56 protein-coding genes (1 of these 56 only partly in view) are annotated in these 55,863 nt (G+C 64.9%); 34 read left to right on the top strand and 22 right to left on the bottom strand.

Annotated elements, in window-relative coordinates:
* From Q8R61_RS05780 to Q8R61_RS05825, 10 genes are all read left to right on the top strand, one after another.
* The coding region (locus Q8R61_RS05780; RefSeq protein ID WP_305535152.1) for an electron transport complex protein RnfA at positions 1–265 on the top strand (265 nt) is incomplete at its 5' end.
* Between the two features lie 2 nt (positions 266–267).
* Positions 268–819 (top strand): electron transport complex subunit RsxB, encoded by a 552-nt coding sequence (rsxB, locus tag Q8R61_RS05785; protein ID WP_305535154.1) that lies wholly within the window; start codon positions 268–270, stop codon positions 817–819.
* Complete coding sequence (gene rsxC / locus Q8R61_RS05790) at positions 816–2,489, top strand: electron transport complex subunit RsxC (RefSeq protein WP_305535156.1); 1,674 nt, start codon at positions 816–818, stop codon at positions 2,487–2,489. The genes rsxB and rsxC overlap by 4 nt, the downstream gene beginning before the upstream one ends.
* Positions 2,489–3,523 (top strand): electron transport complex subunit RsxD, encoded by a 1,035-nt coding sequence (rsxD, locus tag Q8R61_RS05795; RefSeq protein ID WP_305535158.1) that lies wholly within the window; start codon positions 2,489–2,491, stop codon positions 3,521–3,523. The genes rsxC and rsxD overlap by 1 nt, the downstream gene beginning before the upstream one ends.
* On the top strand, positions 3,520–4,182 hold the full coding sequence (rsxG, locus tag Q8R61_RS05800) for an electron transport complex subunit RsxG (protein ID WP_305535160.1): 663 nt from the start codon (positions 3,520–3,522) through the stop codon (positions 4,180–4,182). Before rsxD ends, rsxG begins: the two co-directional genes overlap by 4 nt.
* On the top strand, positions 4,179–4,853 hold the full coding sequence (locus Q8R61_RS05805) for an electron transport complex subunit E (RefSeq protein ID WP_305535162.1): 675 nt from the start codon (positions 4,179–4,181) through the stop codon (positions 4,851–4,853). The genes rsxG and Q8R61_RS05805 overlap by 4 nt, the downstream gene beginning before the upstream one ends.
* Positions 4,850–5,002, top strand: coding sequence for a hypothetical protein (locus tag Q8R61_RS05810; RefSeq protein WP_305535164.1), 153 nt, complete (start codon positions 4,850–4,852; stop codon positions 5,000–5,002). The genes Q8R61_RS05805 and Q8R61_RS05810 overlap by 4 nt, the downstream gene beginning before the upstream one ends.
* The gene (gene nth / locus Q8R61_RS05815) at positions 4,999–5,727 is read left to right on the top strand and encodes an endonuclease III (RefSeq protein WP_305535166.1); all 729 of its coding nucleotides are present in this window, start codon (positions 4,999–5,001) and stop codon (positions 5,725–5,727) included. The genes Q8R61_RS05810 and nth overlap by 4 nt, the downstream gene beginning before the upstream one ends.
* A gap of 6 nt (positions 5,728–5,733) precedes the next feature.
* Positions 5,734–6,168: a DUF1841 family protein gene (locus tag Q8R61_RS05820; RefSeq protein ID WP_305535169.1), complete on the top strand. Its 435-nt coding sequence runs from the start codon at positions 5,734–5,736 to the stop codon at positions 6,166–6,168.
* Between the two features lie 215 nt (positions 6,169–6,383).
* Complete coding sequence (locus tag Q8R61_RS05825; protein WP_305535171.1) at positions 6,384–8,285, top strand: diguanylate cyclase; 1,902 nt, start codon at positions 6,384–6,386, stop codon at positions 8,283–8,285.
* A 67-nt stretch (positions 8,286–8,352) separates the two neighbouring features.
* Here the strand turns inward: Q8R61_RS05825 and Q8R61_RS05830 are convergent, their stop codons facing one another.
* Both Q8R61_RS05830 and Q8R61_RS05835 read right to left on the bottom strand, forming a co-directional pair.
* Positions 8,353–8,676, bottom strand: coding sequence for a cytochrome c (locus tag Q8R61_RS05830; RefSeq protein WP_305535173.1), 324 nt, complete (start codon positions 8,674–8,676; stop codon positions 8,353–8,355).
* Between the two features lie 14 nt (positions 8,677–8,690).
* Positions 8,691–9,026, bottom strand: coding sequence for a cytochrome c (locus tag Q8R61_RS05835; RefSeq protein ID WP_305535175.1), 336 nt, complete (start codon positions 9,024–9,026; stop codon positions 8,691–8,693).
* Positions 9,027–9,190: 164 nt separating this feature from the next.
* Between Q8R61_RS05835 and Q8R61_RS05840 the strand changes: the two genes are divergently transcribed.
* The gene (locus tag Q8R61_RS05840; protein ID WP_305535177.1) at positions 9,191–11,011 is read left to right on the top strand and encodes a SulP family inorganic anion transporter; all 1,821 of its coding nucleotides are present in this window, start codon (positions 9,191–9,193) and stop codon (positions 11,009–11,011) included.
* Here Q8R61_RS05840 and Q8R61_RS05845 read toward each other — a convergent pair.
* The 3 genes from Q8R61_RS05845 to Q8R61_RS05855 all read right to left on the bottom strand — a co-directional run bounded on the left by Q8R61_RS05845 (position 11,005) and on the right by Q8R61_RS05855 (position 14,215).
* Positions 11,005–11,541 (bottom strand): thermonuclease family protein, encoded by a 537-nt coding sequence (locus Q8R61_RS05845; protein WP_305535179.1) that lies wholly within the window; start codon positions 11,539–11,541, stop codon positions 11,005–11,007. The two genes, Q8R61_RS05840 and Q8R61_RS05845, sit on opposite strands and share 7 nt — an antisense overlap.
* Positions 11,538–13,193 (bottom strand): DNA repair protein RecN, encoded by a 1,656-nt coding sequence (gene recN / locus Q8R61_RS05850; RefSeq protein WP_305535181.1) that lies wholly within the window; start codon positions 13,191–13,193, stop codon positions 11,538–11,540. Before recN ends, Q8R61_RS05845 begins: the two co-directional genes overlap by 4 nt.
* 149 nt (positions 13,194–13,342) lie before the next feature.
* Complete coding sequence (locus Q8R61_RS05855) at positions 13,343–14,215, bottom strand: NAD kinase (protein ID WP_305535183.1); 873 nt, start codon at positions 14,213–14,215, stop codon at positions 13,343–13,345.
* Between the two features lie 135 nt (positions 14,216–14,350).
* Between Q8R61_RS05855 and hrcA the strand changes: the two genes are divergently transcribed.
* The 4 genes from hrcA (at position 14,351) to Q8R61_RS05875 (ending at position 18,269) form a co-directional block, all read left to right on the top strand.
* Positions 14,351–15,367: a heat-inducible transcriptional repressor HrcA gene (gene hrcA, locus Q8R61_RS05860; protein WP_305535185.1), complete on the top strand. Its 1,017-nt coding sequence runs from the start codon at positions 14,351–14,353 to the stop codon at positions 15,365–15,367.
* Positions 15,367–16,470: a ferrochelatase gene (hemH, locus tag Q8R61_RS05865; RefSeq protein ID WP_305535188.1), complete on the top strand. Its 1,104-nt coding sequence runs from the start codon at positions 15,367–15,369 to the stop codon at positions 16,468–16,470. The genes hrcA and hemH overlap by 1 nt, the downstream gene beginning before the upstream one ends.
* Positions 16,471–16,672: 202 nt before the next feature.
* Complete coding sequence (locus tag Q8R61_RS05870; RefSeq protein WP_305535190.1) at positions 16,673–16,981, top strand: c-type cytochrome; 309 nt, start codon at positions 16,673–16,675, stop codon at positions 16,979–16,981.
* Between the two features lie 22 nt (positions 16,982–17,003).
* Positions 17,004–18,269 (top strand): FAD-dependent oxidoreductase, encoded by a 1,266-nt coding sequence (locus tag Q8R61_RS05875; RefSeq protein WP_305535192.1) that lies wholly within the window; start codon positions 17,004–17,006, stop codon positions 18,267–18,269.
* A gap of 76 nt (positions 18,270–18,345) precedes the next feature.
* Here Q8R61_RS05875 and Q8R61_RS05880 read toward each other — a convergent pair whose 3' ends face one another.
* The 4 genes from Q8R61_RS05880 to Q8R61_RS05895 all read right to left on the bottom strand — a co-directional run bounded on the left by Q8R61_RS05880 (position 18,346) and on the right by Q8R61_RS05895 (position 20,975).
* Positions 18,346–18,684, bottom strand: coding sequence for a zinc ribbon domain-containing protein YjdM (locus Q8R61_RS05880; protein ID WP_305535194.1), 339 nt, complete (start codon positions 18,682–18,684; stop codon positions 18,346–18,348).
* A gap of 133 nt (positions 18,685–18,817) precedes the next feature.
* Positions 18,818–19,339, bottom strand: a complete 522-nt coding sequence (locus Q8R61_RS05885; RefSeq protein WP_305535671.1) for a dihydrofolate reductase — start codon at positions 19,337–19,339, stop codon at positions 18,818–18,820.
* A gap of 2 nt (positions 19,340–19,341) precedes the next feature.
* A complete protein-coding gene (locus Q8R61_RS05890) occupies positions 19,342–20,136 on the bottom strand; it encodes a thymidylate synthase (RefSeq protein WP_305535196.1) in 795 nt (264 codons plus the stop codon).
* Positions 20,137–20,147: 11 nt separating this feature from the next.
* Positions 20,148–20,975, bottom strand: coding sequence for a hypothetical protein (locus Q8R61_RS05895; RefSeq protein ID WP_305535198.1), 828 nt, complete (start codon positions 20,973–20,975; stop codon positions 20,148–20,150).
* 148 nt (positions 20,976–21,123) lie between these two features.
* Between Q8R61_RS05895 and soxA the strand changes: the two genes are divergently transcribed.
* Positions 21,124–22,404 (top strand): sulfur oxidation c-type cytochrome SoxA, encoded by a 1,281-nt coding sequence (gene soxA / locus Q8R61_RS05900; protein ID WP_305535200.1) that lies wholly within the window; start codon positions 21,124–21,126, stop codon positions 22,402–22,404.
* A 95-nt stretch (positions 22,405–22,499) separates the two neighbouring features.
* Here the strand turns inward: soxA and Q8R61_RS05905 are convergent, their stop codons facing one another.
* Together Q8R61_RS05905 and aat are read right to left on the bottom strand one after the other, a co-directional pair.
* Positions 22,500–23,225 carry an arginyltransferase gene (locus Q8R61_RS05905; protein WP_305535202.1) on the bottom strand — a complete coding sequence of 242 codons (726 nt, stop codon included), beginning with the start codon at positions 23,223–23,225 and terminating at the stop codon, positions 22,500–22,502.
* Positions 23,225–23,911 carry a leucyl/phenylalanyl-tRNA--protein transferase gene (aat, locus tag Q8R61_RS05910; protein ID WP_305535204.1) on the bottom strand — a complete coding sequence of 229 codons (687 nt, stop codon included), beginning with the start codon at positions 23,909–23,911 and terminating at the stop codon, positions 23,225–23,227. Before aat ends, Q8R61_RS05905 begins: the two co-directional genes overlap by 1 nt.
* Positions 23,912–24,005: 94 nt before the next feature.
* Between aat and Q8R61_RS05915 the strand changes: the two genes are divergently transcribed.
* The 15 genes from Q8R61_RS05915 to panD all read left to right on the top strand — a co-directional run bounded on the left by Q8R61_RS05915 (position 24,006) and on the right by panD (position 36,440).
* The gene (locus Q8R61_RS05915; protein WP_305535206.1) at positions 24,006–24,581 is read left to right on the top strand and encodes an OmpW family protein; all 576 of its coding nucleotides are present in this window, start codon (positions 24,006–24,008) and stop codon (positions 24,579–24,581) included.
* A gap of 84 nt (positions 24,582–24,665) precedes the next feature.
* Entirely contained in the window at positions 24,666–27,203 is a 2,538-nt protein-coding gene (locus tag Q8R61_RS05920; protein ID WP_305535208.1) for a heavy metal translocating P-type ATPase, read from the top strand.
* 8 nt (positions 27,204–27,211) lie between these two features.
* Entirely contained in the window at positions 27,212–27,385 is a 174-nt protein-coding gene (gene ccoS / locus Q8R61_RS05925; protein ID WP_305535210.1) for a cbb3-type cytochrome oxidase assembly protein CcoS, read from the top strand.
* Between the two features lie 54 nt (positions 27,386–27,439).
* On the top strand, positions 27,440–28,060 hold the full coding sequence (locus Q8R61_RS05930; protein WP_305535212.1) for a DsbA family protein: 621 nt from the start codon (positions 27,440–27,442) through the stop codon (positions 28,058–28,060).
* Positions 28,061–28,068: 8 nt separating this feature from the next.
* Entirely contained in the window at positions 28,069–28,890 is an 822-nt protein-coding gene (locus tag Q8R61_RS05935; RefSeq protein ID WP_305535214.1) for an amidohydrolase family protein, read from the top strand.
* Between the two features lie 32 nt (positions 28,891–28,922).
* On the top strand, positions 28,923–29,567 hold the full coding sequence (locus Q8R61_RS05940; protein ID WP_305535216.1) for a peptidylprolyl isomerase: 645 nt from the start codon (positions 28,923–28,925) through the stop codon (positions 29,565–29,567).
* 74 nt (positions 29,568–29,641) lie between these two features.
* A complete protein-coding gene (locus Q8R61_RS05945; RefSeq protein WP_305535219.1) occupies positions 29,642–30,490 on the top strand; it encodes an iron ABC transporter permease in 849 nt (282 codons plus the stop codon).
* A complete protein-coding gene (locus Q8R61_RS05950; RefSeq protein ID WP_305535221.1) occupies positions 30,487–31,221 on the top strand; it encodes an ABC transporter ATP-binding protein in 735 nt (244 codons plus the stop codon). Before Q8R61_RS05945 ends, Q8R61_RS05950 begins: the two co-directional genes overlap by 4 nt.
* Before the next feature lie 39 nt (positions 31,222–31,260).
* The gene (gene pcnB, locus Q8R61_RS05955) at positions 31,261–32,616 is read left to right on the top strand and encodes a polynucleotide adenylyltransferase PcnB (RefSeq protein ID WP_305535223.1); all 1,356 of its coding nucleotides are present in this window, start codon (positions 31,261–31,263) and stop codon (positions 32,614–32,616) included.
* Positions 32,613–33,119 (top strand): 2-amino-4-hydroxy-6-hydroxymethyldihydropteridine diphosphokinase, encoded by a 507-nt coding sequence (gene folK, locus Q8R61_RS05960; RefSeq protein ID WP_305535225.1) that lies wholly within the window; start codon positions 32,613–32,615, stop codon positions 33,117–33,119. The genes pcnB and folK overlap by 4 nt, the downstream gene beginning before the upstream one ends.
* Positions 33,116–33,757 (top strand): deoxynucleoside kinase, encoded by a 642-nt coding sequence (locus Q8R61_RS05965; protein ID WP_305535227.1) that lies wholly within the window; start codon positions 33,116–33,118, stop codon positions 33,755–33,757. Before folK ends, Q8R61_RS05965 begins: the two co-directional genes overlap by 4 nt.
* A 1-nt stretch (position 33,758) precedes the next feature.
* Complete coding sequence (gene panB / locus Q8R61_RS05970) at positions 33,759–34,547, top strand: 3-methyl-2-oxobutanoate hydroxymethyltransferase (protein WP_305535229.1); 789 nt, start codon at positions 33,759–33,761, stop codon at positions 34,545–34,547.
* Positions 34,547–35,395, top strand: a complete 849-nt coding sequence (gene panC, locus Q8R61_RS05975) for a pantoate--beta-alanine ligase (protein ID WP_305535231.1) — start codon at positions 34,547–34,549, stop codon at positions 35,393–35,395. Before panB ends, panC begins: the two co-directional genes overlap by 1 nt.
* Before the next feature lie 19 nt (positions 35,396–35,414).
* On the top strand, positions 35,415–35,987 hold the full coding sequence (locus tag Q8R61_RS05980; protein WP_305535233.1) for a TVP38/TMEM64 family protein: 573 nt from the start codon (positions 35,415–35,417) through the stop codon (positions 35,985–35,987).
* A gap of 72 nt (positions 35,988–36,059) precedes the next feature.
* Positions 36,060–36,440, top strand: coding sequence for an aspartate 1-decarboxylase (gene panD / locus Q8R61_RS05985; RefSeq protein ID WP_305535235.1), 381 nt, complete (start codon positions 36,060–36,062; stop codon positions 36,438–36,440).
* 74 nt (positions 36,441–36,514) lie between these two features.
* On the opposite strand, the gene Q8R61_RS05990 is transcribed toward panD, so the two are convergent.
* From Q8R61_RS05990 to pgi, 11 genes are all read right to left on the bottom strand, one after another.
* Entirely contained in the window at positions 36,515–36,748 is a 234-nt protein-coding gene (locus Q8R61_RS05990; protein WP_305535237.1) for a hypothetical protein, read from the bottom strand.
* Between the two features lie 334 nt (positions 36,749–37,082).
* Complete coding sequence (locus Q8R61_RS05995; protein WP_305535239.1) at positions 37,083–37,910, bottom strand: universal stress protein; 828 nt, start codon at positions 37,908–37,910, stop codon at positions 37,083–37,085.
* 189 nt (positions 37,911–38,099) lie between these two features.
* The gene (locus Q8R61_RS06000) at positions 38,100–38,459 is read right to left on the bottom strand and encodes a universal stress protein (protein ID WP_305535241.1); all 360 of its coding nucleotides are present in this window, start codon (positions 38,457–38,459) and stop codon (positions 38,100–38,102) included.
* 319 nt (positions 38,460–38,778) lie between these two features.
* The gene (locus Q8R61_RS06005) at positions 38,779–41,253 is read right to left on the bottom strand and encodes a glycogen/starch/alpha-glucan phosphorylase (RefSeq protein WP_305535243.1); all 2,475 of its coding nucleotides are present in this window, start codon (positions 41,251–41,253) and stop codon (positions 38,779–38,781) included.
* Between the two features lie 23 nt (positions 41,254–41,276).
* The gene (gene glgA, locus Q8R61_RS06010) at positions 41,277–42,749 is read right to left on the bottom strand and encodes a glycogen synthase GlgA (RefSeq protein ID WP_305535245.1); all 1,473 of its coding nucleotides are present in this window, start codon (positions 42,747–42,749) and stop codon (positions 41,277–41,279) included.
* 118 nt (positions 42,750–42,867) lie between these two features.
* Positions 42,868–45,063 (bottom strand): 1,4-alpha-glucan branching protein GlgB, encoded by a 2,196-nt coding sequence (glgB, locus tag Q8R61_RS06015; RefSeq protein ID WP_305535247.1) that lies wholly within the window; start codon positions 45,061–45,063, stop codon positions 42,868–42,870.
* Entirely contained in the window at positions 45,060–46,427 is a 1,368-nt protein-coding gene (malQ, locus tag Q8R61_RS06020) for a 4-alpha-glucanotransferase (RefSeq protein ID WP_305535249.1), read from the bottom strand. The genes glgB and malQ overlap by 4 nt, the downstream gene beginning before the upstream one ends.
* Complete coding sequence (locus tag Q8R61_RS06025; RefSeq protein WP_305535251.1) at positions 46,427–48,151, bottom strand: glycoside hydrolase family 57 protein; 1,725 nt, start codon at positions 48,149–48,151, stop codon at positions 46,427–46,429. Before Q8R61_RS06025 ends, malQ begins: the two co-directional genes overlap by 1 nt.
* Positions 48,141–49,460, bottom strand: a complete 1,320-nt coding sequence (gene glgC / locus Q8R61_RS06030; protein WP_305535253.1) for a glucose-1-phosphate adenylyltransferase — start codon at positions 49,458–49,460, stop codon at positions 48,141–48,143. The genes Q8R61_RS06025 and glgC overlap by 11 nt, the downstream gene beginning before the upstream one ends.
* Positions 49,457–50,482, bottom strand: coding sequence for a glucokinase (locus Q8R61_RS06035; RefSeq protein WP_305535255.1), 1,026 nt, complete (start codon positions 50,480–50,482; stop codon positions 49,457–49,459). The genes glgC and Q8R61_RS06035 overlap by 4 nt, the downstream gene beginning before the upstream one ends.
* Positions 50,483–50,485: 3 nt before the next feature.
* A complete protein-coding gene (gene pgi, locus Q8R61_RS06040) occupies positions 50,486–52,183 on the bottom strand; it encodes a glucose-6-phosphate isomerase (protein WP_305535257.1) in 1,698 nt (565 codons plus the stop codon).
* A gap of 431 nt (positions 52,184–52,614) precedes the next feature.
* On the opposite strand from pgi, the gene Q8R61_RS06045 reads away from it, so the two are divergent.
* From Q8R61_RS06045 to Q8R61_RS06055, 3 genes are all read left to right on the top strand, one after another.
* Positions 52,615–53,598 (top strand): NAD(P)-dependent oxidoreductase, encoded by a 984-nt coding sequence (locus Q8R61_RS06045; protein WP_305535259.1) that lies wholly within the window; start codon positions 52,615–52,617, stop codon positions 53,596–53,598.
* Positions 53,599–53,693: 95 nt separating this feature from the next.
* The gene (locus Q8R61_RS06050) at positions 53,694–55,085 is read left to right on the top strand and encodes a glycosyltransferase family 2 protein (protein ID WP_305535261.1); all 1,392 of its coding nucleotides are present in this window, start codon (positions 53,694–53,696) and stop codon (positions 55,083–55,085) included.
* Positions 55,082–55,863 carry the 5' end (the start) of a lipopolysaccharide assembly protein LapB gene (locus tag Q8R61_RS06055; protein WP_305535263.1) on the top strand. It continues 1,021 nt past the right edge of the window, so the window shows 782 of its 1,803 coding nt (coding positions 1–782); its start codon is at positions 55,082–55,084; its stop codon lies beyond the right edge, outside the window. Before Q8R61_RS06050 ends, Q8R61_RS06055 begins: the two co-directional genes overlap by 4 nt.

Raw genomic sequence — 55,863 nt, forward strand, 5'->3', positions numbered from 1 at the left:
GCCGCTGATCACAACCAATTGCGCGGTACTCGGCATCCCGCTGCTCAACGTGAGCCTGCGGCACAACTTCCTCGAGTCGCTGCTGTTCGGCTTCGGCAGCGCGGTCGGCTTCACGCTCGCGCTGATCCTGTTCGCCGGCATCCGCGAAAGACTCGAAGCCGCAGACGTTCCAATCCACTTCCGCGGTACGGCGATCGCCATGATTACCGCGGGCCTGATGAGCCTCGCCTTCATGGGCTTCGCCGGACTGGACAAATACAAGTAACCATGCTTGAAGCGATTCTGGTCATGGCATTCGGTGCCGTCGTGCTCGGTGCCGCGCTCGGCTACGCCGCCGTGAGGTTCCGCGTCGAAGGCGATCCGCTGGTGGAGAAGATCGATGCAATATTGCCGCAGACCCAATGCGGCCAGTGCGGTTTCCCCGGTTGCAAACCCTACGCCCAGGCCATCGCCAAGGGCGAGGCGGAGATCAACCAGTGCCCGCCGGGCGGCGAAGAAGGCATCCACAAGCTCGCCGATCTGCTCGGCCGCGAGTTCAAGCCGCTTTCCGCGGAGCACGGTATCGAAAAGCCGAAGTCCGTTGCCTTCATCGACGAACAGACCTGCATTGGTTGCACGCTGTGCATCCAGGCCTGCCCGGTCGATGCAATCTCGGGCGCCGCCAAGCAGATGCACACCATAATTGCCGACGAATGCACCGGCTGCGAGCTGTGCCTGCCGCCCTGCCCGGTCGACTGCATCAGCATGGTGCCGATCGCCGAAGACCTGCCGCACTGGAAATGGAAGCATCCGGTCATCATGCTCAAAGAAGTGCCATGAGCCGAACTCTCCACACCTTCAAGGGCGGCGTGCATCCGCCCGAGCACAAGGCCGAATCGAATGCGCGCCCGGTTCACGCCGCACCCCTGCCCCGAAAACTGGTCATCCCGCTGCGCCAGCACATCGGCAATCCGGCCAAGCCGGTGGTCAGCGTGGGCGAACGCGTGCTGAAAGGCCAGCTGATCGGCGCGGCGGACGGCTACATTTCCGCCGCCGTCCATGCGTCGAGCTCGGGCACAATCACTGCCATCGGCCCGGCCCTCGTGCCGCACGCGTCGGGCCTGCCAGACGACTGCATCACGATCGAGACCGACGGCCTCGACGAATGGATCACCCGCACGCCGCTCGACTACCGCGCGCTGGATCCGTCCGAACTGCGGATGCGCTTGCGCGACCTGGGGCTGGCCGGTCTGGGCGGCGCGGCGTTTCCCAGCGCGGTCAAGCTCGATCCCGGTGCACGCCATGACTGCCCCACGCTGATACTCAACGGCGGCGAATGCGAACCGTGGATCACCTGCGACGACGTGCTGATGCGCCAGCATGCCGACGACATCCTGCAGGGCGTGGCGGTGATGCGACATCTGCTCGGCAGTACCGAGGTGATCGTCGGCATCGAGGACAACAAGCCCGAAGCGATCGCCGCAATGCAGGCTGCGGCCGCGAAAATGGACTTTGCGACGGAGGTCGTCGCCGTGCCGACGATCTATCCCGCTGGAGGTGCCAAGCAGATGGTGCAGACGCTCACCGGCAAGGAAGTCCCTTCCGGCAAGCTGTCCACCGACATCGGCATCCAGGTGTTCAACGTCGGCACCGCCTACGCGCTGGCGCGTGCGGTGCACCGTGGCGAACCGCTGATTTCGCGCCTGGTCACCGTCACCGGCCACGTGCTGCGCCCGCAGAACGTGGAAGCGCTGATCGGCACCCCGATGCAAGCCTTGATCGATGTCGCCGGCGACCGCGACGGCACCACCGGCGTCTTGATGGGCGGGCCGATGATGGGTGTGCCGATCACGAATACCGGCGTGCCGGTGATCAAGGCCACCAACTGCGTCCTGGTGAAATCCCGGGAACTGTTCCCGCCGCTGCCCAGGGCGCTGCCGTGCATCCGCTGCACCCGCTGCGCCGACGCCTGCCCGGCCGAACTGCAGCCGCAGGAGCTGTTCCGCTTTGCCAAGGCGGGCGACTTCGGACGCGCACAGGAATACCACCTGTTCGACTGCATCGAATGCGGCTGCTGCAGCTATGTCTGCCCCAGCCATATTCCGCTGGTCGATTTCTATCGCTACGCCAAGAGCGAAATCTGGGCGCGAGAAAAGGAAAAGCGCGCCTCGGACCTGGCGCGCGAACGCCACGATTTCCGCCAGTTCCGGCTCGAGCGTGAGAAAAAGGAAAAGGCCGAGAAGCTCGCCGCCAAGGCGAAGGTCAAGCGCGCCGAACTCGCTGCGGCGCCTGCAGCCGAGGGGGCTGCCGCCCCCAGCGATGCCGACGCCAAGAAGGCGCTGATCGCCGCCGCGCTGGCACGCGCGCAGGCAAAAAAGGCCGAAGTTGCGCCGAAAAACGTCGATCACCTTCCGCCCGAGGCCCAGCGCGAGATCGAGGAAATCGAGGCGCGCCGGGCTAAAATCCGCGAAATAGCGCACCAGCCGCTGGAAACCGACGACAAGAAATAATGCCGAGTCCTTTCATTCTCGATCGCACCAGCGTCACCCAGGTCATGGCCTGGGTGCTGGCCGCGCTGCTGCCCGGCATCGCGGTCTATGTGTGGCTGTTCGGGCCGGGCATCCTGATCACGCTGACGCTCGCCACCGCGACTGCGCTGGCGGCCGAAGCGGCGATGCTAAAGATGCGCGGCTATCCGGCCAAACCCTTCCTCACCGACCTGTCCGCCATCGTCACCGCCTGGCTGCTGGCGCTGTCGCTGCCCGCGCTGGCGCCCTGGTGGCTGATCGTCACCGGCACGCTGTTTGCGATCGTGGTGGCCAAGCACCTGTACGGCGGGCTGGGGCAGAATATTTTCAATCCGGCGATGGTCGGCTATGCGGTGCTGATCGTCTCCTTCCCGGTGCAGATGACACAGTGGCCAGGTCCGCTTTCGCTCACCGACGCGCCGCTCACGCTGGCGCAAAGCGCAAGCGTGATTTTTGGCGGCATACCGCAGGCCACGCTCGACGCGGTGACCATGGCCACCCCGCTGGACGCACTGCGCACCGGGCTGCTGCAGCAATACACCGTGGACGAGATCATGACGCAGCCGATCTTCGGCTATTACGGCGGCATCGGCTTCGAGTGGCTGGCCGGCGCCTTTCTACTCGGCGGTCTGCTGCTGTGGGCGCTGCGCATCATCAGCTGGCAGGTGCCGCTGGCCTTCCTCGCCGGCATCTGGCTGGCCGCCGGTTTCCTGCATTTTTTCGACGCCGGCCGTTTCGGCGCACCGTGGTTCCATCTGTTTTCGCCGGCGGTGATGCTGGGTGCTTTCTTCATCGCCACCGATCCCGTATCGGGTGCCACCACGCCGCGCGGCAAGCTGGTCTTCGGCTTCGGCGCGGGCCTGCTCACCATCATCATCCGCACCTGGGGCGGCTACCCGGACGGCGTCGCGTTCGCGATCCTGCTGATGAATCTGTCGGTGCCGCTGATCGACGCCTGGACCCAGCCGCGCATCTACGGCGAAGCCAGGCGCCGCGACAAGGAGCCGCCCGCATGATCCGGCAGGCCCGGGCCGCCGCCCGCAATGCCCTGCGCACCGGGGTGATCCTGTTCGTGTTTGCGCTGGTCGCCACCGCACTGCTGGTGTTCACGTTCTCCCGCACCGAGTCGACCATCGAGCGCAGCGAGCAGGCCGAGAAGCTGACCTTGCTGGGTCAGGTGCTGCCGCCTGCGCTCTACGACAACGACCTGCTCGCCAGCCAGCAGGGGGTGGCGCCGCACGAACTGCTGGGCACGCGCCAGCCTTCGGCCATGTGGATCGCCCGTCGCGGCGAAGCCATTACCGCGGTGGTGCTGGAGGCCATCGCGCCGGACGGCTACAGCGGCAACATTCATTTGCTGATCGGCATCGGCATCGATGGCACGGTAACCGGCGTGCGCGTCACCGCGCATCGCGAAACGCCCGGGCTGGGCGACTACATCGTCCGCAGCAAGAGCCTATGGATCGAGCAGTTTGCCGGCACCTCGCTGACCCGGCCCGAAGCCCGGCGCTGGAAAGTGGCCAAGGACGGCGGCCAGTTCGACGCCCGCGCCGGCGCCACCATCACCCCGCGCGCCGTGGTCAAGGCAGTGCACGGCGCGCTACACTACTTTGCCCGCAACCGCGCTGCGCTGCTGGCCGAGAAAGCCGCATCCGGAGAGGAAACCGCCCCATGACGCTGCAGGAATTCAATACGATTTTCCAGAACGGCCTGTCGAAACAGAACGCCGGGCTGGTGCAGCTGCTGGGCCTGTGCCCGCTGCTCGCGATCAGCACCACGCTGGTCAACGCGCTGTCACTGGGGCTGGCGACCATGCTGGTGATGGCTTCCGCCAGTGGCGCCGTGTCGAGTGTGCGGCATTTCGTTCCGCACGAAATCCGCATTCCGGTGTTCGTGCTGATCATCGCCGCACTGGTCACGGTGATCGACCTCTTGATGAACGCCTTTGTGCATCCGCTGTATCTGGTGCTGGGGATTTTCATTCCGCTGATCACCACCAACTGCATCGTGCTCGCGCGCGCCGATGCCTTCGCCTCCAAGAACCGTCCACTGCACAGCGTGGTCGATGCGATTGCGATGGGCCTCGGCCTGACGATGGTGCTGGTGGTGCTGGGCGGCATGCGCGAGCTCGCCGGCCAGGGCACGCTGCTGTCCGGCATCGACCTGGTGTTTGGCGAGGAATCCAAGCAGTTCGTGCTGCACGTGCTGCCCGATTACCAGGGCTTTCTGCTCGCCATCCTGCCGCCCGGCGCCTTTATCGCGCTGGGGCTGCTGATCGCCGCGCACAACTGGCAGAAGGCCCGCGCCGAACGCCGCCTTCATGCCGCCACGCCGATGCCGGCATGAAGCCGCCGCTGAAGCGGCGCGTGCCCAAGCCGCGCAATCCCTATGTGCCGCTGGTCATCGCCCGCAAGGCCGGTGCGCATGACAAGACGCCGGGGGCGAAACGCCAGGCCGAAAAACAGGCCTTGAAGAAACGCCTCGTCGAACAATGAACGCCGACAAGCGCCACAAAATCTTCAGCCGCCTGCGCGCCGCCAATCCGCATCCCACCACCGAGCTCGAATACACGACGCCGTTCGAGCTGCTGGTGGCGGTGGTGCTCTCCGCGCAATCCACCGACAAGGGCGTCAATCTCGCCACGCGCAGGCTGTTTCCGGTGGCCAATACGCCCGAGGCCATCTACGCGCTGGGCGAAGCAGGCCTGGCCGATTACATCCGCACCCTTGGTCTCTACACGAGCAAGGCGAAGCATCTGATTGCCGCCTGCCGCATGCTGATCGAGCTGCACGACAGCCAGGTGCCGGCCGACCGTGCCGCGCTCGAGGCGCTGCCGGGCGTGGGTCGCAAGACCGCCAACGTCATCCTCAACACCGCCTTCGGCCAGCCGACCATGGCGGTCGACACGCATATCTTCCGCGTGGCCAACCGCATTGGGCTGGCCCCCGGCAAGACCGTGCTGGAGGTGGAGAAGAAGCTGGTCAAGACCATCCCCGCCGAATTTCGCGTCGACGCCCATCACTGGCTGATCCTGCACGGACGCTACGTCTGCCAGGCGCGCAAGCCGAAATGCAGTGAGTGCATCATCGCCGACCTGTGCGAGTACAAGGGCAAGACCTGGCCCGCCGCTGATGAGGGAAAGAGGAAACGCGGCCCCCGAACCCTCCCCCAGGACGGGGGAGGGGGCAAACGCCGCGCTGCGCGCGCCCAAAACGATTAACGACTCATGTTCAACCCCAGCCGCGATCAGGTCCGCCAGTTTTTTTTCGACGTGTGGGCGAAATACCGTGCCGGCCAGCCGCTGGCAGGTGCGGAGCAGCCGGCGCTGGAAGCAGTGCTGGCGCATCCCGAGTACCACGCGCTGCTCGACCAGCCGGAGCGCCACCGGGAGCGCGATTACCTGCCGGAGTCCGGCGAGACCAACCCCTTCCTCCATCTTTCCATGCACCTGGCGATCGCCGAGCAGGTGTCGGTCGACCAGCCGCCCGGCATCCGCGCACGCTACCAGGCATTGCTCACGCGCTACGGCAACGCGATGGATGCCCAGCATGACGTCATGGACTGCCTCGGGGAAATGATCTGGCAGGCGCAACGCGACCAGTCCGCATATGACCCGGCGGCCTACCTGAACTGCCTCGATCGCAAAACCGGTCAGGCCTGAACTGACGAAATCCGCACTTCATTTTGTCGAAATCCTGTCGATAAACCCTTAGGACGCAGTGTTGCGCATTCCGCGCCCGTCCCGTGCTGTGCTTCCCTGTTTGTTGCAACGATTGGCCTGAGCTGGCCTTGGGTACGTTTGGCCCGGTTGCGCGGAAATCCGGGAAACAGGCAGCGAAAACAGCAGCGCATATGCTCCATCGAACGGGTTGATGAATGAAACAGCTTGAACAACTCAAACTCAGCGGCCAGCTGCCCACACCTCGCGGTGTCGCGCTGTCCATTCTGACGATTTCGCAGCGCGAAAACGCCACGCTGGGTGAGATTGCACGGGTAGTGCAGACCGATCCGGCCCTGTCCGGCCGGCTGATCAAGCTGGCCAACAGTGCTACGCATATTGCACGCCCGGTGGTCTCGGTCCAGGAAGCCGTCGTGCGCCAGGGCATGGCCACGGTGCGTCACCTGGCCCTGGGATTTTCGCTGGTGGACCAGTACCGCGACGGCGTCTGCCAGGCGTTCGACTACCAGGAATACTGGTCGCATTCGCTGCTGATGGCGCTCGGCATGCAGGCGCTCGGCATGCGGGTGCACGTGGCCGCGGTGGACGAGTTGTTCATCTGCGGCCTGCTCGCTCAGGTCGGCAAGCTCGCGCTGGCGACGGTTTATCCCGAGGAATACAGCGCAGCCCTGACGGCGCAGAATACCCATCCCGCCCAGCCGGCCATCGAACACGAACACACGCACCTGGCAATCGACCACATTGAACTCGGCGTCGCGATGGTGGCCGACTGGGGCCTGCCCAAGGTGTTTACCGGGCCGCTCGCACACTACGAGGACGATGAGCCCCCGAGCTATCCGCATGACTCGCGCTCCAACAGCCTGCTGCTGATGCTGCGTCTGTCGCATCGCCTGGCCGATCTCGGCCTGGCCAATGCCGACGTGCGCCCCAAGCTTCTGAAAGACTGGATGAAGCTGGCGGTCGAACTCGACATCCAGCCGGATCAGGCCGGCGGCTTTATCGACGAGGTCATCACCCAATGGCGCGAATGGTCCGAGCTGTTGAAGATTCCGGCCACCGTGCTGCCGTCGTTTTCCGAAATCTGCCACGGCCATCACGAAGACGAGGACGCGGCGCCGGTGCATGCAGCGCCGCTTCGCATCGTGGTCGCCGACGGCAACGCCACCCATCGCCGCAACACCATGGCCCTGCTGACCGAGGACACCGCGCACACGGTCTACCCGGCAGAAAACGGTACGGCCGCGCTGGCGCTGGCGATGGAAGTGCTACCGCACGTCATTATCGCGCGCGTCGACCTGCCGCTGCTCGACGGCTACGAACTGTGCCAGGCGCTGCGCGCAACCGATGACGGCAGCCGCATGCACCTGCTGCTGACCGGACAGGAAAACGATGAAAGCCAGCTGACCCTGGCCTTTGATGCCGGCGCCGACGGCTATGTGCCACTCAACATCAGCGCAAAAAGCCTGCACACCCGCCTGCTCGCCGCACAACGGATGATCCAGCTGCAAACCGCGTGGGAAAAAGACCGCGCGCAACTGCGCCAGATCGCTGCCGAGCTCGCGGTGGTCAACCGGCGCTTGGCCACCGCAGCCCTGACCGACCAGCTGACCGGACTGCCCAACCGCCGTTCGGCGATGGACCAGCTCGAACAGGCCTGGAGCGCGGCATCGCGTTCAGGTATGCCGCTGTCGGTCATGGTGATCGACATCGACCACTTCAAGAAAATCAACGACACCTATGGTCACGCCGCCGGCGATACCGTGCTGCGCGAGGCCGCCGCCAACCTGCGTACGTCGGCACGCCGCGAGGACAGCGTCTGCCGCATCGGTGGCGAGGAATTCCTGGTGATCTGCCCCAACACCGACCTCAAGGCCGCGATGCTCTCGGCCGAGCGCCTGCGTACCAATCTCAGCGAAAAGAAGATCACCCTCGGTCAGGCCACCAAATCGCTCACGGTCAGCATCGGCGTGGCGACCCGCGAGCCCGGCACCGTCGACGTCGACGCGCTGGTCAGCAGCGCCGACCAGGCGCTGTATGCCGCCAAGGAATCCGGGCGCAACCAGGCCTATCCTGCCCAGCCGCGGCGCCAGACCCACTGACGCCCTTCCAAAAGAAAACGGGCGTGGCCACTGGCCACGCCCGTTTTCTTTGAACTTTGCTCAGCGCTCAATACTTCAGCGTCAGTCCCTTCTGCTTCGAGAAATACATCGCCAGGTCCAGCATGTCCGCATCGGACAGGGCTTTCACCTGCTCGGCCATCAGCGGATTGTTGCGCTTGCCCGACTTGTAGTCCTTGAGCGAGTGGTACAGGTAATCGCGATGCTGCCCGGCCAGCGTCGGGAAGGACGGCACGGCACTGACACCCTCCGCGCCATGGCAGGCCGCGCAGGAGGTCGATTTGGCCTTGCCGGCTTCATAATTGCCTTTGGCATGGACAGGCAGCGAAGCCGCCAGCGCGACGGCGGCGAGGATGAACAATGGTGTTTTCATGATGTTGTCCTCGATTAGTTGGCCGGGCCGCTGTAGGACGACGCGTAATACGCCGCGAGATCTTCCATGTCCTGCTCCGACAGGCTGCCGGCAATGCCCACCATGCTCGGGTGGCTGCGTTCGCCGCTCTTGTAGGCCTTGAGCGCGGCGACGAGATAGTCGGCATGCTGGCCGCCCAGCTTGGGTACGCTGTATACGCTGGGATAGGCGGTACGCCAGCCGGGAATGCCGTGGCAACCCGCACACATCGAAGTTTTGAGTTGTCCGGCCTTGGGGTCGCCCGCCGCCTGAACAGGCATGGCCAACGCCAACAGCACGGACGCGCACAGCGTCATCGTGGTCGTTTTCATCTTCCTCACTCTCTCTGGTTGAGTTGTCGTTAGACCCCGTCTGACGCAGGGCTTGCCTCGGATTATAAAGCGGTACCGCCTGTTTGATAAACGTCCGGAAGCTCAAAAATCCTTTTATACCAAGGGTTTATAGTATTATTCCCTAATATGCTTCTGGAGATAGCGTGATCGACCTCAAGGCCTGCCCGCTGTGGCTTTATCGCCTGCTACCCTTCCTGCGCTGGTGGCCCAATGTTACGCAGCAGACCTTCAAGGCCGACAGCCTCGCCGCGATCACCGGCGCGATGATCGTGCTGCCGCAGGCGGTGGCGTTTGCCACCATTGCCGGGCTGCCACCCGAATACGGCCTCTACGCGGCAATGGTGCCGGCCATCGTCGCGGCCTTGTGGGGATCGAGCTGGCATCTGGTCTCCGGGCCGACCACCGCAATATCGATCGTGGTCTTCGCCTCGATCAGCCCGCTGGCCGAACCCGGCAGCCCGCAGTTCATCGGCCTGGTGCTCACGCTCACGCTGCTGGCCGGCCTGATCCAGCTGGCAATGGGCCTGGCGCGACTGGGCACCCTGGTCAACTTCATCTCGCACACCGTCATCACCGGCTTCACCGCGGGCGCGGCCATTCTGATCGCCGCTAGCCAGATCAAGCATTTCTTCGGGATCGACATGCCGCGCGGTGCGCATTTCCACGAAGTGCTGATCCAGTTCGGCGCGCACATCCCCGACATTCAGCCCTGGGTGGCGACCGTGGGCGTGGTGACGCTGATCTCCGGCGTGCTCGCCCGCCGCTATCTGAAAAAGCTGCCCTACATGATCGTCGCGATGGTGGTGGGCAGCGTGGTGGCAACGCTCATCAACCTTCAATTCGGCGCCGAAGCGACCGGCATCCGCACCGTCGGCGCGCTGGCGGCCTCGTTCCCGCCGCTGTCGCTGCCGGATTTCTCGTTTGCCGCGATCCAGCAAACGCTATTCCCCGCCACCATCATCGCGATTCTGGCGCTCACCGAAGCAGTGGCGATCGCACGCTCGGTCGCTGCCAAATCCGACCAGCGCATCGACAGCAACCAGGAATTCGTCGGCCAGGGCCTGTCCAACATCGCCGGCAGCTTTTTCTCCGGCTATGCCGGCAGCGGCTCGTTCAACCGCAGCGGCGTGAACTTCGCGTCGGGCGCGAAAACACCGCTGGCTGCTGCGATGTCGGCAGTGTTCCTGCTCGCCATCGTGCTGCTGGTGGCGCCGCTCGCCGCCTATCTACCGGTCGCGTCGATGGCGGCGATCCTATTCATCGTGGCGTGGAGCCTGATCGACTTTCACTACATCCGCGAAATCCTCAAGCGCCACAAGCGCGAGCGCATCGTACTGATCCTCACCTTCGTCGGCACCCTGGTCGATCTGGAAAAAGGCATCTTCCTCGGCATCCTGGTATCACTGCTGTTTTATCTCTACCGCACCTCGCAGCCGTCGATCCGCGAACTGGTGCCATCCGCTGCCGGCCGCGAAAATCCGCGCCGAAAATTCGTGCCGCGCGACGACAACAACCCCGGCTGCCCCCAGCTCACGATGCTGCGTGTCGAAGGCTCGATCTTTTTTGGCGCGGTCGAGCATGTGCAGAAATTTTTCCGCCACGTCGACGAAGCCGACCCGCAGAAAAAGCACCTGCTGCTGTCCGCGCGCGCGATCGGCATGATCGATCTGGCCGGCGCTGAAATGCTGGCCAAGGAAGCCACGCGTCGGCGCCGGCTGGGTGGGGGCCTGTATCTGGTGGGGGTACAGCCGGACCTGTGCGAAATGTTGCGTCGCAGCGGCCAGGTCGATGTCGTCGGGGAGAATCAGATCTTCCGCCACAAGGGCGATGCGCTTCAGACAATCTATCCGCGGCTCGACAACGAAATCTGCCGCACCTGCACCGCGCGCGTATTCCATGAATGCAACGTGGCGCTGCCGGACGGCACACCGCGCGAAGTCGCCGACAGGCAGCTGATTCAATAAGCGGGCGTGGCCTGCGTGCGCCGCCAGGCCCACGGCGGCACCGGCGCAGCGTCGCGCCACAGCCCGCGTCGCGCATGCTGCGCCTCGTTCTGCAGCGCCGACAGCGCGTCGCCGGCAGCGCGCGGCCCTGTCCTGACGGGGTCCGGTCCGCGACGCGCTGAAGCGCGTGGCGAGCCATATGACCACGCATGACCGCGCCGAACCAGTTCCGCGTTCACCGCGAGCGTTCCCACGCTGAGCCGTCCCAGTTTGCGGCCGTAGTGGTCGGTGGCGACGATCTCCAGCGTTGCGCGCTGCTTCAACGCCATCTCCTTGAGCGCGCGGGTCGCCGCGTCGCCGTGCGGCTGCGCCGCTTCCGGCGCGTCGATGCCGGCCAGGCGCACCTTGAGAAAGGCGCGCGACGAAGATGCGTAGTGATCGGGTTTGAACAGCACGGTATCGCCGTCGATGACGACGATGACGACGCCCTGCAGCGTGTCCGCCCAGGCTGCGCTGGCGAACAGCAGCCAGGCTGCCAGAAGGCATCTCACCCGGCGAGCATCTCCGCAGCGTGCTGCCGCGTGGTGGCGGTGATTTTCATGCCGCCCAGCATGCGGGCGATTTCCTCCACCCGCGCGTCGGCGTCGAGCCGCTCGATGTTGGACGAGACGAAGCCGCCGTTCGCCTGCTTGCTGACCTGCAGATGCTGCGTGCCGCGCGCAGCCACCTGTGGCAGGTGGGTGATCACCAGCACCTGCCGGGTTTCGCCCAGCTTCGCCAGGCGCCGCCCCACCGCTTCGGCGACGCTGCCGCCGATGCCGACATCGACCTCGTCAAAGATCAGCGTCGGCACGCCGGCCATGCCCGACAGTGCAGTCTGGATCGCCAGGCTGATGCGCGACAGCTCCCCGCCCGAGGCCACCTTGCCGAGCGGACCCGGCGGCAGGCCGGGATGGCTGGCGACCAAAAAACCCACGTCTTCCAGACCGTACGCACGCGGCTCGTGGGTGGGCTGTAACACGATATCGAGGTGGCCGCCGGCCAGTGCCAGTTCGTGCATCGCCGTCGTCACCTGCTTCGACAACGCAGTCGCCGCCTTGCGGCGCTGCGCACCGAGCTTTTTCGCATCAGTTTGATAGCGCGCCCAGGCGGCCGCTTCGTTTGCCTGCAGCGCATCGAGATCGTCGCTGGCGGCAAGCTCGGCGAGCCGCGCCTCGAACAGCGCCAGCAAGCCGCCCAGCGCGTCCGGCTGCACGCGGTGCTTGCGCGCCAGCCGGTGCATGTCGGCCAGCAGACGGTCAAGTTCGGCGAGCCGCTCGGGGTCGAGACTGAGATGCCCGGCATAGCGGCGCAGCGCGTGTACCGCTTCGGCCACATCGGCGCTGGCCGCATCCAGCAGCGCGGCAACCTCGCCCAGGCTGTCGTCCACCGCCTGCATGGCGGCCAGCCGCGCGCTCATCTCGCCGAGCTGACCCGATACCGCACTCTCGTCTTCATCCAGGCCCAGGATCAGGGCCTGGCTGCCTTCGAGCAGCGTGGTGACGTGCGCCAGTCGCGCATGCTCGGTCTGGATTTCTTCCCAGCGCGCGAGGTCGTCGCCCAGCGCACGCAATTCCTCGACCGCCAGCGTCAGGCCCTCGCGTTCGATCTGCCGCGCCTGGCTGTGGCCCTCGGCATCGAGGCGGCGCTGCCGCGCGGCCTGCCAGGCGTGCCAGCCGGCGCTGACGGCAATGGCCTGGGACTGCGCGCCGGCGTAGGCGTCGAGCACCTCGCGCTGGGCCTGTGGGCGCAGCAGCGCGTGGTGTGCATGCTGGCCATGGATGTCGAGCAGGAATTCGGCGGCGTCCTTCAATTGCGCCAGCGGTGCGGGGCTGCCGTTGACGAAGGCACGCGAGCGGCCACCAGCGTCGATCACGCGGCGCAGGATCAGCGTGCCGTCGTCTGCGGTGAAACCGGCTTCGTCGAGCCAGGCCGCCAGTGCAGGCAGTTTATCGATGACGAATTCGGCGGCAATTTCGGCACGCGGCGCGCCGGGCCGCACCACACCGCCTTCGGCGCGGTCGCCCAGCGCCAGCGCCAGCGCGTCGATCAGGATGGATTTGCCGGCGCCGGTCTCGCCAGTGAGCACGGTCAGCCCCGGCGCGAAATCGAGCTCGACCGATTCGACCAGCAGGTAATTGCGGATGGAGAGATGAGTGAGCATGCGCGGTTAAGGCTTGTGAAGAAACCGTAGCGAGCGCAGCCAGGTCGGGGGCGGACGGAGCGCAGCAACCGGAATGTACTCAAAGTACATGAGGATTGCGAGCACCGCCCAACCCCGAGATGGCAAGCGCAGTAGGTTTATTCACAAGCCTAGAGTTTTTTGCCCCAGTGCAGCTTCTGCCGCAGGGTGTCGTAGTAACTGTAGGAATGCGGATGAAGCAGGGTGATCGGACGGCTGGCACGGGTGATCCACACATGGTCGCCGCTCATCAGATCGAAATGATGCTGGCCGTCGAAGTGGACGCGCGCATCGTCGGCATAGGTCAGGTGCAGTTCGATGCGCGAATGGCTGCTGACCACGATAGGCCGCGCCGACAGCGTGTGTGGGCAGATCGGCACCAGCGCGACGGCTTCCAGCGTAGGGTGGACGATGGGCCCGCCCGCCGACAGCGCATACGCCGTGGTACCGGTGGGGCTGGTGACCACCAGGCCGTCGGCGCGCTGGCTGTAAACGAACTCGCTGTTGATGGAGATTTCCAGATCGATCACGCGGCCCGAGCCGCCCTTGCCCAACACCACGTCGTTGAACGCCGTAGCTTCGAACACGCGTTCGCCCGCTCGACGAACCTGGCCGTTCAGCAGGATGCGTTCTTCCGCCACGTACTGTCCGCTGAGAATTTCGGCGACGGCGTCGAACATGCTGTCGACCGTGACGTCGGTGAGAAACCCCAGCCGCCCCTGGTTGATGCCGATCAGCGGAACGCCCTGCGGCGCCAGTTCACGCGCGATCGACAGCATGGTGCCGTCGCCGCCGAGCACCACGACGACATCGCTTTCGGCTGCCAAGTCGTGCAGGTTGCGCTTGGTGAAATCCTCGATGCCGAAATGTTCCGCCGTCTGGCTGGCCAGCAGCACGGCATGGCCGCGCGCACGCAGAAAGTCTGCCAGCGCGCGCACGGACGCCTGCATGCCCTGATTATCGTATTTGCCGACGAGACCGACGGTGTGGAAAGGTGTTTGCATGAAGGGCGATTATATAGGGGTGCCCGGTGTGAGGGGCTAGGATCTAGGGACTAGGGACTCGTTCGCGGCCTCCGGCCGCTCGTTCCCTAACGCCTAACTCCCAGTTCCTAGCTCCCAGCCCCTTATAATGTCCCCATGCTCAACGACCGCGCCCGCATCCTGCTGAAAACCCTGGTGGAACGCTATATCAGCGAGGGCGAACCCGTGGGCTCACGCACGCTGTCGAAGCACTCGGGGCTGGATTTGTCGCCGGCGAGCATCCGCAACATCATGGCCGACCTCGAGGATATGGGCTTCGTCACCAGTCCGCACACCTCGGCCGGTCGGGTGCCGACGCCGCGCGGCTATCGCTTTTTCGTCGACAGCCTGCTGACAGTGCGTCCGCTCGACCAGGTTTCGGTCAACCAGCTCGAAAGCAGCCTGACGCCATCCGATCCGCAGCGGCTGATCGCATCGGCCTCGACGCTGCTGTCCGAGCTCAGCCAGTTTGCCGGCCTGGTGATGACGCCGCGCCGCAACCCGGCCTTCCGCCAGATCGAATTCATGAGCCTGTCGGACAAGCGCATCCTGCTGATCATCGTCACCATGGAAGGCGAGGTCGAAAACCGCGTCATTCTCACCGACAAGCCCTACAGTGCCTCGGCGCTGACCGAGGCGGCCAATTTCTTCAACCAGAATTTCGCCGGCCACCGCTTCGACCAGGTGCGCGTCAAGTTGCGGGACGAACTCGGGCGCATGCGCGACGACATCACCCGGCTGATGGCGGCGGCCGTCGACGCCGGCAGCCAGGCGCTCGACCCCAGCCAGGAACACATGGTGGTGTCCGGCAGCCGCCGTCTGCTCGATGTGGAAGAACTCTCCAGTAACATGGGCAGCCTGCGCCGCTTGTTCGATGCCTTCGAGCAGAAAACCGGCCTCCTGCAACTGCTCGACCAGTCGCGCAGCGCGGCCGGCGTGCAGATTTTCATCGGCGGCGAATCCGACCTGCTGCCGTTCGACGAATGCAGCCTGGTCAGCGCGCCCTATTCCGTAGATGGCCAGGTGGTCGGCACGCTCGGCGTGGTTGGCCCCACCCGCATGGCCTACGAACGCGTGGTGCCGATCGTCGATCTCACCGCCAAAATTCTTTCCAGCGCGCTGTCGCACCACTGATGCGTTATTTAAAAGAGCCGGACTACACGCACGGCCAGCAAGCCAAAACTGGCGTCCTGCTGGTCAACCTCGGCACCCCCGAGGCGCCCACTGCGGGGGCACTGCGCACCTATCTCAAAGAGTTTCTGTCCGACCCGCGCGTGGTGGAAATTCCGCGCGCCGTCTGGTGGCTGATCCTCAACGGCATCATTCTCAACACGCGGCCAAAGAAATCGGCCGCGAAATACGCTGCGATCTGGACCCCCGACGGCTCGCCGCTGAAGGTGCACACCGAAAAACAGGCCAAGCTGCTGAAAGGCTGGCTGGGCGAAAAAATCGCCAGCCCAGTGATGGTCGAATACGCGATGCGCTACGGCAACCCGTCGGTGGCCGACACGCTGGCGAGAATGAAGGCGGCCGGCTGCGAGCGCATCCTGATCTTGCCGTCCTATCCGCAATACGCCGCGTCCAGCACCGCGACCGCATTCGACGCCGCCTACGCCTGGCTGGCGAAAACCCGCAACCAGCCGGCGCTGCGCACGGTGAAGCACTATCACGATCATCCGGCCTACATCCACGCGCTGGCCGCCAACATCCGCGACTACTGGCAGATGCATGGCCGCCCCGACGTGCTGCTGATGAGCTTTCACGGCGTGCCGCGCTACACGCTGGAGAAGGGCGACCCCTACCACTGCGAATGCCAGAAAACCGGTCGCCTGCTGGCGGAAGCGCTCGGACTGGAGCCCGGCCAGTTCCGCCTCACCTTCCAGTCGCGCTTCGGCCGCGCCGAGTGGCTGCAGCCCTATACCGACAAGACACTGGAAACACTCGGCCACGAGGGCGCCGGGCGCGTCGACGTGGTCGCGCCGGGCTTCACGGCCGATTGCCTGGAAACGCTGGAAGAACTGGCGATGGAAGGCCGTGCGAGTTTTCTCGCGGCTGGCGGCAAGGCATTCCACTACATCCCCGCGCTCAACGAAAAAGCCCAATGGATCGATGCGCTCGGCCACATCGCGCTCGAAAACCTGGGCGGCTGGGTCAGCGCAAGCTGGGACCGCGACGCCGATGAACAGGCACGACAGACCAGCAAGCATCTGGCACAGAACCAGGGCGCAGCACGCTAGTCTTTCCCGGTACACCTTTGCACCGCCCCGACAGCGCCGGCCATCAACAAAACCTTTTCGTATATAAGGTTTTATAAGTTGACTGACACGCTCCGACCCCCGAAGATGGTTTTTACGGACTAGTTCTTCTGGTCTAGTCCTAACATGAGGTGACAGCACGACCGTGTGTTGTTGCCATTCTGACCGTTCTCCGGAGGACACCATGCCCAGAATAATCACACCCCTCGCATTGGCCGGCTTCGTTGGCCTCGCTCTGTCCGGCCTCGCCGGCGCTGCGGATATCCACACCAAATCGATCTCATCCACCTGCATGTCCTGCCACGGCCCCGGCGGCAAAAGCCTCGGCGCAATCCCCAGCCTGACCGGCCTGGACAAGGCCTACTTCGTCAAAGCCATGAAGGATTTCAAATCGGGCGCACGCCCGTCGACCATCATGAAGCGACACGCATCCGGTTACACCGACGCCGAGTTCGAGGCCATGGGCGCGTACTTCGCCGGCCTGAAAAAATAATCCATCCAAGGAGACCGATACCATGACCCTGAATCGTCGCGACTTCCTGAAAATTTCCGGCGCGGGTGCAGCGATCACGCTCACCGGCTGTGCCACCACCTCGTCTGCTTCCGGCCCCCGCGCCCACGTTGTCGTGGTCGGTGCCGGTTTTGGCGGCGCCACCTGCGCCAAATACCTGCGCACCTGGGGCCCCAATGTCGACGTTACCCTGATCGAGCCGAACGACACGTTCATCTCCTGCCCGATTTCCAATTGGGTGATCGGCGGCCTGCGCAACATGAACGACATCACCCACCGCTATGACAAGCTGTCGAAGCATGGCATCAAGATGGTCAAGGACAGCGTCGTCGCCATCGACCCCGGCAAGCGCACCGTCACCACACGCGGTGGATCGACCATCGGCTACGACCGCCTGGTGCTGGCCCCCGGTATCGATGTGATGACCGACAGCATCAAGGGCTACCAGGATGCCGAAGCCGCCGGCAAAGTCGTCCACGCCTGGAAAGCCGGTCCGCAGACCGCGCAGTTGCGCCAGCAGCTCGAGGCCATGCCCGACGGCGGCACCTTCGTCATGTCGGTTCCGGCCACGCCCTACCGATGCCCGCCTGGACCCTACGAGCGCATCTGCATGGTCGCCCACTACTTCAAGCAGGCAAAGCCGAAGTCCAAGATCATCGTGCTCGACAGCAACGCCGACATCGTGTCGAAGAAGCCGCTGTTCACCGATGCCTGGAACACCTTCTACCCCGGCATGATCGAATACCGTGGCAGCAACGCACCGGTGTCGGTGGACGGCGGCAAAATGATCGTCACAACCGACCTCGACGACGTCAAGGCCGACGTGATGAACGTGGTGCCGCGCCAGCGTGCGGGTAGCCTCACGGCCCTGGCCGGCGCGCGCAACGACAGCGGCGGCAACTGGTGCACGGTCAACCTCGCCACCTTCGAGTCGACCACGGTACCCAACGTCCATGTCATCGGCGATTCGGTGCTGTCCGGCCTGCCGAAATCCGGCCACATGGCGACCAACCAGGCCAAGGTGTGCGCCGCCGCCATCGTCGAACTGCTGGCCGGCCGCCAGCCCGACGCGATGCCCGTTATCGCCAACACCTGCTACTCCGCCACCTCCGGCAATACCTCCGGCTACGTCGCCAACGTATGGCGCTACGACGCCGCCAAGGGCTATGTCAACCAGCCGGAAAGCGGCGCCACGCCGAAGGGCGACGCCGCCAACTTCGTCTTCAATGAATCGTGGGCGAAGAACATCTGGGCCGACGTGCTCAGCTGATCAGGGTGTCGCTGCAAATAAAAACGGGGCCGCGGCCCCGTTTTTATTTTCCGGACCGAAACGATCCGGACCGCCCTTACGCCTTCCTCACAAACTCCGACTTCAAACCCATCTGGCCGATGCCCTCGATCTTGCAGTCGATGTCGTGATCGCCTTCGACGAGACGGATATTCTTGACCTTGGTGCCCACCTTGACGACCAGGGACGAGCCCTTGACCTTCAGGTCCTTGATCACCGTCACAGTATCTCCGTCCGCCAGCATATTACCGTTGGCATCGCGCACCACCTTCGCATCCTCCGTGGCCGCCGGCGCATCCTTGGACCACTCATGCGCACACTCCGGACACACGAGCACCGTGCCGTCTTCGTAGGCAAATTCAGAACCGCACTGGGGGCACTTCGGCAAACCGCTCATGCTGTCCTCCGTTGCGTGCTTGCGTTGCCGTCTTTCATATTCATTCGGGGGAATACATGTACAGCCGGATAACAATAGCCGGCGCAATCCGCTGGAATATCAAGAAAGCATGGAGCAACACGATATCCTCTTATCACCTCTCGTACACCACAAAATCAAACCTCAGCGCATCGCCCTTTTCGCCCGTGTGCGATTCGCGCGAGACTTCCCTGAACAGACCCTTGTCGTAGTCGGGAAACCAGGCGTCGCCCACCGTGTCGATGTCGACCTCGGTCAGGTACAGCCGATCGGCCAGCGGAATGGCCTGCGCATAGAGTTCGGCGCCGCCGATGAAGAAGGCTTCGTCGGCATCCTCGCACAGGGCGAGCGCGGCGAGGATCGAGTCGGCCACGAGGCAGCCTTCGGGCCGATAGTGTGCATTGCGGGTGATGACGATGTTGGTGCGACCGGGCAGCGGGCGGCCGAGCGACTCGAAGGTCTTGCGGCCCATCAGGATGGGGTGCTTGAGCGTCAGCGCCTTGAAGTGGGCGAGGTCTTCCGGAAGCCGCCAGGGCAAGCGGTTTTCAATGCCGATGACGCGGTTTTTCGCGAGCGCGGCGATCACACTGATCCTCGGCTTTTTCCCTTCACCCTCCACCCTTCCCCCTTCACCCATCGTCATACCGCCACCGGCGCCTTGATCGCGGGGTGCGGGTCGTAGCCTTCGAGCGTGAAATCCTCGAAGCGGAACGCGAAGATGTCTTTCACCTCAGGATTCAGCGTCATCGTCGGCGACAGGCGCGGCTCGCGGGAGAGTTGTTCGCGCGTCTGGTCGAGGTGATTCAGGTACAGGTGCGCGTCGCCCAGGGTGTGGACAAAGTCGCCGGGTTTCAGGCCCGTGACCTGCGCCATCATCAGCGTCAACAAAGCATACGAGGCGATATTGAACGGCACGCCGAGGAAGATGTCAGCGCTGCGCTGATACAGCTGGCAGCTCAGCTTGCCGTCTGCAACATAGAACTGGAAGAAGGCGTGGCACGGTGCCAACGCCATCTTGTCTAGATCTGCCACGTTCCACGCCGAGACGATGATGCGGCGCGAGTCTGGGTTGGTCTTCAGCGTTTTCACCGCTTCGGAAATCTGATCAATGGTGCCGCCGTCGGGTCGGGGCCAGGATCGCCACTGATGGCCGTAGACCGGGCCGAGGTTGCCGTTCTCATCCGCCCATTCGTCCCAGATCGAGACGCCGTTTTCCTTCAGGTACTTGATATTGGTGTCGCCCTGCAAGAACCACAGCAGCTCGTGAATGATCGAGCGCAAATGGCATTTCTTGGTGGTGACGAGCGGAAAGCCGTCAGCGAGGTTGTAGCGCATCTGCCAGCCGAACACCGACAGGGTGCCGGTGCCAGTGCGGTCGTCTTTTCGGGTACCGTGCTCAAGCACGTGGCGCATCAGGTCGAGGTAGGGTTTCATCGTAAGAATCGTCAGGGTTTTGCGGGGGCGGCCTGGACCGCCTGCGTATCGTTCGCTGCCACGGGATCGGTCAGCGCACCGTCGAAGAAACCGGCAAACCGGGTTGCGGGCGCGTGGCCGTAGACATTCCAGAATGCGATCTCGAAGTCGGCATTGTCCTGCACCGCCAGCGCCAGCGCGCGGAAGCGCGCCGCGTCGTGCGCCTTGAGCCAGCCGACCAGCAGCATAGACTGGCGGTAGAACTCGTGGATGCTGAGCCCGGACGCGGCGGCGCGGTGGCGCTTGTCCGGCGTGTCGCGCGCGCCAAGTTTGACCTGGCGGCCGGCGCGGATGGCCGCATAGGCCTGGGCGTCGGTCGCGTATTCGGCACCGCCGCCCTCCGCAGTGAGCGAGGCCCAGCCTTCGTGGAACCACACCGGCAGCGTGCTGTGATAGTGGCCGATGCGCTGGCCCAGATGCAGGTGGGCCAGCTCATGGGCCAGCAGCGCGGGCAGGCGGTGCTTTTCGCGGCCGTCGAGATTGGGCGACAGGATCAGGCGATTATCGGGGATGACGGCGGCCGACAGTTTGGGCGTCAGCACATGGCGCTTGAAGCAGGCCTCGCTGCCGCACACATGCACGCGCGGCGGGCGGACAAAGGGCAGGTAGTGTGCCGCCTCGACTTTTGCGATGGCCGCCGGCAGCACCGCCGACACCCGCTCGCCGTAGACCTCGTAGCCCGGCTCGACCCACACCCGCGCATCGCCCGCCAGCGGGACAAAACTTTCCAGCGGCGTGAGCGCGCGCGGGTGGCTCACAGTCATGGCGCAGCCGGACAGCAGCAGGCAGGCTGCTGCCACGATCACGCCCGGCAGCGACCTGCTTGAAGAGAAATTCGGCCAGTCCATTTTCCGCAAAATTGTCTATTGTCTATAACTGACGTGGGCTTCATGCCCCCGCACGTTTACCTGCTTCACAATCCATCGCCCCCCAAGGAGGAATCTCGACATGGAGCATTCAGCCTTTCTGCCCACCCGGGCAGCACGCCTCTCATTATCCACCCTGCTCGGCGCCCTGGCATGGGCCGCGTTTCCGCTCGACAGCGATGCCCAGTCCGGCAAAGGCGCGCGCACCGCACCGATGGAGCTGACGCAGCCGGTGTCCGCCACGCCCTGGACACGCTATGGCGGCTGGCCCGCCACCGACTGGAAAGACTACAACACGCTGGCCGTGCTCACCTCACCCGCCCATGCCCCCCCGCCGAAACTCGATGGGCCGATCGCCGGCAACCCCGCGAACGGCGAGAAGCTCGCGTTCGACCGCGCACGCGGCGGCAGTTGCGTCGCCTGCCATATCATGGGCAAGACCACCCCCGCGCTGCCCGGCAACATCGGACCGGATCTATCCACGATCGGCACCTGGGGACGGACCGACCAGTGGCTGTTCGATTATGTGTACGACCCACGCAGCGTCAATCCCAATTCGATGATGCCGCCCTGGGGTGCCCACAAGCTGTTCAGCGTGCAGGAAATCCACGACATCGTGGCCTTCATGAAAACGCTCAAGACGCCCCACGTCTTCAGTAACGAACTGGAAAACCCCGCCACACGGCCCGTCCCGGTCGAAACCCGCGACAACCTCGACCCCTTCGTTAACGACGGCATGGCCGCGGTGGAGCGCGCCCGCGGAATCTATGCGCGCGCCGGCGCCAGCGGTAAATCCTGCGCGTCCTGTCATGCCGCGCCGGAAAAAAGCTTCAAGACCTGGGCCGCCACGATGCCGCGCTACGACGCGCGGCTGAAAAAGGTCATCGGCGTCGAGGAATTCATCACGCGCCACGCCCGCAGCACCACCGGCGACACCCTGCTGATGCAGAGCGCGGACAACATCGACCTGGCGATCTACCTGCGCCATCTCGCCAACGGCACCCCGATCAAGGTCGACACCACGTCGAAGGACGCAGCCGCAGCAATTCAGCGCGGCAACGATTTGATGGCACGGAAGATCGGCCAGCTCAATTTTGCTTGCATGGACTGCCACAGCCTGGGCGCCAACAAGTGGGTGCGCGGTCAGTGGCTGACCGGAACCAAAGGGCAGATTGCGCACTTCCCCACTTTCCGCACCAGTCGCAGCGAAATCTGGGATCTGCGCAAACGCTTCCAGTGGTGCAACGTCGCCATCCGCGCCAACGAACTGCCGCCTGACGCGGTGGAATACGGCGACATCGAACTCGCCCTGACCGCCCTCAATCAGGGGCAGAAAGTGAACGTGCCGGGCATCCGCCACTGAGCAGCCTGGCGACACGACGGCGCGCGCGGGTCAGGCCATCTCGTGAACCGCCCCAGAAACCAAGGTGGCGCGCCAGCGCATTAGGCACCATCGGTCTATGCAGGGGCCATCAACTGCCAGCGGCCGTCGATCAGGCCTTCCAGCGGCGGGTACTGCTGCTTGTAGGCCATCTTCGGGCTCTCGCCGATCCAGTAGCCGAGGTAGAGGTAGGGCAGGTCCAGTCGTTTTGCGAGCTCGATCTGCCACAGCACGCCGTAGACGCCGAGGCTGTCGCGGTCGCGCGCGGGATCGAAGAAAGTGTAGACGGCCGAGATGCCGTCATCGATCTGGTCGACCACCGCCACCATCACCAGGGTCTCACCGTCGCGGAATTCGACCATCACGGAATCGACGTTAGACGACAGCAGAAACTGGGTGTACTGGTCGGGGCCATCGCGGTCCATGCCGCCGCCGGCGTGGCGGCTGCCGAGGTAACTGCGATAGAGCTGGTAATGTTCTTCCTTGAAATCGAGCGGCAGAAAGCGCGCGCTCAGGTGCCGGTTGCGCTTGAGGCAGCGGCGCTGGGTGCGGTTGGGTACAAAGCGCGCAACCTCGACCCGCACCGGCACGCAGGCATGGCACTGCTCGCAGTGGGGGCGGTAGGTGAACTGGCCGCTGCGGCGGAAGCCGGCGCGGATCAGCGCACTGTAGGCATGCGCGTCGATCATGTGGGTGGGGGTGGCGACCTGCGAGCGCGCGCGTCGTCCCGGCAGGTAGCTGCAGTCGTAATGCGCGGTCAGGTAGAACTGGATGCGCTGAAAAGGCGGTTCGGTCGGATGCATTACGGGTCAAAGGTCCAGGGGCCGCTTCGATGCGGCAAGTTTACCAATTCCGTCAGCCGCGCCGTGAATGCCGTGCGCGGCATCGTGCGGGCGCCCATACTGGCCAGGTGCGGGGTTTCCATCTGGCAGTCGATCAGACCGAATTCCCAGCGCTGAAGTTGCTGCGCCAAGCGCACCAGCGCCACCTTGGAGGCGTCGGCTTCGCGACTGAACATCGATTCGCCGTAAAACATGCGGCCGATCGCCACGCCGTACAGGCCACCGACCAGCTGGCCGTCGCGCCAGGTTTCCACCGAATGCGCATAGCCCGCCTCGAACAGACGGCTGTAGGCCGCGACCATCGCCGGCGAAATCCAGGTGCCGCCGGCGTCTTCGCGCGGCGCAGCGCAGGCGCGCATCACGTCGGCGAAGGCGCTGTCGACGCGCAGCTCGAAGCCGCCATTGCGCAGGCGCCGGGCCAGCGAACGGGTGACGCGCACTTCGCCGGGTACCAGCACCATGCGCGGATCGGGGCACCACCACAGGATCGGTTCGCCGGGATTGAACCAGGGAAAGATGCCGTGACGGTAGGCGTCCAGCAGGCGCGCCACGGACAGATCGCCGCCCATGGCCAGCAGGCCGTTGGGGTCGGCCAGCGCGGTTTCGACCGGGGGAAAGAATGTGGTGTTTTGGAGACGTTCCGTCATGACTTCATGGTATCGGATTCAACAGGGCTTGCATCCGAACCTAGGCTGGTATTAAGATATTGATATCTTCAATATTACTTAAATGAGGTCGATCATGAAAAAAACCCTGCTTGCCCTGGCTTTGATTGCCGCCCTGCCCGCTTCTGCCTTCGCCGACAACTGGATGATGCGCGTGCGCGCCATCGACATCGCGCCGGACGTCAAGTCGTCCAGCCTGCCCGGTGTCGACGTATCGGACGAATGGGTACCGGAAATCGACTTCACCTATTTCGTCACGCCCAACATCGGCCTGGAACTGATCCTGGCGACCGCCCGTCATGAAGTGACGCTGAACGGCACGAGCCTCGGCAAGCTGAACCACCTGCCGCCGACGCTGCTGCTGCAGTACCACTTCAACCCCACGTCCAAGATCAAACCGTATGTTGGCGCCGGCCTGAACTACACCCGCTTCTATAATGTCGATTTGCCCGGCTTCAAGGTCGACAGCAACAGCGTCGGCGGCGCGTTGCAGGCGGGCGTGGACATCGCAATCACCAAGAATGGCTATATCAACCTCGACGTCAAGAAAATCTGGATCGACACCACGGTCAAAACGGACGCAGGCGTCAAGGTCACCGACCTCGACATCAATCCGGTCGTCTGGGGCATCGGCTACGGGTTCCGCTTCTGACAACACGCGTTTGTTGACGCCAGCGGCCGTTCCGACCTCTCTCCCGGATCAGCCGACTGATCGCGTCCTTTTGCGGGGCGATTCGTGAGCCGCTCGTCTGGGCTCACGGACGCCCCTTCTTTTTCGGCCTGCTTTCACTGCGGCCTGCCGGTGCCAGACGGCGCCCACTATCCGATCCAGTTCGAAGCCGACACCAAACAGGCCTGCTGCCGCGGCTGTCAGGCGGTGGCGCAGACCATCATCGACAGCGGTCAGGGCGCCTACTACACCCATCGCACCGCGTTGCCTGCGACACCGCGCGAGGCCGAAGCCGAACTGGCGCAGATGGGCCTGTACGACCTGCCGGAAATCCAGGAAAGCTTCGTCAGGACGGAATCGGAGAATATCCGTGAGGCCGCGCTGATCCTGGAAAACATCGTCTGCGCCGCCTGCATCTGGTTGAACGAGCGCCACATCGCCGGGCTGCCGGGCGTGCTGTCGGTCGAGATCAACTACGCCACCCGGCGCGCGCGCGTGCGCTGGGACAACAGCCGCATCCAGCTCTCGGCGATCCTGAAAGCGGTGTCCGACATCGGCTACATCGCCCACCCGTTCGACCCCGGCCGCTCCGACGACATCCACCGCCGCGAGCGCAACACCGCGATCAAGCGGCTGGCGATCGCCGGCCTCGGCATGATGCAGGTGATGATGTATGCGCTGCCGACCTATACGGCAACCGACATGACCGACGAGATCCGGCTGCTGATGAGCTGGGCAAGCCTGATCCTCACGATACCGGTCGTCGGCTATTCGGCGTGGCCGTTCTTCATCGGCGCCTGGCGCGACTTCAAGCGGCGCATGCTGGGGATGGACGTGCCGGTCGCGCTCGGCATCGGCACCGCCTTCGTCGCCAGCGTCTACAGCACCTTCTCCGGCGAGGGCGAGGTGTATTACGACTCGGTCACCATGTTCGTTTTCCTGCTGTTGACCGGGCGCTTCCTCGAAATGAACGCGCGCCGAAAAGCCGGCGCCGCGGTGGAGGAACTGGTAAAGCTGATTCCCGCCGCCACCACGCGACTGCCGAACTGGCCGGCGCGCAACGAGGAACAGGTGCCGGTAGCGCGACTCGCCGTGGGCGACCACGTGCTGGTGCGCCCCGGCGAGACGCTGCCGGCCGATGGCGTGGTGGTCGAGGGGGACAGCGCGGTAAGCGAGGCCATGCTGACCGGCGAATCGCTGCCGGTGTCGAAGAGCGTGCATGCGAATGTGGTCGGCGGTAGCCTCAACCAGGCGAGCCCGCTGGTGGTGCGGGTCGACAAGCTGGGCGCCGACACGCGGCTGGCTTCCATCGTGCGCCTGCTCGACCGCGCCCAAAGCGAGAAGCCGCGTATCGGCCAGCTGGCCGACCGCGCTGCCGCCTGGTTCGTCGGCCTGTTGCTGGTGATCACCTTCTTCGTCGGGCTGGCGTGGTACATGATCGATCCGTCGCGCACCCTGTGGATCGTGGTGTCGATCCTGGTCGTCACCTGCCCCTGCGCGCTCGGCCTCGCCACCCCCGCCGCGCTGACCACCGGCACCGGCCGGCTGACAAGATTGGGCCTGCTGACCACGCGCGGCCACGCGCTGGAAACGCTGGCGCGTGCTACCGACCTGGTGTTCGACAAGACCGGCACACTCACCCACGGCCGCCTGTCGGTGCGCCGTGTGGTGCCGCTGGGTGGCCGCAGTGCCGAGGACGTCAGCCGGATTGCGGCCGCGCTGGAAGCCGGTTCCGAGCATCCCATTGCGCGTGCACTGCGCGACGCCGGCGGTTCCGTGCTTTCCGCCAGCGACATCCGCAACACGCCGGGACGCGGCGTCGAAGGCACGATCGAGGGCCTTCTCTATCGACTCGGTTCGCCGCGCTACGCCGCCGCCGGCCAGACGCCGCCGCAATCCGCGGGCGGCGAGCACCCGGAAAGTGCCCACGCCAGTTGGGTGGCGCTGGCGCAAGGCGACGACACCATCGCCTGGTTCGCGCTGGCCGACACGCTGCGCGCGGATGCCCCTGCCGCGCTCGCCGCGCTGCAACAACTGGGCGTGCGCCTGCACCTGCTGTCGGGCGACGCCGAACCCGCGGTGAAGGCAGTGGCGCAGCAACTCGGCATTGCCGAATGGCACGCCGGCGCGCTGCCGGAAGACAAGCTTGCCTACGTCAAGGCACTGCAGCAGCAGGGCCGCATCGTCGCGATGGTCGGCGACGGCATCAACGACGCGCCGGTGCTGGCCGGCGCGCAGGTATCGATCGCCATGGGCGAAGGCGCCGACGTCGCGCAGGCCGCCGCCGACATGGTGATGCTGGGCAGCCGGCTCGGCACGCTGGCCGAAGGCGTGGCACTCGCCCGCAAGACGCAGCAAATCATACGCCAGAACCTCGGCTGGGCGCTCGGCTACAACCTGATCGCCATCCCCGCCGCCGCGCTCGGCCACGTCACGCCGTGGATCGCCGGCATCGGCATGTCGGCGAGCTCGCTGCTGGTGGTGCTGAACGCATTGCGACTGTCGGAATTCAAATCTAAGGAATCAGGATTCAGGGATCAGGATTCAGGGAATGCGCGGCCTCTGGCCGCGGCGAATCTTGAAAACCTGACCCCTGACCCCTGACCCCTGCAATGGATATCCTGCTACTCCTGATTCCCCTGAGCCTCGTCCTCGTCGGCGTCATCGCCTGGGTCATGCTGTGGGCGGCACGGAACGGCCAGTTCGACGACCTCGAAGGCCCGGGGCACAGCGTCATCATGGACGACGACAATCCGCCCAAGCCGGACGATACGCCCCGGCCCTGAGCCCCGATCGCGTATGCTGATGAAGTGTGTCCCCCTGTCACAGCCGACCGAACCATGAACGCGCCCCTCCTCTGGTACTTCGCCGACCCGATGTGCTCGTGGTGCTGGGGCTTTTCGCCGGTGATCGAAACCCTGCGCGACGCCTACCGCGACCGCCTGAAAATCGCGCTGGTGCTGGGCGGCCTGCGACACGAAACTGCGCCGATGACGGCGACCGGACGCGAAGAGATCCTGCACCACTGGCAACAGGTGAATGCCCGCACCAACCAGCCTTTCCGTTTCGAGCGGGCGCTGCCGCAGGGCTTCGTCTACGATACTGAACCTGCGTGCCGCGCGGTGGTGGCGATCGGCGGCCTCGATCCCGCGCTGATCTTTCCGCTGTTCAAGGCGATCCAGCATGCCTTCTACGCTGAAGGGCGCGACGTCACGCAATCAGGCGTGCTGGCTGACTTGGCGGCTGAACTCGGCGTCGACCGCGATGCGTTTCTGCAGGCGTTCGACAGTGACGCCGCGCGCGCAAAAACCCAGGCGCATTTCAAGCAGGCACGCCAGGCCGGCGTGCGCGGTTTTCCCGCGCTGATCCTGCAGCGGGATGCGCAACTGCACCCGATCTGCCACGGCTGCCAGCCGCTGGAGACGGTGCGCGCGGCGCTCGACGCAGGGCTCTCCACTTGAAGCTGCGCGTGTTGATTCTGCTTGCCGCGTTCGGCGGCAGCGCCGTCGCCGCCGAACTGCCGCCGATGATCGACGCCCACGCCCACTATTCCGCGCCCGACGCGGCCGTGCTGTCGCCCGCCGACGTGGTGGCAAAGCTCGATGCCGCCGGCGTGCGCCAGCTGGTGCTGACGAGTTCGCCGCCGCAGCTGACGCAAACGCTCTACCGTCACGCGCCCGGCCGTGTGATTCCGCTGCTCGGCGTCTACGAATCGGATCGCCACAAGGGCAACTGGGTGCACGACGCCACGCTGCCCGCGCGGGTGGCGGCGCAGCTCAAGCGCGGCGTCTGGGCCGGCATCGGCGAACTGCATCTGTTTGCGCGCGACGCGCAACAGCCCGTATTCGCGCAACTGGTGCGGCTGGCGGCGGCGCATTCGCTGGTGCTGATGATCCACGGCGACGCCGACGTGGTGGCGCAGGCGTTTGCCGTGGAACCCGGCGTGCGCGTGCTGTGGGCGCACCTCGGCACCGTGCCCGAGCCGGCGCGTCTGTCTGCGATGCTGGAGCGCTACCCGCTGCTGTGGATCGACACCTCGGTGCGCGACGAACGCATCGCGCCGGACGGCAGGCTGTTGCCCGTATGGCGCGCACTGTTCGAACGCCACCCCGAGCGCTTTGCGGTCGCGGTGGACAGCTTCAGCGTCAACCGCTGGCAACACTATGACCAGGTCGTCGCGCGAATCCGCGGCTGGGTCGACCCGCTGCCGCACCCCTTGAAGCAGAATCTGCTGCACGACAATGCGGTCCGGCTGTTCGAAAGCTTCCGGCCGCCGCCCGCGCACCCGTAAAATCCCTCCACCCTCACCCCTGGAGCATTCCGATGTCCCGTTCGACCCTGCTTCCCATCACCTTGCTGCTTGGCCTGCTGATGCCCGGCCTGTCCGGTTGCGGCGCCAGCGAGCCCGCCACCCAAGCCGTCTCCACCGCACCGCCTGCCGGCCAGACGGCCAACCCGCGCGTGCTGATCGAAACCAGCAAGGGCAACATCACCGTGGAAGTCTTCCCGGCGCAAGCGCCGCAGTCGGCCGGCAATTTTCTCAATTACGCAAAGACCGGGTTTTACGACGGCCTGGTGTTCCACCGCGTGATCCCCGGCTTCATGATCCAGACCGGCGGCATGACGGCAGACATGGCCGAAAAGCCCAAGAACGCGCCAATCCGCAACGAGGCCGACAACGGCCTGAAGAACCTGCGCGGCACGCTGGCGATGGCGCGCACCGGCGACCCCCATTCGGCATCCTCGCAGTTCTTCATCAACGTCAAGGACAACGCCTTCCTCAACCACCGCGGACAAACACCCCAGGGCTGGGGATACGCCGTGTTCGGCCAGGTCGTCGACGGCATGGACGTGGTCGATGCCATCGTCGCAGTACCGCGCGGCAACCGCGGCCCGCACGGCGATGTGCCGCTCGAGCCCATCGTGATGAAACGCGTAAGCGTGCTACCCGAGGCCGCCCAGCCCTGAGCCCTGTATCCCGACTGCTGCTGCTCGGACTGGCCGCGCCCGTCGCGATTGCGCTTGGTCTGACAGCCGGTGCATTGCCGGACGACCGCGCGCTGGCGCAGCAAATCCTCACCGAACTGCGCGCCCCCCGCGTGGCGGCGGCGTTTGCCTGCGGCGGCCTGCTGGCGCTGGCGGGCGCGTTGATGCAAACACTGTTTCGCAACCCGCTGGCCGAACCCTATCTGCTCGGCGTCTCCGGCGGCGCCGGCTTGTTGGCCCTGCTCGGCATGGCGGCCGGCCTCGCGTGGCCATGGATTTCCGTGCTGGCGTTTGCCGGCAGCCTGCTGGCGCTGGCGCTCGCCGCTGCGCTCGGCGGGCGACTGCTCGCGCGCGACCACACGCCGCTCTTGCTCGCCGGCGTCATGCTGGCGGCCGGCTTCGGTGCGCTGATCGCGCTGGTGCTTTCGGTCACGCCAGCCGAGCGCCTGCCCGGCATGCTGTTCTTTCTGATGGGCGACCTCGCCTGGACCAGCCAGCCCACGCTGTTGTGGGCGGCTCTGCTGTTGGCGGTGGCCGCGGCGCTGGGCCTGTCGCGTCGACTCGACGTCCTGCAGCTGACGCCGCTGAAAGCCGCCTCGCTCGGCGTAGCCGTCGCCCCCACGCGCTGGACGCTGTTTGTGCTGGCCGGCGCCTGCACCTCGATGGTCGTCGCGCAGGCCGGCAGCATCGGTTTCGTCGGCCTGATGGTGCCGCACGCCTTGAGGCGCCTCGGCTTTGCCGGCCACCGCGCCCTGCTACCGGCCTGCGCGCTGGCCGGCGGCAGCCTGCTGGTGCTGGCCGACGCGCTGGCGCGCACTGTGATCGAGCCGCGCGAACTGCCGGTGGGCGTGCTCACTGCATTGATCGGCGTGCCGATGATGCTGTGGTTGTTACGCAAACCATGAGCCTCGTCGCCAGCAAACTGGCCCTGCTAGCCAACACCCGCACGCTGGTCGACGCCCTCGACCTCGCGCTCGAACCGGGCGAAGTGCTCGGCATCCTCGGCGCCAACGGCGCCGGCAAGTCGACGCTGCTGACGGTGCTGGCGGGACTGGCCGCGCAGGCGCAGGGCACGATCACGCTCGACGGTCACCCACTCGCCACGCTGACGCCGCTGACCCGTGCGCAGCACATCGGCCTGCTGCCGCAGGGCGACGAGGGCGGCTTTTTCGGCAACGTGGCCGACTATGTCGCGCTGGGGCGCTATCCCTTCGGCCACGCCGCCGGCGACCTGGCGCCGCATCTGGCGACTTGGGAACTGACCGAGCTTGCTGACCGCCCGCTCGATACGCTGTCCGGCGGCGAGCGCCAGCGCGCGCGGCTGGCGCAGCTGGCGGTACAGGCGCCGCGCATCGCCCTGCTCGACGAGCCGCTGACGCATCTGGACCCCGCGCATCAAGCCCGCCTGCTGGCCTGGGCCCGCGGCGAAGCCGATGCGGGGCGCAGCGTGGTGCTGACGCTGCACGACCCCAACTGGGCCGCTTGTCACTGCGACCGCCTGCTGTTCCTGCACGGCGACGGCCGCTGGCAGCTGGGCACCCCGGCCACGCTGCTGACCCCGGCCGCGCTCGAGGCCCTGTACGGGCCCGGCACGGCCGTGCTGTGGCGGCAGGGCGGCCGGGGCGACCCTGTATAATCGCGCCTTGGTCTTCTCGTCCCTGCCGCAGCGCATTCCATGATTCGTCGTCTCATCAACAAAGTATTCGGCCGCAAGTCGCGCGCCACCGTCCACGGTGCACAGATCCTGGCGCCCGCCGCCCACGGCATCCGCCTCGACCAGCTCGACGAATGCGCGCTGAGAACCTGCGAGACGCTGGCGCAGGCCGGATTCAAGGGCTATGTGGTGGGCGGCGCGGTGCGCGACCTGCTGCTGGGCAAGACGCCCAAGGATTTCGACGTCGCCACCGACGCCACCCCGGAAGAAGTGCGGCGGCTGTTCCGCCGCTCGCGCATCATCGGGCGCCGCTTCCAGATCGTCCACGTGATGTGCGGCCGCGTCACCATTGAGGTCACCACCTTCCGCTCCAATGGGCAGAAGGAAGCCGAGGACGATGAGGGTCGGTCGACCGACGAACACGGCCGGCTCCTGTCCGACAACGTGTTCGGCAACATGGCGGACGACGCCGCGCGGCGCGATTTCACCATCAATGCGCTGTACTACGACCCGGTGCGCGAGGAAGTGCACGACTATTTCGGCGGCGTCGCCGACTGCAAGAAGCGCGTGCTGCGCATGATCGGCGACCCCGAGACGCGCTTCCGCGAGGATCCGGTGCGCATGCTGCGCGCCGCGCGCTTTGCCGCCAAGCTCGATTTCCACATCGACCCCGACACCCGTCGCCCGGTCGCCACGCTGGCGCCGCTGCTGGCCAACATTCCGCGCGCGCGCATCTTCGACGAGGCGCTGAAGCTCTTGATGTCGGGCCACGCACTGCGCGGCGTCCACCAGTTGCGCGCCGAGGGCCTGCACCACGGCATGCTGCCGCTGCTGGACACCATCCTCGACGACCCCACCGGCGAGCGCTTCATCACTGCTGCGCTGAAGACCACCGATGCGCGCATCGCGCAGGACAAGCCCGCCTCGCCGGCCTTCCTGTTCGGCACGCTGTTGTGGCCGCAGACGCTGCAGCGCTGGCGCGCGCTCGAAGCCGCCGGCGAAAAACCGCAACCCGCCCTGTTCATGGCGATGGACGAGGTGCTCGATGCGCAGCGCGGGCAGCTTGCGATCCCGCGCCGCTACGACGGCATGATCAAGGAAATCTGGGCACTGCAGCCGCGCTTCGAGCAGCGCGGTGGACAGCGCCCGTATCGCCTGCTGGAGCATCCGCGCTTCCGCGCCGCCTACGACTTTTTGCTGCTGCGCGCCGAATCCGGCGAAGTCGACACCGAGCTCGGCGAGTGGTGGACGCGCTTCCAGGAGGTCGACGACGACGAGCGCGCCGCCATGCTGCTGGCCGACAGCGGCCCCAAGCCGCGCCGCAAGCGCAAGCGCAAAAAACCGGCCGATGCCGCCGGCGAGGCGCCGTCTGCATGAACGTGATCGCCACCATCGGCCTCGGGGCCAACCTCAACGACCCGGCGGCGCAGGTTGAATATGCGCTGGCCGAGCTCGACCGCCTGCCCGCCACCCGGCTGATCGCGCGGTCCAGCCTGTATGCGTCGGCGCCGGTGGGCTACGTCGACCAGCCCGACTTCATCAACGCGGTGGCGCAGGTGGAAACCGGCCTCGCGCCGCGCGCGCTGCTCGTTGCGCTGCTCGACATCGAACACCGCCACGGCCGCGAGCGTAGCTTTCGCAACGCGCCGCGCACGCTCGACCTCGACCTGCTGCTGTACGGCAACGCGCATTTTCATGAAGAAGGCCTGACGCTGCCACATCCGCGCATGACCGAGCGCGGCTTCGTGCTGCTGCCGCTGATTGAAATCGCGCCGGACGCGACCATTCCCGGCCGCGGCCGCGCCGCCGACTGGCTTGCCGGCTGCGCCGACCAGAGTGTGGCCGTACTGCCCCCCCCTGCCGCCGCCGTCAACGCATGAGTCTGGACCGTTACCGCTACATCGTCGTCGAAGGTCCGATCGGCGCCGGCAAGACCAGCCTCACCTACAAGCTGGCCGAACGGCTCGATGCCGACACCCTGCTGGAAAACGCCGGCGACAACCCCTTCCTGCCGCGCTTCTACCAGGAGCCGAAACGCTACGCGCTGCCGACACAGCTGCATTTCCTGTTCGACCGCACGCGCCAGCTGCGCGACCTGGCGCAGGGCGACCTGTTCCGCGCCGGCACGGTGTCGGATTTCCTGATCGACAAGGACATGCTGTTCGCGCGCCTGAACCTGGACGATGACGAATTCGAGCTGTACCAGAAGGTCTACGCCGACCTGGCCCCGCAGGCGCCGACGCCCGACCTGGTGATCTACCTGCAGGCGCCGATCGACGCGCTGCGGGAGCGCGTCCACCGCCGCGGCGTGGAGTTCGAGCGCGGCATGGATGCCGACTACCTGCAGCGCCTGGCCAACAGCTACAGCGAGTTTTTCCACCGCTACGAGGCGGCGCCGCTGCTCATCGTCAACACCGCCAACCTCAACTTCGCGCAGAGCGAAGACGACTTCGAGCTGCTGCTGGAACGCGTGGACAAGATGCGCGGCCCGCGCGAATTTTTCAACCGGGGAGCCTGACATGGGCATCACCCTGACCACCCTCAAAACCCTGCGCGAGCGCGGCGAGAAAATCGCCGTGCTCACCTGCTACGACGCCAGCTTTGCGCGCGTGCTCGATGGCGCCGGCGTCGAGGTGCTGCTGGTCGGCGATTCGCTCGGCATGGTGGTGCAGGGCCACGCCTCCACGCTGCCGGTGAAGCTGGCCGAAATGACGTATCACACGCGCTGCGTGGCGGCCGGCACCGAGCACGCCTTCATCGTTGCCGACCTGCCCTTCGGCAGCTACCAGCCCTCGCCCGAGCGTGCGTTTGCCGCCGCCGCGCGGCTGATGGCGGCAGGCGCGCACATGGTCAAGCTCGAAGGCGGCACGGTCATGGTCGAGACGGTGGCTTTCCTGACCCAACGCGGCATTCCGGTGTGCGCGCACGTCGGCCTGTTGCCGCAGTCGGTCAACCAGCTCGGCGGCTACCGGGTGCAGGGGCGCGAGGACGCCGCCGCCGCGCAACTGATCGCCGACGCCCGCGCGCTAGAAGCCGCCGGGGCCGGCCTGATCGTGCTGGAAATGGTGCCGGCCGCGCTGGCGAAAGCAGTCACCGAGGCGCTGACGATTCCGACCATCGGCATCGGCGCCGGCGTCAACTGCTCCGGCCAGGTGCTGGTGCTGTACGACATGCTGGGCCTGTATCCGCGCGCGCCCAAATTCTCGAAGAATTTCCTCACGGGTGCCGACGGCATCGAAGCCGCCGTGCGCGCCTACGTCGCCGCAGTCAAGGACGGCAGCTTTCCCGCCGCCGAACACAGCTTCTGATGCAGGTCGCCCACACTGCCGCCGCCTTGCGCGCCGCGCTGGCCGGGAAAACCGGCACCGCGTTCGTGCCGACCATGGGCAACCTGCACGCCGGCCACGTCTCGCTGGTCGAACTCGCAAAACAGCACGGCCAGCCGGTAGTTGCCAGCATCTTCGTCAACCCGCTGCAGTTCGGCGCCGGCGAGGATTTCGAGCGCTATCCGCGCACGCTGGATGCCGATTGCGACAGGCTCGCCGCCGCCGGCTGCGACCTGGTGTTCGCGCCCGACGTCGCCGAGCTGTATCCGGTGGCGCAGACCTTCACCGTGCAGCCGCCCGACGCGCTGGCCAACGACCTGTGCGGCGCCTTCCGACCCGGCCACTTCGCCGGTGTGGCCACCGTGGTGCTGAAGCTGTTCAACCTGGTGCAGCCGCGCGTGGCCGTGTTCGGAAAAAAGGATTTTCAGCAGCTCTTCGTCATCCGCGCGCTGGTCGAGCAGTTCAATCTGCCCATTGAAATCGTGGCGGGCGACACCCTGCGCGAGCCTGACGGCCTGGCGATGAGTTCGCGCAACGCCTACCTCGGCACCTCCGAGCGCATCCAGGGGGCGCAGCTGCAGCGCGAGCTCGCCGCCGTCGTCACCGCGGTAGAGGCAGGCGAACGCGATTTCGATGCGCTCGCCGCCTCCGCCGCCCGCCACCTGAAAATGGCCGGCTGGCGCGTCGATTACGTCGCGTTGCGCGATGCCGCGACCCTGCAGGCCCCTACCCCGGCGAGCAACCGGCTGGTGGTGCTGGGCGCGGCCTGGCTGGGCAACACCCGGCTGATCGACAATCTCGATTTTTCCCTTCCGGCTGCAAGCCCATAAGCCCAGTCGCACCCCACCCATGAATAGCGTGCGCCCCTACAAGCGGCTTCTCGCGGTTCTCCTGTTTCTCCTCCTGCTGCTGGCGGTCTTTGAGCTGTCCGGCCTGCGGAGTCAGTTCAATCTGGCCTACCTGCACCAGATCCTGGTCGAGAACCCCGTCACCGGGCTGGCCGTTTTCATCCTGATCTTCACCCTGGGCAACCTGGTCCAGATACCGGGGTGGATTTTCCTGGCTGCGGCGGTGTTCGCGCTGGGCAAGACCTGGGGCGGGCTGGCCACCTATGTCGCGGCCATCGTCTCGTGCACCGTCACCTATTTTTCCATCCGTTTCGTCGGCGGCGATGCGCTGCGCACGCTCAAGGGCCCACTCGCAACGCGGCTACTGAACCAGCTCGACACGCATCCGATCCGCAGCATCGTGCTGCTGAGAATGCTGTTCCAGACCGTTCCGGCGCTCAATTACACCCTCGCCCTGTCCGGCGTCCGCTATCGCGACTACCTCATTGGCACGCTGCTCGGCCTGCCCCTGCCGATCGCGGCCTACTGCCTGCTCTTCGACTACCTCGACGTCCAGCTGCGCCTCCACAGTTAGGCCGACCCGGCCCTTCTGGATCAGGGGCGCGTTTTGGTATAATGGCCGTCCATTTTTTGCGAGGGCACCGTCATGCAAAGAACGATGCTCAAGTCCAAGCTGCACCGGGCGACCGTCACGCATTCCGAGCTGCATTACGAAGGCTCGTGCGCCATCGACGAAACCCTGCTGGACGCGGCCAACATCCATGAGTACGAGCAGATCCAGATCTACAACGTCACCAATGGCGAGCGTTTCACCACGTACGCCATTCGTGCCGCGCGCGACTCCGGCATCATTTCGGTGAACGGCGCCGCCGCGCACAAGGCGAACCCGGGCGACCTCGTCATCATCGCCACCTACGCGGTGTACAACGAGATCGAACTGGCGCGCTATGAGCCGGAGCTGGTCTATGTGGACGCGGACAACCGCATCATGGACACGCGCCACGCCATACCGGTGCAGGCAGCCTAAAGCGGCGTCGACTGAAGCAAAAAGGCCGGGGAAACCCGGCCTTTTCATGCGCGCCTGGAAAGGAACCGGGGCTTTTACAAGCCCACGACCTGCGCATGCAGGCCGCGCTCCTGAAACGTGTGGAGCAGGCTTGCCGCTCGCGTCGTTTCCGAGTCGTACACCACCATGATCATGTGCGCGTTGTCCGGATTGTGCCCCACCGACACCACTCCCGCGTCCTGACGCACACCGTCTTCAAGCGTGTGCAGCGTCTCCTCATCCAGCGTTTCTTCCAGGTGCAGCATCACTTCATTCAGATTCGAGCTCATCACGGTCTCCTTGATAACAGGAAGGATGTTTGGTCTTTATAGCCTGTGGGACGAGATGCTGCCGGAGAAGCGGGGCTGCTTTTCAGGAGAAGACTCCTGCCAAAGGCCTGTTTACACACAAAATATCGGACACGCTCCTCGGTCGTAGCCAGCATCGAGGAAACGGGTTCGGCCTAAAACAGCAAGGCAGCAAACAAGGAAAGAAAAACCCGCCTTCAACAGGCGGGCGGGAAAGGTGTTCGCGCTTGACTACGGCCGGCTAATGAGTGTCCCTTATTGCCCCTCGCTCAACTTAATTTGTGCTGCCTTGACGCTTATGGGACTACTGGATGCGTCAGTCAGCGTCCACCAGCAACACGTCGCAATTCGCAGCCTGTGCCACGTCCTTGCTCACGCTGCCCAGCAAGTACGCTTCCAGCCCGCCCTGACCATGCCGACCCAGCACAATCAAATCCGCGTTGCAGTGGGCGGCGTGCTGCAAAATCATAACGAGCGGATAACCGACCCCAATCTGGCCTTCTGTTGCGTAAGGCAGGTCTGATTGCAAATTGGCCATCAAATTCCCGGCAATGGTGCGCATGCTCTCATTCGCCTGTTCGTCCTGATCCTGCGGCGCCAGCACGTGCAGCAGATGCACCGGTTCGTCACCGGCCATCCGTTTGGCCCAGGTGCAGACTGCTTGGGTATGCAGGAAGAAATCGACCGCCGCAATTACCTGGCGATAGGGCCCGAGGGGCACAGGGCGCACGACGAGCACCGGACGCTCGCACACACGTAACAGGCGCCAGGCGGTGGAGCCTAACATCAGGCTCAGCAAAGAATCCTCGCCACGCACGCCCGCCACCACCAAGTCAGCGGCGACTTCGTTTGCATATTCTCTGATGCGGGTATGCGCCCGGCCGACACGCTGCACAATGTGGACATGGACGTCGTAACGCTCAAGCACGCGTTCGGCTGTGGCGATGAGCAGATTGCGGGCGGAAGCGAGTCTGGCATCGCCGTTGGCGGCAGGCTCGACAGCCTGACCGGGATACAGCGCCAAGGGGGACAACACATGCAGCAGGTGCAGTTCTGCGCCATGTTGTCGGGCGAGCAGGGCTGCGCGGGTGATGGCAGCATTGGCGGGCACGGAGAAGTCAGTGGCGACGACGATGCGGGTCAAGTTTTGCATAACGCTCCTTCCGAAAAGGTCCTGAATTGTCCACTATAGAGACAGGGATAAAACCGAATAGTTACGTAGCCTGCCTTTTTTGTGCGCGCTGTGGTTCAACTGGGTTTTCCAGAATCATGGCTTCGGCATCATGCCGGGCGGCGTAACCAGCACATCGCAGGCTGACTCCCGCAGCAAGTGCTAGGTCATGCTGCCGAGCAACAGATCGATTGTTTCCGATTTTTCATGTTTGCCCACCACCAGATCCGTCACAGTTTCCCGCAGCAAGATGGGGATGACGGCTTCCGGCCTGCCGTGTTCCAACCGGATGTTGGGGCGGTCTTGCATCTCCGCCCAGGTACGCAGCGTGACCAATGCGGTTTGGCGTTCCTCCTGGCTATAGTGAAGGATGTCGTCCTCAGAAACACCAGCGAACTGCAGCTTGCCCTCGAACGGCACTTCGAAAGCATGCGCCAGAGTGAGATGCGCCTTGGGCGCAACGCGGCGGGCGGTTTCCGCCAGCGCCGAACTGTGCGCCGATAGATCGATGGGGGCCAGCACACGCCGGTGATAAATGGGGTCAGACTAATGGGGTCAGACTCCATTAATCGCTCTTTTCCAGGGGTGTTACAAGGTGATTGTTCTCACGTGCGCCTTGCGCGCACTAACACATTCCATTCGACATGGCCCCCTCCCCCTTCGCGTGTTGCTTTGAATTGTTGTGTTCTTCCGCAGGGTCGACACGCGTGCGTTGCGCGTGCCGTAGTGTGGGGCCGACTCTAATCTAGAGCTTTCTGATTCGTCAATCGCGCTGGCGTGAACGACGGCCCTCCCTGCCCACCGCGCAACTCGCGTGTGGGCAGGCGCCGTAATTTTCCGCTTACTTCAGCTTCCAGATCTCCGCGTTGTATTCCCGCATGGTGCGGTCGGTGGAGAAGAAGCCGCTGGACGCGGTGTTGAGGATGCTCATCCGCGTCCAGCGGGGTTCGTCCTGCCAGGCCTGCGACACCTGCTCCTGCGCGTCGACATAGCTGCGGAAATCCGCCAGCACCATCCACGGGTCGTGCGGACTCAGCAGCGCATCGAGAATCATATCGAAGATGCCCGGCTCGCATTGATTGAAGTGGCCCGAGCGCAGAAGCTCGATGACCTCGCGCAGATCGGAATCGTTCTCCACGTAGGACATCGGCTGGTACTGCGGGCGCAGCGCCTCGACCTCTTCGGCGCGCAGGCCGAACAGGAAGAAGTTGTCCTCGCCCACGGCTTCCAGGATTTCGATGTTGGCACCATCGTAGGTGCCGATGGTGATCGCGCCGTTCATCATGAATTTCATGTTGCCGGTACCGGACGCCTCCTTGCCGGCGGTCGAGATCTGCTCGGACAGATCGGTCGCCGGCGCGATGATTTCCATGCTGCTCACCCGGTAGTTGGGCAGGAAGGCGACCTTCAGGCGGCCGTTGACGTCGGGGTCGGCGTTGACCACGTCGGCCACGCTGTTGACCAACTTGATGATGCGCTTGGCGATGACGTAGCCCGGCGCGGCCTTGCCGCCGATCAGCACGCAGCGGTCGGTCCAGCCATGCAGCTTGCCGCGGTTGATGCGGTTGTAAAGATGGACAACATGCAGCACATTGAGCAGCTGCCGCTTGTATTCGTGGATGCGTTTGACCTGTACGTCGAACAGCGCGTCGGGGTTGAAGTCGACACCGCATTCGGCCTTGACCAGATCGGCGAGGCGTTGCTTGTTGGCGCGCTTGACTGCGCGCCAGTCGGCGTGGAAGGCGACGTTCCTGGAATCGGCCAGCGGCTTCAACTGTTCCAGCTGCGCGAGGTCGGCGACCCAGCCTTCGCCAATCTGTCGGCTGATCAGCGCGCTCATGCCGGGGTTGGCGTGGGCCACCCAGCGGCGCGGGGTGACGCCGTTGGTCTTGTTGTTGAATTTCCCCGGCCACAGCTCGACGAAGTCGCGGAACAGGCCTTCCTTCAGCAGGCGCGAATGCAGCGCGGCGACGCCGTTGACCGAGAAGCTGCCGACGATCGCAAGCCAGGCCATCCGCACCTGACGCACATGGCCTTCTTCGATGATGGACATGCGGCGCCGGCGCTCATTGTCGCCCGGCCATTTGATCGACACCTGGCGCAGGAAGCGGGCGTTGATTTCGTAGATGATCTCCAGCGGGCGTGGCAGCAGGCGTTCGAACAGCGAGACCGGCCAGCGCTCCAGCGCCTCGGGCAGCAGGGTGTGGTTGGTATAGGCCATGCACTGTGTGGTGATGGACCAGGCCTCGTCCCACTGCATGCGTTCGTCGTCGAGCAGCAGGCGCATCAGCTCGGCCACCGCAATGGTGGGATGCGTGTCGTTCATCTGGAAGACATTGTGTTCGGCGAACTTGCGCAGGTCGGTGTTCCCCGCCGCGCGCCACTGGCGCATCGCATCCTGCAGGCTGGCCGACGCCAGGAAGTACTGCTGGCGCAGTCGCAGCTCCTTGCCGTTTTCGCTGGTGTCGTTGGGGTACAGCACCATGGAAATGTGCTCGGCGTGGTTCTTTGCCTGCACGGCTTCGGTGTAGCTTCCGGCGTTGAATTCAGTGAGGTCGAATTCGTCGGTGGCGGCGGCCTTCCACAATCGCAGCGTGTTGACGGCGTTGTTGCGGTAGCCCGAGATCGGCATGTCGAACGGGATCGCCAGCACATCGCTGGTGTCGGCCCAGCGCGCCCGATGGATGCCTGCCTTGTCGTGAAAATGCTCGGTATGCCCGCCAAAGGGAACGCGGCAGGTGAATTCGGAGCGTTCGATCTCCCACGGGTTGCCATCGCGCAGCCAGTGGTCGGCTTCCTCGACCTGGTAACCGTCTTCGATCTGCTGGCGGAACATGCCGTACTCGTAATGGAGTCCATAGCCCATCACGGGGAGGTTGAGCGTGGCGCAGCTGTCCATGAAGCAGGCCGCCAGGCGACCGAGGCCGCCATTGCCGAGCCCGGCGTCGGCTTCTTCCTCGGCCACCGCTTCCAGCGTCTGTCCGAAGCTCTGCAGGGCTTCGCGCGTGGGGTCGTCCACGCCCAGGTTCAGCACATGGTTGGACAGCGCGCGCCCAATCAGAAACTCCAGCGAAAGGTAATACGCGCGGCGCTTGCCCGGCTGGTCGCGCTCGGCATAGGTGTTCATCCAGTCCGACATCAGCCGGTCGCGCAGCGTCCAGGCCACGGCGTGGTAGGTGTAGACCGGTGGGCAGCCCTGAAAGCGCCCCATGTGGTAGAACTGATAGCGCTCGAAATCCTGGGTGAAGGCCGCGCTGGTGTTCGGCAACGGCTTCAAGGCAACGGCACTGGTGACAGCTGGTTTTTCGTCTGGCATGGGGGCTCCCGCTGGATGCATGGTCATTGTGTATAGAGGGCAAGGTAGTGGTCGGCGCTGTCCGACCACTCGAAGGATTGACGCATGCCGGTTTGCTGCAGCCGCCGCCATTGCGTCGGCTGGTGGTAGAGGTCGATCGCGCGGCGGATCGCGCCCACGAAGTCGGCCACGTCCGGGCGGTCGAACACGAAGCCGTTGGCGCTGGAGTCTTCCAGCGTGTCCGTGTTGGCATCGATCACGGTGTCGGCCAGCCCGCCGGTCTTGTAGACGATGGGCGGCGTGCCGTAACGCAGGCTGTACATCTGGTTGAGTCCGCACGGCTCGAAACGCGAAGGCATCATGAACATGTCGGCGCCCGCCTCGATCAGATGCGCCAGCGGTTCGTCATAGCCGATTTCGACGAACACCCGATTCGGATACTGGCGTGCCAGGCGCATCAGCTTCTGCTCGTAGAGCGTCTGGCCGCTGCCCAGCAGCACGAAGCGCGCATCGGTTTCGGCCAGCAGCGTGGGGATCGCCGCCAGCACCCAGTCGATGCCTTTCTGCTCGACCAACCGCCCGATCAGGCCCAAGAGCGGCGCCTGCATCGACGCATCGTCAACCTGTGGCAGGAACCGTTCGAGCAGGGCCTGCTTGTTGCGGCGCTTGCCAGGCAGGATGCGGCTCATCGAATAATGCGCGGGCAGGTGCGGGTCGGTGGACGGATTCCACAGCCGGGTGTCGATGCCATTGAGGATGCCGTGCAGCTTGTGCTGCAGCGAAAGCAACAGGCCGTCGAGACCATAGCCGAATTCGGGGGTGCAGATTTCGGCGGCATAGGTGGGGCTCACCGTGGTGACCGCGTCGGCGTAGACGATGCCCGCCTTCAGCATGGAAAAGCCGCCGTGGAATTCCACGCCTTCCGGGGTCCACCACGGACCCGGCAATTGCAGCCGGACGAAATCGGTGTGTGAAAAGTGCCCGCCGTACGCCAGGTTATGGATGGTGAACACGGTCTTCGGCCGCAGCGGCTGGTCGGCCAGAAACGCGGCGACCAGGCCGGTCTGCCAGTCGTGCGTGTGCACCACGTGGGGCTGCCAGCCGATGTCCAGCGCATCCTGCGCCAGCAAGGCTGCCACCCGCGCAAACACGGTGAAGCGCTCGGCATTGTCCGGCCAGTCCAGCCCACTGGCGTTGACGTAGGGATTGCCGGCGCGGTCGAACAGCGGCGGGCAGTCGACGATCCACAGCGGGAACGCAAAATCAGGATGGCGCGTTTCCAGGATGCGCGCGCTGACGATGCCTTCGGCGCCGCGCACGTCGAGCCAGCCGATAATGCGCACCTGCTCCAACTGGCGCAGCAGCGCGCGATAGCCGGGCAGCACCAGGCGAATGTCGGCGCCGCGGTCGTGCAGCGCGTGTGGCAGGCTGTAGGCCACATCGCCCAGCCCGCCGGTCTTCACCAGCGGGTAGGCCTCGCTGGCCACGAACAGTATTTTTTTTGCTCCGCGTTTCATTATTTTTAGGGGCTAGGATCTAGGGACTAGGGGCTAGGGGTTGTGCTTCGCGCTTTTTCATTGACGCGGCCATTGGCCGCACATCCCCTATCTCCTGGATCCTAGTTCCTATCCCCTCCTAGCATGGTTTCAGAAAAATGGCGCCCAGCGGCGGCAGCGTCACCTCCACGGAATGGTCGTAACCCATCCAGGGCAGGTTCTGCGGTTGCAGCGGGCGGCCGTTGCCGAGGTTGCTGCCGCCGTAATACGTCGAATCGGTGTTGAGCACTTCGCACCACGCCGCGCCCGACGGCACGCCGATGCGGTAGGCCGTACGCGGCACCGGGGTGAAGTTGAACAGCGCCACCAGCGGTGCCGTCCCCTCGCCGCCCTGGCGCACGAAGCTCAGCACCGACTGGTCGGCATCGTGGCAGTCGATCCAGCGGAAGCCGCGCGGATCGAAGTCGAAGGTGTGCAGGGCCGGCTCGTCCCGGTACAGCCGGTTGAGGTCGCGCAGCACGGCGCGAATGCTGTCGTGCGCGGGAAACTTGAGCAGCGCCCAGTCCAGCTCGCCGGCTTCCTTCCATTCGTTCCACTGGCCGAATTCGCTGCCCATGAACAGCAGCTTCTTGCCCGGGTGCGCGTACTGCCAGGCATAGAACAGGCGCAGGTTGGCAAAGCGCTGCCAGGTGTCACCCGGCATCTTGTCGAGCAGGCTTTTCTTCATGTGCACCACTTCGTCGTGCGACAGCGGCAGCACGAAATTTTCGGTCCACGCATACATCTGGCTGAAGGTCAGCTGGTTGTGCTGGTACTTGCGATAGACCGGCTCCTTTTCGATGTAGTCGAGGCTGTCGTTCATCCAGCCCATGTTCCATTTCATCGAAAAGCCCAGCCCGCCGAGTTCGACCGGGCGCGACACCGCCGGCCATGCAGTCGATTCCTCGGCGATGGTGAGCACGCCGGGGAAGCGGCCGTGCACTTCGATGTTCATCTCGCGCAGGAACTGCACCGCCTCGATGTTTTCGCGCCCGCCGTATTGATTCGGCAGCCACTCCCCCGGATTGCGCGAGTAGTCGAGGTAGAGCATCGACGCCACCGCGTCGACGCGCAGGCCGTCGATGTGGAATTCCTCCAGCCAGTACAGCGCGTTGGCGACGAGGAAATTGCGCACCTCGTTGCGGCCGAAGTCGAACACCAGCGTGCCCCACTCCTGGTGCTCGCCACGGCGCGGGTCGGCGTGCTCGTACACCGGCTCGCCGGTGAAGCGCGCCAGCGCGAATTCGTCTTTCGGAAAGTGCGCCGGCACCCAGTCGAGCAGCACGCCGATGCCGGCCTGGTGGCAGGCGTCGACAAAGGCGCGAAAATCGTCCGGCGAGCCGAAGCGCGCAGTCGGCGCGTAATAGCCCGACACCTGGTAGCCCCACGAGGCATCGAGCGGATGCTCGGCCACCGGCATCAGTTCGATATGGGTGTAGCCGAGGTCCTGCACATAGGGAATCAGCTCGGCCGCGAGTTCGTCCCAGCTGTAGAAGCTGCCGTCGGCATGTCGCCGCCACGAACCGGGGTGCATTTCATAGATGCTGACCGGGCGATGTTGCCAGTCGAACTGCGCGCGCGCAGCAATCCAGTCGCCATCCGCCCAGGCATACGCCGTTTCGGCGGGCACGCAGCTGGTGGTTTCGGGACGCGGAAACATCTGCCGCGCGTAGGGATCGGTCTTTTTCACCAACTGCCCGTGGCTGCCGAGGATCTCGTATTTGTAGGCTTGGCCAGCCACAAGGCCGGGGATGAACAGCTCCCAGATGCCCGAGCTGCCGCGACAGCGCATCGGGTGACGACGCCCATCCCAGGCGTTGAAGTCGCCGATCACGCTGACCCGCTGCACGGCGGGCGCCCACACCGCGAACAGGCAGCCGTCGACGCCGTCGATGGTCTTGAGGCGCGCGCCGAGTACTTTCCAGGCCTGGAAATGGCGCCCTTCTCCGAGCAGGTACAAATCCGTTTCGCCCAGCTGCGGGGCAAAGCTGTAGGGGCATTGCGTGGTATGCCAGTGGCCTGCGCCCTTGTCCTGCCAGCGCAGCACCGGATGGGGTTCGACCGCGCTGCCGGCCGGCAGCAGACGCTCAAAGCAGTCGGTGCCGGACACCCGCATCATGGGGCCGCCGGCCACCTCGACCGCTTCGGCGGCGGGCAGGAAAGCACGGATCAGCGTGCTGCCGTCAGGCTGGGCGTGCACCCCCAGCACCTCGAACGGATCGTGGTGGGTGCCGTGCTGCACGCGCTGGATCGGCGGACTGATCGCGGGCAGTGTGGCCGGCCTGGGGGATTTCATGGGGTGTGCGGCGTCTCGCATCGATGGGCTTTCTGTAATTGTTGTAGCAAACGGGGGGCCAGCTCAGGGCTCAGCGCATCCCATTCGAAGCGCCAGCTCCAGTTGCCGCTGCTGGTGCCGGGCGTGTTCATGCGCGCCGCGCTGCCGAGGTGAAGCACATCCTGCAGCGGCAGCATGGCCAGCGCAGCGCGGCTGTGCAGCACAGTGTCGATCATCGCGCCCGGCAGCGCGGCGGGATCCTCAACACCCATCTGCTCCATCACCTGGTGGCGCACCTCGTCAGGCAGCGAACTCCACCAGCCTGCGGTGGTGTCGTTGTCGTGGGTGCCCGTGTAGTAGACGGTATCGGGCTGGACATTCTCGGGCTTGTGCGGATTGTCGGCGTGCGCATCGAACGCGAATTGCAGCACCGACATGCCGGGCAGGCCAAACTGGTGGCGCAGCGCGGTGACGTCGGGCGTGATGATGCCGAGGTCCTCGGCCACCAGCGGCAGTTCGCCCATTTCGTCGACGATGGCCTGCAGCAGCGCCGCACCCGGTGCAGGGATCCACGTGCCGTGGATCGCGGTGGGTTCCTGCGCGGGAATCTCCCAGGCCGCGACCAGGCCGCGAAAGTGATCGATGCGCACCAGGTCGAACCATTCGAAGTGCGCGGCCAGCCGCGCCCGCCACCAGGCAAAGCCGTCGGCCAGCATGGCCGGCCAGTTGTAATGCGGATTGCCCCAGCGCTGGCCGGTCGCGGAAAAATAATCCGGCGGCACCCCGGCCACCACGGTGGGATGGCCTTCGGCATCGAGCAGGAACAGATGGCGTTGCGCCCACACGTCGGCGCTGTCGTGGGCAACGAAAATCGGCATGTCGCCAAACAGCTCAATGCCACGTACTGCCGCGGCCGCGCGTATTTTCTGCCAGTGCATCGCGGCACGGTACTGGTCGACCATCACGATCTTCAACGCGACCGCATGGGCGGCGTCGAATGCGGCGAGCGCCTGCGGGTCGCGATCGCGCAAGGGCACCGGCCAGTCGGGCCAGGACGCACCGCCATGCGCCGCCTTGATGATGATGAAACGCGCGTAGTCGTCGAGCCAGTGGCGCTGCCGGTTGCGCCAGCCGACAAAGCGGCGCATGTCGACGCGCGGGCTGCTTTTATCTTCCAGTGAAAACAGCGCGGGATTGACTGCGAAGGCCGAGGCACACTGATACGGCGACAAACCCACCAGCGGCAGCCCGAGCGGCAGCATCTGCCAGACGCTGAAACCGGCGTCGCGCAGAAAATCCAGCCAGCGCTCGGCGTCGGCCAGCGTGCCGGACGGCAGCGAGGTCGGGTGCAACAGCATGCCGGCGCGGTGGGTGTCGAAATTCATCAGGCATTCCTGCGCATGGTGCCGGCGTTTTCCACCCAGCCGCCGCCGCTCGACAGCGGCACGTCGAGCATGGCCGGCGGCGCGATGCCGAGCAGGCGATACAGTTCGCGCAGCTGGGTGCGGTAGAGCTGCTCGAAGTCGCTGACGCTGCCCGCCGGGTTGTAGTCGCCGAACCACCAGAACCAGTCGGAACCTTCGCACACGGCGAGCTGGCGGGTAGCGAGCGCAAGCTGGTCGGCATTGATCTTGCCGGCGGCGACGACGCCGTCGAAGGCCTCCTTGGCGGCCACCAGGTAATCCCAGCCGCGGTTCTTGTCTTCCGAACCGATCCAGGTCGAGAAGCTACCGTAGACCCAGCTGCCGGCCGCCAGCCGCTTCATCGCCTTGGCCGGCGCGCGCCCGGCCTGCTCGGCGAAGGTGCTGACCGTCAGCGTGGGATGCTCGGACAGCACAGTGTAGAGCGCATCCAGAAAGTAATGGCCGTTGTCGGGGTAGTACTCCCAGGCGTTTTCGCCGTCGAGGATGACCGAGACCACATGGTGGCCGGCGTCCTTGCCGAAAAAGGTGGCGATGTTTTCCAGATGCTGGACGAAATCGGCCACCGCGTCGTCGGCGTGCCAGTCGCTGTACTTGAAGCCGATCAGGTCCGACAGGCCGTCGTCGCGGAAAAACACCCGCGACTTGTAGCCGTCGATGCGCGTCGGCGAAAACAGCGAGCGCTTGTGGTCGAGGTCGGCCTCGGGGGCGCCCGACTTGATGCCGCTGTTGCGCCACACGCCTTCACCCGTTGCGGTCCAGGCAAAGCCGAAGTCGTCAAGCTGGGCCAGCGCATCCTCGCTGACGCCACCCTCGGACAGCCACACGCCGACGGGTTTTCTGCCGAAATAGTGCTCGAACACCTCGGCGCCGTGCTGTAGATGCCAGCGCGAACGCTCGGCACCACCCGGATAGCCGGGCGCCTCCGGAACCGGCACGTCGGGCAGCGCGTCGCGCAGGTTGTCGAAGTCGTTCAGCAGGGGCACGATGGGGTGTCCGTAAGGCGTCATCGACAGCTCGACCTGGCCGCGGTCGGCGAGCGCGCGGTAGCGCGGAATCAGTCCGGCCAGGCAATGCTGGATCAGATGCAGCAGTTCGTGGCGGTCGGCCGCGGTGAAGCCCCGTTCCTGCGCCATCAGCCGCTGCACCAACGGCAGGTCCCGCAGCGAATGGCCCAGCCACGCCAGGTGGTACCAGGTCATCAGGTCGAGGAAGAACTGCTCGGACAGATAGCCCATGTGCCATTGCAGGCCGGTGCTGCCGACCCCGGCACTGTCGGTGGCGCCGATCATCCGCAACAGGCGATGGAAAGCCGGATACGGATGGATCATGCGCGGCGCGTGACAACGCTGGCAGTCCTGCACGATGCGCATGCGGCTGGCAACATCCGACGGAATGCGCTCGGCGCCGGACAACAGGTTCAGCATGTGGTCCTGGGTCGGCTTGCCCTGCTTCAGCAAGGTGTCGAGCTGCCGCCCGTAGTCGTCCAGCTGCTCCAGCAACACCGGCGCGAAATTGACCACGGCACGCATCGCGGGATGCCGTTCCAGGTGCGCCGCCATGTCGCTGTAGTCCTTGATGCCGTGCAGATAGACCCAGGGCAGGTGGTAGGCGCCCTTGAGGCCTTCGCGGTAATACGGCTGGTGCATGTGCCAGCACAGCACGACGTTGAGTGATTTAGCCGTCATATTCGTCCTGCCATCTGGCGTAGAGGTTCTGGCCCAGCATGGCTGGCGTCACCAGCACGATGCCTTCCTTGGTCACGTGGAAGCGCTTGGCGTCTTCGACGTGGTCCTCGCCGATGACGGTGCCGTCCGGGATCACCGTGCCCTTATCGATGATCGCGCGGGTGATGCGGCAGTTTTTGCCGATGGCGACCTTGGGCAAGATCACGCTGTCCTTGATGAGGCTGTAGCTTTCGGCCGTGGTGGCGAAGAACAGCACCGAGCGCTTGACCCGCGCACCCGACAGGATGCAGCCGCCGGCAATCAGCGAGTCGATCGCCTCGCCGCGCCGGCCTTCGTCGTCGAACACGAACTTGGCGGGCGGATACTGTGGCTGGTAGGTCCAGATCGGCCATTCGCGGTTGTACAGGTTGAGTTCGGGCTCGACCGAGCATAGTTCCATGTTGGTCTGCCAGTAGGAATGCAGGGTACCGACATCGCGCCAGTAGGCCGGCAGGCCATCCTTGTCGCGGAAGGGAAAAGCCATCGCGCGCGCCTCGGCGATCTGGGCCGGAATGATGTCCTTGCCGAAGTCGTGCGAGGACTTGGTGTCGCTGGCGTCGTCGATCAGCGTCTTGTACAGGAAGTCCTTGGAAAAAATGTAGATGCCCATCGAGACCAGCGCGGTGCCGGGCTTACCGGGGATGCTGTCGGGATGCTTCGGCTTCTCTGAAAAATGAGTGATCCGCATGTCGTCGTCCACCGACATGACGCCAAACGAGCTGGCGTCTTCCACCGGCATCTCGATGCTGCCGACCGTGAAGTCGGCGCCGGTCTGCACGTGATACAGCAGCATTTCGGAGTAATCCATGGTGTAGACGTGATCGCCGCCCAGCACCAGTACGTACTCGGGATGATGGCGCTGCATGATGTCGATGTTCTGGAACAGCGCATCGGCGGTGCCCTGGTACCACTCCTTCTTGTGGGTGCGCTGCTGCGCCGGCAGGATTTCCACAAACTCGCCGATCTCGGCGCGCATGAAACCCCAGGCCCGCTGCAGATGGCGGATCAGCGAATGCGACTTGTACTGGGTGAGCACGCCGATGCGGCGGATGCCGGAGTTGACGCAGTTGGACAGCGGAAAATCAATGATGCGGTACTTGCCGCCGATCGGCACGCCCGGCTTGGCGCGCCACGCGGTCAGGTCCTTCAGTCGTGAGCCCTCGCCCCCGGCCAGCACCAATGCCAGCGTCTTGCGGGTCAGCTCGGTCACCATTTTCGGCTCGGTGTAATAACGATACAGCCGCGCCTGCTCGTCTTTAGAAATCGTCATGTCCCACTCCGTTGTGCTGCTGGTTGAAGATGTATTGTCGTTGGAATTGTGTCACGGGCGAAGGCGTGTGCGGTCGCAATCGCGCCCTGCACCCCCAGCCGGTCATTGGTAACCAGGAAGATCGGCGTGCGTTCGACCAGGCTGCGCATGCGACCCTTGTCGGCGGCCGATGCCATGAAACGCGGCGAAAGCAGGCGAGCGCGCAGATGGCCGGCGACGCCGCCGGCAACATACAGCCCGCCGACCGGCTTGGCCAGCATCGCCACATTGCCGACCCAGGCGCCGTAGAGGTCGATGAACAGATCGAGCGCGGCCGCGGCGGCGGGATCCCCTGCCGCATCGCGCGCGACCAGCACCGCGCCGTCGACCGGCACTTCGGGCAAGGTGGCGCCCAGCTCGATGCAGCAGAAGCGGTAGAGGTCGTTCATCGCCGAGCCCGACGCCACGCGCTCCCACGACACATGGCCATAGGTGGCGCGTAGCCGCTGCAACAGGCGGTCCTGTATCGCATTGTCCGGCGCGAAATCGAGGTGGCCGCCCTCGCTGGGATAGCAGCGCGCGCGCCCGTCGGCATCGCTGACCAGGAAGGCGAGGCCGAGGCCGGTGCCGGCGCCGGTGATCACCCGCATGCCGCCTGCCTCGACCGGCTGCGGGTTGAGCGCGACGACATCCGCCGCGCCCAGCGTGGCGACGCCGGCAGCAGCGGCCTGGAAATCGTTGATGAAGCGCACGCTGGGCACCCCGAGCGCGGCCTGCATGGCGGCGGCGTCGAGCGTCCAGTCGAGGTTGGTGAGCCTGACCTGCTGCGCGTTCAGCGGGCCTGGCAAAGCCAGCATCAGCCCGTCCGGCCGGCTCGGCAGCTGCGCATCGGCGAAGAACTGGCGCAACAGGTCGTCCGCCGTTGCAAACGCCGCGCTGGTGTATTCGCGCTCGAAGCGCAGGCGGCTGGCGTCGGCTGCGTCCGTCACCCAGGCCAGCCTGCTGCGCGTTCCCCCGATGTCGCCTGCAATCCACTCCCTCATGTCTTAAGCGCCCGTCACACGATGATTGGTGCGTCGATAATAATTGATCAGGGCATTGGTCGAGGCATCGTGGCCGCCGGCCGGCGCATCGGCGTGCAGTTCGGTCAGGATTTTGCTGGCCAGCTGCTTGCCGAGCTCGACGCCCCACTGGTCGTAGGAATTCAGGTTCCAGATCACGCCCTGGACGAAGATCTTGTGCTCGTACAACGCGACCAGCATGCCGAGTGCGTGTGGGGTGAGCTTCTGCAGCAGGATCGCATTGCTCGGGTGGTTGCCCTCGAACACCTTGTGCGACACGAACTGGCCGGTTTGCGTTGCACCCCCTTCAAGCGAGCCCATTTCGGCCTGCGTCTCCTCACGGGTGCGCCCGCGCATCAGCGCCTCGGTCTGCGCCAGGAAATTGGCGACGAGGATGTCATGGTGTTCCTGCAGCTCGGTGTGCGGCTCGACCGAGACGATGAAATCGGCCGGGATCATCTTGGTGCCCTGGTGCAGCAACTGGTAGAAGGCATGCTGGCCGTTGATGCCGGTGGCGCCCCAGACGATGGCGCCGGTGGCATAGTCGACCGCGTTGCCGTCGCGGTCCACCGACTTGCCGTTCGATTCCATGTCGGCCTGTTCCAGGTAGGCGGGCAGGCTGCGCAGGTAGTGGTCGTAGGGCAGGATGGCGTGCGACTCGGCGCCGAAGAAGTTGTTGTACCAGACGCCCAGCAGCGCGAGGATCACTGGCATGTTGCGGTCGAGCGGCGCCTGGCGGAAATGATCGTCCATCGCCTGCGCGCCTTCCAGCAGTTCGGCAAAGCGCTCGGCGCCCACCGCCAGCACGATCGACAGGCCAATCGCCGACCACAGCGAATAGCGGCCGCCGACCCAGTCCCAGAATTCGAACATGTTGGCCGGATCGATGCCGAATGCGGTGACCGCTTCGCGGTTGGTCGACACCGCCGCGAAATGCTGCGCGATCGATTTTTCATCCTGCGCCTGTGCCAGGAACCAGGTGCGCGCGTAGTGCGCATTGGTCATGGTTTCCTGGGTGGTGAAGGTCTTGGACGCCACGATGAACAGCGTCGTTTCCGGATTCAGTGCCTCCAGCGCTTCCTTCACATGGGCGCCGTCGATATTGGAAATGAAATGCAGCTTGAGGTCGGGATGGCGGTAGGGCTTCAGCGCCTGGACCACCATCTGCGGGCCGAGGTCGGAGCCGCCGATGCCGATGTTCACCACATCGGTGATGCGCGCGCCGGTGTAGCCGCGCCAGTCGCCGCTGCGCACCTTCTCGGCGAACGCGCCCATGCGCTCGATCACCGCGTTCACTTTCGGCATCACGTCCTCGCCGTCGACGACGACCGGCGTATTGCTGCGGTTGCGCAGCGCCACGTGGAGCACCGCGCGGTTTTCGGTGTTGTTGATCTTCTCGCCACCGAACATGCGCTCGCGCCAGCCGGTGACATCGGCCTCCTCGGCCAGGCGGACCAGCAGGCGCATGGTTTCGTCGGTGATGCGGTTCTTCGAATAATCCAGCAGCAGATCGCCCACCTGCAGCGAATAGCGTTCGAAGCGCTGCGGATCTGAGGCGAACAGCTCACGCATGTGCACGCTCGCCATCGCGGCCTGGTGTGCCTTCAAGTGCCGGCAGACCGGGCGATGCAGCTGCCCCGGTGTGTCACTGTATTTGTCTTGCGCGAGTACTGATGTGGCCATGCGGTATTTCTCCTGACGCTCCGAAAAACGCCGCGCAATCAAGGCCGGCGCGGCTTTCGAAGCAACCCATGCTGCGACAAGCAATGGCTGTGCCATTGACGGGCGGTGGCGTCGTCCCTTGATTAACAATAGAAAAAAATGGTGATGGGTTCATGACAAACCCATATGACGCCCCAATATCGCGCCTCACTTCACGGCCGGCGCCGAAATCGAGACCGCTGTGCACCTAAACAGTGCCTTTGATGGTCGGGCCATCATAACATTGTCGTTGGTACGGTAATTGCAGCTCCCCCTGCCAGGACGAAACACGTCGGTTTTGTCCCGCAATAAAACAAGACATGCCCTTGTTTTCATTGGGACTTGAATTTGCCCTTGTGGCCGGCCTGTTCAGGGCTCGGCATCAGCTGGCGAAAAATCGTAGGGAGCACGATATGCATGTCTTGATCACGGGCGGCGCAGGGTTCATCGGTTCGCATCTGGCAGAGCGTCATCTGGCGCAGGGCGACCAGGTATATGTGGTGGACAACCTCAGCACCGGTTCGCTCAACAACCTGGACGCTTTCCGCGGCCACCCCGGTTTCCGATTTGCCGAGGCCGACATCCTCGAGTGGGACGCCCTCGACCAGGCCGTTGCCTGGGCCGACCGCATCTACCATATGGCCGCGGTCGTCGGCGTGAAAAAAGTGCTGGAAGACCCGGTGGCGGTAATGGCGACCAACATGAGCGGCACCGAACGCATCCTGCGCGCGATCCAGAGTGGCGGCTGGAATCCGCAGGTGATCATCGCCTCGACCTCGGAGGTCTACGGCTTCAACGAGAAAGACAGCTTCGCCGAGACCGACCATATCGTGCTGCCGTCCGCCGGACGCCTGCGCTGGGCTTATGCGGTGACCAAGCTGGCAGACGAGTTCCTCGCCTTTTCCTATGCGCGCAAATACAAGCTGAATATCGTGGTGGTGCGCCTGTTCAATACCATCGGCCCGAACCAGGTCGGGCATTACGGCATGGTAGTGCCGAGCTTCGTCAGGCAGGCAGTGCAGAACGATCCGCTCACCGTGTATGGCGAAGGCCGGCAGACGCGTTCGTTCTGCGACGTGCGCGACACCGTGGTGGCGCTGGACATGCTCGCCGCCTGCCCGGCGGCCTGGGGCGAAGTGGTGAACGTCGGCAACGACCAGGAAATTTCGATCCGCGACCTCGCCGAGCTGATCGTGCAGCGAACCCACAGCACCTCGCCGCTGCACTTCATCTCCTACAAGGATGCCTACGGCGAGGAATTCGACGACGTCACGCACCGCCGCCCGGTGCTCAACAAGCTGCGCGCGCTGACCGGCTTCATGCCGGAATGGGGACTGCGTGACACGCTGGACGATCTGATCGAACGCGAACGCGTAAAAAACCGGCGCGCAGCCTGAGCACATTGCAGCAAACCGGGCGCGGCGTCGTTGCGGCACACCCGCCGCGAACGGCGCCCCGGCTCTCCCACGCAACTTCGGTCTAGAATACCCACATGGCCACTACGCCTTATTTCATCCTCAGCCCCAATACGGTGCTGAGCATCATCGGCCTGATCCACGGACCCGATAAAACCGTTCCGACGCCGGCCGACGACTGGCGCGACGCCACCGTCGACGTGGTGATCCCGGCCTTCAACGAAGAAAGCAACATTCCGCTGTGCCTGGCGGCGCTGGCGCGCCAGACCCGCAAGCCGACGCGCATCATCCTGATCGACGATGGCAGCCAGGACCGCACCGTCGAATATGCCCAGACCTTCTGCGCGCTGAACGGCATGGACCTGATCTCGATCCGCCGCGCGCACTCCATCGGCAAGACGCCGACGCTGAAACGGCAATCGCGCGAGTTCGATTCCGACGTCGAATTCATCCTCGACGGCGACACCGTTCTGGAGTCCGAGAACTACATCGACCGCGTGGTCGAGGAGCTCTACAAGGGCGCCGGCATCGCCAGCGCCTGCGGCACCGTGCTGCCGCTGCGCGACCGCGACCGCCGTGCGATGCTCGAAAGCGACGCCCTGCAGACCTTTCTGAAGTCGCACCCCGAGGCCACCATCTACCCGCGCGAAGGCGTCTTCCATCACCTGCAGCGCGGCATCACCAACCTGTACCGCGAGGCGCTCTATTTCTTCCTGCAGCGATTCGTCTACCAGGGGCAGATGGCTTTTTTCGGCAGCATCCTCAACCCGGTGGGCTGCGCGGTGGCGTATCGGCGCGACGTGCTGAAGACCATCGTGTTCGACCGCTACGAGCCGATTCTGGGCGACGACCTCACCAACTCGGAAGACATCTTCATCGGCTTTGCGATGAACGACAACGGCTACCGCAACATCCAGCTCACCGACGTCACCGCGCGTTCGCAGGAGCCGGAAGTCGGCCGCGTGCCGGGTCAGATCTACCTGTGGTCCTCGTCCTTCCTGCAAAGCTGCTACTACTTCGACGAATTGATGCGCAGCCCCTTCAAGTCCTTGAAGCGCCGCCGCAATAAGCAGGAAGAACAGGCCGAACTGGCGGCGGGGCTGGCCGACAAGCGCGTGCATCTTGAGCAGTATCGCCAGCCTTGGGGTATCGACTACACGATCAAGTACGGCCGTCCGATCGGCTGGGTGTTATTCATGTCGGCACTGGAAAAAGTGGCGTTTCCGACTGCGCTGCTGATCATGATCATCCTGCAGATGTGGGAACCGCTGGCGATCACGCTGCTCGCCGAGACGGCGGTCTCCACCGCCATCCTGGTGACGCTGGCGAAAGGTCAGCGGCTGGAATATTTCTTCAAGGGGCTGCTGGTGACGCCATTGCGCTACGCCGTGCTGCTGTTCGACCTCATCACCGTCGGTCGCTTTGCTGCCGACCTGTGGATCTTCCGGAATCGGCGGTGGCGCAAATGAAACGGCATTGGATACTCGCATGGGCCTTGTGCTCGAACCTGGCGCTGGCGCAGTCCGTACCCGATGCCGGCCTGCGTGCCGAAACAGCGGGGCAATGGGCGGATGCGGTCGCGGTCTACGCGCAGGCGCTGCAGGCCAACCCGGCACAGGCCCACCTGTGGGAACGCATTGCCGACATTCGCGCCAGCCAGCTCAAGGACCCGACCGGTGCGGCGACCGCGCTCGCCGAGGCGGTAAAATACGCGCCGGACGATGCCCGGCTGCACGCCAAGCTGTCGCAGGCGCATGCCGTCGCCCAGCAGCCGGCGCCGGCGCTCGCAGTGATCAACCGCGCCGTCGCGCTCGAACCCGGCAATGCCGCGTATCTGCGCGCCCGTGCCGAAATCGCCGCCTGGCAGGGCGACCATGCCGCTGCGCAGGACAGCTATCAGCGACTACTCGCGCTCGCGCCCGACGACGCCCCGGCGCAGCTGGGCACCGCGCGCGTCCACCACTGGCGCGGCGAGCTGTGCGAATCGGAGCGCGCCTATCAGGCCTATCTGACGCAGCATCCCGATGACGCCGCAGCACGCATGGAAACCATCGTCGTCGTCACCGAACTCGGTGACTATGCGCGCGCGCTGGAAATGCTCGAAATCCAGGCCCAGCGCTTCGGCGACAGTCCGGCCCTGCGCAAACAACAAGCGCGCGTGCTGGCCTGGGCACAACGCCCGACCCGGGCGCTGGCCGAGGTCGACGCGCTGGCGCCCACGCACCCCGACGATTACGAACTCGCCTA

The organism is Thiobacillus sp. (assembly GCF_030696885.1).
Lineage (GTDB): Bacteria > Pseudomonadota > Gammaproteobacteria > Burkholderiales > Thiobacillaceae > Thiobacillus.

What these genes read in the sequence shown, in the direction of transcription:
- rsxB (WP_305535154.1), top strand. Translation starts at nt 268, where the DNA reads ATGCTTGAAGCGATTCTGGTCATGGCATTCGGTGCCGTCGTGCTCGGT.
- rsxC (WP_305535156.1), top strand. Translation starts at nt 816, where the DNA reads ATGAGCCGAACTCTCCACACCTTCAAGGGCGGCGTGCATCCGCCCGAG.
- rsxD (WP_305535158.1), top strand. Translation starts at nt 2,489, where the DNA reads ATGCCGAGTCCTTTCATTCTCGATCGCACCAGCGTCACCCAGGTCATG.
- rsxG (WP_305535160.1), top strand. Translation starts at nt 3,520, where the DNA reads ATGATCCGGCAGGCCCGGGCCGCCGCCCGCAATGCCCTGCGCACCGGG.
- Q8R61_RS05805 (WP_305535162.1), top strand. Translation starts at nt 4,179, where the DNA reads ATGACGCTGCAGGAATTCAATACGATTTTCCAGAACGGCCTGTCGAAA.
- Q8R61_RS05810 (WP_305535164.1), top strand. Translation starts at nt 4,850, where the DNA reads ATGAAGCCGCCGCTGAAGCGGCGCGTGCCCAAGCCGCGCAATCCCTAT.
- nth (WP_305535166.1), top strand. Translation starts at nt 4,999, where the DNA reads ATGAACGCCGACAAGCGCCACAAAATCTTCAGCCGCCTGCGCGCCGCC.
- Q8R61_RS05820 (WP_305535169.1), top strand. Translation starts at nt 5,734, where the DNA reads ATGTTCAACCCCAGCCGCGATCAGGTCCGCCAGTTTTTTTTCGACGTG.
- Q8R61_RS05825 (WP_305535171.1), top strand. Translation starts at nt 6,384, where the DNA reads ATGAAACAGCTTGAACAACTCAAACTCAGCGGCCAGCTGCCCACACCT.
- Q8R61_RS05830 (WP_305535173.1), bottom strand. Translation starts at nt 8,676, where the DNA reads ATGAAAACACCATTGTTCATCCTCGCCGCCGTCGCGCTGGCGGCTTCG.
- Q8R61_RS05835 (WP_305535175.1), bottom strand. Translation starts at nt 9,026, where the DNA reads ATGAAAACGACCACGATGACGCTGTGCGCGTCCGTGCTGTTGGCGTTG.
- recN (WP_305535181.1), bottom strand. Translation starts at nt 13,193, where the DNA reads ATGCTCACTCATCTCTCCATCCGCAATTACCTGCTGGTCGAATCGGTC.
- Q8R61_RS05855 (WP_305535183.1), bottom strand. Translation starts at nt 14,215, where the DNA reads ATGCAAACACCTTTCCACACCGTCGGTCTCGTCGGCAAATACGATAAT.
- hrcA (WP_305535185.1), top strand. Translation starts at nt 14,351, where the DNA reads ATGCTCAACGACCGCGCCCGCATCCTGCTGAAAACCCTGGTGGAACGC.
- hemH (WP_305535188.1), top strand. Translation starts at nt 15,367, where the DNA reads ATGCGTTATTTAAAAGAGCCGGACTACACGCACGGCCAGCAAGCCAAA.
- Q8R61_RS05870 (WP_305535190.1), top strand. Translation starts at nt 16,673, where the DNA reads ATGCCCAGAATAATCACACCCCTCGCATTGGCCGGCTTCGTTGGCCTC.
- Q8R61_RS05875 (WP_305535192.1), top strand. Translation starts at nt 17,004, where the DNA reads ATGACCCTGAATCGTCGCGACTTCCTGAAAATTTCCGGCGCGGGTGCA.
- Q8R61_RS05880 (WP_305535194.1), bottom strand. Translation starts at nt 18,684, where the DNA reads ATGAGCGGTTTGCCGAAGTGCCCCCAGTGCGGTTCTGAATTTGCCTAC.
- Q8R61_RS05885 (WP_305535671.1), bottom strand. Translation starts at nt 19,339, where the DNA reads ATGGGTGAAGGGGGAAGGGTGGAGGGTGAAGGGAAAAAGCCGAGGATC.
- Q8R61_RS05890 (WP_305535196.1), bottom strand. Translation starts at nt 20,136, where the DNA reads ATGAAACCCTACCTCGACCTGATGCGCCACGTGCTTGAGCACGGTACC.
- soxA (WP_305535200.1), top strand. Translation starts at nt 21,124, where the DNA reads ATGGAGCATTCAGCCTTTCTGCCCACCCGGGCAGCACGCCTCTCATTA.
- Q8R61_RS05905 (WP_305535202.1), bottom strand. Translation starts at nt 23,225, where the DNA reads ATGCATCCGACCGAACCGCCTTTTCAGCGCATCCAGTTCTACCTGACC.
- aat (WP_305535204.1), bottom strand. Translation starts at nt 23,911, where the DNA reads ATGACGGAACGTCTCCAAAACACCACATTCTTTCCCCCGGTCGAAACC.
- Q8R61_RS05915 (WP_305535206.1), top strand. Translation starts at nt 24,006, where the DNA reads ATGAAAAAAACCCTGCTTGCCCTGGCTTTGATTGCCGCCCTGCCCGCT.
- ccoS (WP_305535210.1), top strand. Translation starts at nt 27,212, where the DNA reads ATGGATATCCTGCTACTCCTGATTCCCCTGAGCCTCGTCCTCGTCGGC.
- Q8R61_RS05930 (WP_305535212.1), top strand. Translation starts at nt 27,440, where the DNA reads ATGAACGCGCCCCTCCTCTGGTACTTCGCCGACCCGATGTGCTCGTGG.
- Q8R61_RS05940 (WP_305535216.1), top strand. Translation starts at nt 28,923, where the DNA reads ATGTCCCGTTCGACCCTGCTTCCCATCACCTTGCTGCTTGGCCTGCTG.
- Q8R61_RS05950 (WP_305535221.1), top strand. Translation starts at nt 30,487, where the DNA reads ATGAGCCTCGTCGCCAGCAAACTGGCCCTGCTAGCCAACACCCGCACG.
- pcnB (WP_305535223.1), top strand. Translation starts at nt 31,261, where the DNA reads ATGATTCGTCGTCTCATCAACAAAGTATTCGGCCGCAAGTCGCGCGCC.
- folK (WP_305535225.1), top strand. Translation starts at nt 32,613, where the DNA reads ATGAACGTGATCGCCACCATCGGCCTCGGGGCCAACCTCAACGACCCG.
- Q8R61_RS05965 (WP_305535227.1), top strand. Translation starts at nt 33,116, where the DNA reads ATGAGTCTGGACCGTTACCGCTACATCGTCGTCGAAGGTCCGATCGGC.
- panB (WP_305535229.1), top strand. Translation starts at nt 33,759, where the DNA reads ATGGGCATCACCCTGACCACCCTCAAAACCCTGCGCGAGCGCGGCGAG.
- panC (WP_305535231.1), top strand. Translation starts at nt 34,547, where the DNA reads ATGCAGGTCGCCCACACTGCCGCCGCCTTGCGCGCCGCGCTGGCCGGG.
- Q8R61_RS05980 (WP_305535233.1), top strand. Translation starts at nt 35,415, where the DNA reads ATGAATAGCGTGCGCCCCTACAAGCGGCTTCTCGCGGTTCTCCTGTTT.
- panD (WP_305535235.1), top strand. Translation starts at nt 36,060, where the DNA reads ATGCAAAGAACGATGCTCAAGTCCAAGCTGCACCGGGCGACCGTCACG.
- Q8R61_RS05990 (WP_305535237.1), bottom strand. Translation starts at nt 36,748, where the DNA reads ATGAGCTCGAATCTGAATGAAGTGATGCTGCACCTGGAAGAAACGCTG.
- Q8R61_RS06005 (WP_305535243.1), bottom strand. Translation starts at nt 41,253, where the DNA reads ATGCCAGACGAAAAACCAGCTGTCACCAGTGCCGTTGCCTTGAAGCCG.
- glgA (WP_305535245.1), bottom strand. Translation starts at nt 42,749, where the DNA reads ATGAAACGCGGAGCAAAAAAAATACTGTTCGTGGCCAGCGAGGCCTAC.
- glgB (WP_305535247.1), bottom strand. Translation starts at nt 45,063, where the DNA reads ATGAAATCCCCCAGGCCGGCCACACTGCCCGCGATCAGTCCGCCGATC.
- malQ (WP_305535249.1), bottom strand. Translation starts at nt 46,427, where the DNA reads ATGAATTTCGACACCCACCGCGCCGGCATGCTGTTGCACCCGACCTCG.
- Q8R61_RS06025 (WP_305535251.1), bottom strand. Translation starts at nt 48,151, where the DNA reads ATGACGGCTAAATCACTCAACGTCGTGCTGTGCTGGCACATGCACCAG.
- glgC (WP_305535253.1), bottom strand. Translation starts at nt 49,460, where the DNA reads ATGACGATTTCTAAAGACGAGCAGGCGCGGCTGTATCGTTATTACACC.
- Q8R61_RS06035 (WP_305535255.1), bottom strand. Translation starts at nt 50,482, where the DNA reads ATGAGGGAGTGGATTGCAGGCGACATCGGGGGAACGCGCAGCAGGCTG.
- pgi (WP_305535257.1), bottom strand. Translation starts at nt 52,183, where the DNA reads ATGGCCACATCAGTACTCGCGCAAGACAAATACAGTGACACACCGGGG.
- Q8R61_RS06045 (WP_305535259.1), top strand. Translation starts at nt 52,615, where the DNA reads ATGCATGTCTTGATCACGGGCGGCGCAGGGTTCATCGGTTCGCATCTG.
- Q8R61_RS06050 (WP_305535261.1), top strand. Translation starts at nt 53,694, where the DNA reads ATGGCCACTACGCCTTATTTCATCCTCAGCCCCAATACGGTGCTGAGC.